The organism is Actinomadura sp. NPDC049382, assembly GCF_040677125.1.
Taxonomy (GTDB): domain Bacteria; phylum Actinomycetota; class Actinomycetes; order Streptosporangiales; family Streptosporangiaceae; genus Spirillospora; species Spirillospora geliboluensis.
The window spans coordinates 1-55034 of the sequence record NZ_JBFARO010000052.1; the positions used below are offsets into that span (position 1 = coordinate 1).

Annotated in this window: 38 protein-coding genes; 22 read left to right on the forward strand and 16 right to left on the reverse strand. The window is 70.5% G+C overall.

Annotated elements, in window-relative coordinates:
* From AB0K34_RS26565 to AB0K34_RS26580, 4 genes are all read left to right on the forward strand, one after another.
* Window positions 1-1046: peptidoglycan-binding protein (locus AB0K34_RS26565; RefSeq protein ID WP_364551523.1), on the forward strand; the 1046-nt coding region annotated here is incomplete at its 5' end.
* A complete protein-coding gene (locus AB0K34_RS26570) occupies window positions 1043-1753 on the forward strand; it encodes an ABC transporter ATP-binding protein (RefSeq protein WP_138633164.1) in 711 nt (236 codons plus the stop codon). The genes AB0K34_RS26565 and AB0K34_RS26570, both read left to right, overlap by 4 nt.
* The gene (locus AB0K34_RS26575) at window positions 1750-2958 is read left to right on the forward strand and encodes an ABC transporter permease (RefSeq protein WP_138633161.1); all 1209 of its coding nucleotides are present in this window, start codon (window positions 1750-1752) and stop codon (window positions 2956-2958) included. Before AB0K34_RS26570 ends, AB0K34_RS26575 begins: the two co-directional genes overlap by 4 nt.
* A 71-nt stretch (window positions 2959-3029) precedes the next feature.
* Window positions 3030-3605, forward strand: coding sequence for an antibiotic biosynthesis monooxygenase (locus AB0K34_RS26580; protein ID WP_301174177.1), 576 nt, complete (start codon window positions 3030-3032; stop codon window positions 3603-3605).
* A gap of 66 nt (window positions 3606-3671) precedes the next feature.
* On the opposite strand, the gene AB0K34_RS26585 is transcribed toward AB0K34_RS26580, so the two are convergent.
* The 3 genes from AB0K34_RS26585 to AB0K34_RS26595 form a co-directional block, all read right to left on the reverse strand.
* Window positions 3672-5465, reverse strand: a complete 1794-nt coding sequence (locus tag AB0K34_RS26585; RefSeq protein WP_138633155.1) for a choline/carnitine O-acyltransferase — start codon at window positions 5463-5465, stop codon at window positions 3672-3674.
* A gap of 78 nt (window positions 5466-5543) precedes the next feature.
* Window positions 5544-6365: a class I SAM-dependent methyltransferase gene (locus AB0K34_RS26590; RefSeq protein ID WP_205719063.1), complete on the reverse strand. Its 822-nt coding sequence runs from the start codon at window positions 6363-6365 to the stop codon at window positions 5544-5546.
* 11 nt (window positions 6366-6376) lie between these two features.
* Complete coding sequence (locus AB0K34_RS26595; RefSeq protein WP_364551526.1) at window positions 6377-7213, reverse strand: arpA protein; 837 nt, start codon at window positions 7211-7213, stop codon at window positions 6377-6379.
* 267 nt (window positions 7214-7480) lie between these two features.
* Here AB0K34_RS26595 and AB0K34_RS26600 point away from each other — a divergent pair, with 267 nt between their 5' ends.
* Together AB0K34_RS26600 and AB0K34_RS26605 are read left to right on the forward strand one after the other, a co-directional pair.
* On the forward strand, window positions 7481-8026 hold the full coding sequence (locus AB0K34_RS26600; RefSeq protein WP_364551528.1) for an MSMEG_6728 family protein: 546 nt from the start codon (window positions 7481-7483) through the stop codon (window positions 8024-8026).
* A 4-nt stretch (window positions 8027-8030) separates the two neighbouring features.
* Entirely contained in the window at window positions 8031-9248 is a 1218-nt protein-coding gene (locus AB0K34_RS26605) for a PP2C family protein-serine/threonine phosphatase (RefSeq protein WP_364551530.1), read from the forward strand.
* Between the two features lies 1 nt (window position 9249).
* Here the strand turns inward: AB0K34_RS26605 and AB0K34_RS26610 are convergent, their stop codons facing one another.
* The 4 genes from AB0K34_RS26610 to AB0K34_RS26625 all read right to left on the reverse strand — a co-directional run bounded on the left by AB0K34_RS26610 (window position 9250) and on the right by AB0K34_RS26625 (window position 12491).
* Window positions 9250-10260 carry an alpha/beta hydrolase family protein gene (locus tag AB0K34_RS26610; RefSeq protein ID WP_240807120.1) on the reverse strand — a complete coding sequence of 337 codons (1011 nt, stop codon included), beginning with the start codon at window positions 10258-10260 and terminating at the stop codon, window positions 9250-9252.
* A 259-nt stretch (window positions 10261-10519) separates the two neighbouring features.
* Window positions 10520-11863, reverse strand: a complete 1344-nt coding sequence (locus AB0K34_RS26615; RefSeq protein WP_301174170.1) for a hypothetical protein — start codon at window positions 11861-11863, stop codon at window positions 10520-10522.
* On the reverse strand, window positions 11863-12084 hold the full coding sequence (locus tag AB0K34_RS26620) for a hypothetical protein (protein ID WP_138633140.1): 222 nt from the start codon (window positions 12082-12084) through the stop codon (window positions 11863-11865). The genes AB0K34_RS26615 and AB0K34_RS26620 overlap by 1 nt, the downstream gene beginning before the upstream one ends.
* Window positions 12085-12203: 119 nt before the next feature.
* Window positions 12204-12491, reverse strand: a complete 288-nt coding sequence (locus tag AB0K34_RS26625; RefSeq protein ID WP_138633137.1) for a hypothetical protein — start codon at window positions 12489-12491, stop codon at window positions 12204-12206.
* A gap of 228 nt (window positions 12492-12719) precedes the next feature.
* Between AB0K34_RS26625 and AB0K34_RS26630 the strand changes: the two genes are divergently transcribed.
* The 3 genes from AB0K34_RS26630 (at window position 12720) to AB0K34_RS26640 (ending at window position 15079) form a co-directional block, all read left to right on the forward strand.
* Window positions 12720-13256 carry a DUF892 family protein gene (locus AB0K34_RS26630; protein WP_138633134.1) on the forward strand — a complete coding sequence of 179 codons (537 nt, stop codon included), beginning with the start codon at window positions 12720-12722 and terminating at the stop codon, window positions 13254-13256.
* 34 nt (window positions 13257-13290) lie between these two features.
* Entirely contained in the window at window positions 13291-14259 is a 969-nt protein-coding gene (locus AB0K34_RS26635; RefSeq protein ID WP_364551533.1) for a TIGR03557 family F420-dependent LLM class oxidoreductase, read from the forward strand.
* Window positions 14260-14596: 337 nt separating this feature from the next.
* Window positions 14597-15079: a hypothetical protein gene (locus AB0K34_RS26640; protein WP_138633128.1), complete on the forward strand. Its 483-nt coding sequence runs from the start codon at window positions 14597-14599 to the stop codon at window positions 15077-15079.
* Between the two features lie 120 nt (window positions 15080-15199).
* Here AB0K34_RS26640 and AB0K34_RS26645 read toward each other — a convergent pair whose 3' ends face one another.
* The gene (locus AB0K34_RS26645) at window positions 15200-17479 is read right to left on the reverse strand and encodes a PA domain-containing protein (RefSeq protein ID WP_364551535.1); all 2280 of its coding nucleotides are present in this window, start codon (window positions 17477-17479) and stop codon (window positions 15200-15202) included.
* A gap of 129 nt (window positions 17480-17608) precedes the next feature.
* Between AB0K34_RS26645 and AB0K34_RS26650 the strand changes: the two genes are divergently transcribed.
* On the forward strand, window positions 17609-18568 hold the full coding sequence (locus AB0K34_RS26650; protein WP_364551537.1) for a helix-turn-helix domain-containing protein: 960 nt from the start codon (window positions 17609-17611) through the stop codon (window positions 18566-18568).
* 51 nt (window positions 18569-18619) lie between these two features.
* On the opposite strand, the gene AB0K34_RS26655 is transcribed toward AB0K34_RS26650, so the two are convergent.
* Genes AB0K34_RS26655 through AB0K34_RS26670 form a run of 4 tightly spaced genes read right to left on the reverse strand, consistent with a single transcriptional unit; the run spans window position 18620 to window position 28456 of the window.
* The gene (locus tag AB0K34_RS26655) at window positions 18620-20737 is read right to left on the reverse strand and encodes a DEAD/DEAH box helicase (protein ID WP_364551539.1); all 2118 of its coding nucleotides are present in this window, start codon (window positions 20735-20737) and stop codon (window positions 18620-18622) included.
* The gene (gene brxD, locus AB0K34_RS26660; RefSeq protein ID WP_364551541.1) at window positions 20734-22077 is read right to left on the reverse strand and encodes a BREX system ATP-binding protein BrxD; all 1344 of its coding nucleotides are present in this window, start codon (window positions 22075-22077) and stop codon (window positions 20734-20736) included. The genes AB0K34_RS26655 and brxD overlap by 4 nt, the downstream gene beginning before the upstream one ends.
* On the reverse strand, window positions 22077-24800 hold the full coding sequence (pglZ, locus tag AB0K34_RS26665; protein ID WP_364551543.1) for a BREX-2 system phosphatase PglZ: 2724 nt from the start codon (window positions 24798-24800) through the stop codon (window positions 22077-22079). Before pglZ ends, brxD begins: the two co-directional genes overlap by 1 nt.
* Entirely contained in the window at window positions 24797-28456 is a 3660-nt protein-coding gene (locus AB0K34_RS26670) for a phage resistance protein (protein ID WP_364551545.1), read from the reverse strand. The genes pglZ and AB0K34_RS26670 overlap by 4 nt, the downstream gene beginning before the upstream one ends.
* Window positions 28457-28700: 244 nt before the next feature.
* Here AB0K34_RS26670 and AB0K34_RS26675 point away from each other — a divergent pair, with 244 nt between their 5' ends.
* Both AB0K34_RS26675 and AB0K34_RS26680 read left to right on the forward strand, forming a co-directional pair.
* Window positions 28701-29960, forward strand: a complete 1260-nt coding sequence (locus tag AB0K34_RS26675) for an ATP-binding protein (protein WP_364551547.1) — start codon at window positions 28701-28703, stop codon at window positions 29958-29960.
* Entirely contained in the window at window positions 29941-30555 is a 615-nt protein-coding gene (locus AB0K34_RS26680; protein ID WP_364551549.1) for an RloB family protein, read from the forward strand. Before AB0K34_RS26675 ends, AB0K34_RS26680 begins: the two co-directional genes overlap by 20 nt.
* Before the next feature lie 142 nt (window positions 30556-30697).
* Here the strand turns inward: AB0K34_RS26680 and AB0K34_RS26685 are convergent, their stop codons facing one another.
* Together AB0K34_RS26685 and AB0K34_RS26690 are read right to left on the reverse strand one after the other, a co-directional pair.
* The gene (locus tag AB0K34_RS26685) at window positions 30698-30901 is read right to left on the reverse strand and encodes a DUF397 domain-containing protein (protein WP_364551551.1); all 204 of its coding nucleotides are present in this window, start codon (window positions 30899-30901) and stop codon (window positions 30698-30700) included.
* Complete coding sequence (locus AB0K34_RS26690) at window positions 30870-31694, reverse strand: helix-turn-helix transcriptional regulator (RefSeq protein ID WP_364551553.1); 825 nt, start codon at window positions 31692-31694, stop codon at window positions 30870-30872. The genes AB0K34_RS26685 and AB0K34_RS26690 overlap by 32 nt, the downstream gene beginning before the upstream one ends.
* A gap of 402 nt (window positions 31695-32096) precedes the next feature.
* Between AB0K34_RS26690 and AB0K34_RS26695 the strand changes: the two genes are divergently transcribed.
* Window positions 32097-32411 carry a hypothetical protein gene (locus AB0K34_RS26695; RefSeq protein WP_364551555.1) on the forward strand — a complete coding sequence of 105 codons (315 nt, stop codon included), beginning with the start codon at window positions 32097-32099 and terminating at the stop codon, window positions 32409-32411.
* A gap of 210 nt (window positions 32412-32621) precedes the next feature.
* Here AB0K34_RS26695 and pglX read toward each other — a convergent pair whose 3' ends face one another.
* A complete protein-coding gene (gene pglX, locus AB0K34_RS26700; RefSeq protein ID WP_364551557.1) occupies window positions 32622-36341 on the reverse strand; it encodes a BREX-2 system adenine-specific DNA-methyltransferase PglX in 3720 nt (1239 codons plus the stop codon).
* On the reverse strand, window positions 36338-40600 hold the full coding sequence (gene pglW, locus AB0K34_RS26705; RefSeq protein ID WP_364551559.1) for a BREX system serine/threonine kinase PglW: 4263 nt from the start codon (window positions 40598-40600) through the stop codon (window positions 36338-36340). The genes pglX and pglW overlap by 4 nt, the downstream gene beginning before the upstream one ends.
* A 168-nt stretch (window positions 40601-40768) precedes the next feature.
* Here pglW and AB0K34_RS26710 point away from each other — a divergent pair, with 168 nt between their 5' ends.
* The 9 genes from AB0K34_RS26710 (at window position 40769) to AB0K34_RS26750 (ending at window position 54996) form a co-directional block, all read left to right on the forward strand.
* On the forward strand, window positions 40769-42538 hold the full coding sequence (locus tag AB0K34_RS26710) for a DUF262 domain-containing protein (RefSeq protein WP_364551560.1): 1770 nt from the start codon (window positions 40769-40771) through the stop codon (window positions 42536-42538).
* Complete coding sequence (locus AB0K34_RS26715) at window positions 42535-43548, forward strand: CBS domain-containing protein (protein WP_364551562.1); 1014 nt, start codon at window positions 42535-42537, stop codon at window positions 43546-43548. The genes AB0K34_RS26710 and AB0K34_RS26715 overlap by 4 nt, the downstream gene beginning before the upstream one ends.
* 23 nt (window positions 43549-43571) lie before the next feature.
* Window positions 43572-45110 carry a TIGR02677 family protein gene (locus AB0K34_RS26720; protein ID WP_364551565.1) on the forward strand — a complete coding sequence of 513 codons (1539 nt, stop codon included), beginning with the start codon at window positions 43572-43574 and terminating at the stop codon, window positions 45108-45110.
* Window positions 45107-46291: a TIGR02678 family protein gene (locus AB0K34_RS26725; protein WP_138633085.1), complete on the forward strand. Its 1185-nt coding sequence runs from the start codon at window positions 45107-45109 to the stop codon at window positions 46289-46291. The genes AB0K34_RS26720 and AB0K34_RS26725 overlap by 4 nt, the downstream gene beginning before the upstream one ends.
* A complete protein-coding gene (locus AB0K34_RS26730; RefSeq protein ID WP_364551567.1) occupies window positions 46288-50340 on the forward strand; it encodes a TIGR02680 family protein in 4053 nt (1350 codons plus the stop codon). Before AB0K34_RS26725 ends, AB0K34_RS26730 begins: the two co-directional genes overlap by 4 nt.
* Window positions 50337-51620, forward strand: a complete 1284-nt coding sequence (locus tag AB0K34_RS26735; protein WP_240807118.1) for a TIGR02679 family protein — start codon at window positions 50337-50339, stop codon at window positions 51618-51620. The genes AB0K34_RS26730 and AB0K34_RS26735 overlap by 4 nt, the downstream gene beginning before the upstream one ends.
* Window positions 51621-51645: 25 nt before the next feature.
* Window positions 51646-53193, forward strand: coding sequence for a BBE domain-containing protein (locus AB0K34_RS26740; RefSeq protein ID WP_364551569.1), 1548 nt, complete (start codon window positions 51646-51648; stop codon window positions 53191-53193).
* A gap of 156 nt (window positions 53194-53349) precedes the next feature.
* Entirely contained in the window at window positions 53350-54600 is a 1251-nt protein-coding gene (locus tag AB0K34_RS26745) for an alpha/beta hydrolase family protein (protein ID WP_364551571.1), read from the forward strand.
* 114 nt (window positions 54601-54714) lie between these two features.
* Entirely contained in the window at window positions 54715-54996 is a 282-nt protein-coding gene (locus AB0K34_RS26750) for a DUF5954 family protein (protein ID WP_364551574.1), read from the forward strand.
* Window positions 54997-55034 lie beyond the last annotated feature (38 nt).

A 55034-nucleotide genomic window follows, 5' to 3' on the forward strand; every position in this document is an offset into this window, starting at 1 on the left:
TCGCGCTCGGGGTCGCCGCGCTGGTCGCGGCCGGCGGCGGGGTGGCGACCGCGGCGGCGCTCGGCGGCGGCGAATCCGGCGGCGGACCGGATCCGGCGCTGCCGCCCGCCACCGCGAAGGTGGCGCGGCAGACGCTCAACGACGCCCAGACCGAGGACGGGCGGCTCGGCTACGGCCCGGCGTCCGTCGTGACGAGCCAGCTGCGGGGCACGCTGACGAAGCTCCCCGAGAGCGGCGCCGAGATCACCCGCGGCCACGAGCTGTACGAGGTGGACGGCGACCCGGTCGTGCTGATGTACGGGTCCAGGCCGTCCTACCGGCCGCTGGAGGTCGGCACCGAGGGGGCGGACGTGAAGCGGTTCGAGAAGAACCTCAGCGCGCTCGGCTACGGCGGCTTCACCGTGGACGACGAGTACACCTCCGACACCGCCGACGCCGTCCGGGAATGGCAGGAGGACATCGGCGTCGCGGAGACCGGGACGGTCGAGCTCGGCCGGGTCGCGTTCGCGGACGGTCCGGTCCGAATCGACAGCGTCCAGGCGAGCGCGGGCGAACCGGTGGCACCCGGCAAGAAGGTGCTCACCCGCACGGGCACCGGCCAGGCCGTGACGGTCGAGCTGGACACCGCCGACCAGCGCATGGCGAGGAAGGGCGCGAAGGTCACCGTGACGCTGCCGGAGAACGAGACCGTCACCGCGGAGATCGACGAGGTCACGACCGTGATCGAGCCGGGCGAGCAGGGCCAGGACCCGACGACGAAGGTGGAGGTGACGATCTGGCTCGACACGGCGAAGGCGAAGAAGGCCGCCGCGCGGTACGCGCTGGCCTCGGTCGACGTCACGTTCACCGCGGGCAGGCGCGAGGACGTGCTGACCGTCCCGGTGACCGCGCTGGTCGCGCTGAGCGAGGGCGGCTTCGGCGTGGAGGTCGTCAAGGGTGCGGCCTCCTCCTACGTCCCGGTCGAGACGGGCCTGTTCGCGGACGGCAAGGTCGAGATCTCCGGGTCGGGGATCACCGCGGGCACCGTCGTGGGGGTGCCGAAATGATCGCGCTGCGGGACGTGGTGAAGCGGTATCCGGGCGGCGTGCACGCGCTCGCCGGGGTGTCGCTGCGCATCGCCGCGGGCGAGCTCGTCGCGATCGTCGGGCCGTCCGGGTCGGGCAAGTCGACGATGCTGAACGTCCTCGGCACGCTGGACCGGCCGACGTCGGGCAGCGTCCACATCGACGGGCACGACGTGGGGCGGCTGACCGACGCGAAACTGTCGGCGCTCCGCGCGACCCGCATCGGGTTCGTGTTCCAGCACTTCCACCTGGCGGCGGGGACGCGGGCGATCGACAACGTCGCGGACGGGCTGCTCTACACCGGGCTCCGCGCGGCGGCGCGGCGGCGGCGGGCCGCGGCGGCGCTGGAACGGGTCGGGCTCGGCCACCGGCTGGACCACGAGCCGCACGAGCTGTCCGGCGGGGAGCGGCAGCGGGTCGCGATCGCGCGGGCGGTGGCGGGGGAGCCCGCGCTGCTGCTCGCCGACGAGCCCACCGGCGCGCTGGACTCGGCGTCCGGGGACGGGGTGATGGCGCTGCTGCGGGAGCTGCACGCCGCCGGCACCACCGTCGTGATCATCACGCACGACCGGGAGATCGCGGACGGGCTGCCGCGCCGCGTCCGGATGCGCGACGGCCGCGTCGTCGCCGACTCCGCCCTCGCCGACTCCGCGCTCGCCGAGGCCGCCCTGCCCGAGGCGGCGCGGTGACGGCCGCAGGGACGCTGCGGCCCGCGCGGCTGTGGCCGGGCGACGTGGTCAAGGTCGGCGCGGTGGGGCTGCGGACGCGTCCGATGCGGGCGTTCCTGTCCGCGCTCGGCATCGCGATCGGGATCGCCGCGATGGTCGCCGTCGTCGGCGTGTCCTCCTCGTCCCGCGCGGAACTGGACCGGGCCCTCGCCGCGCTCGGCACCAACCTGCTGACGGTGTCGCCGGGCAGCACGCTCACCGGGGAGAAGGCGCAGCTGCCGCTGGAGTCGGAGCGGATGGTGGCCCGCATCGCCCCGGTCCGGGACGTGTCGGCGATCGGGCTGCTGGACGAGGCGAAGGTCTACCGGTCCGGCAAGGTGCCCGCGACCGAGACCAACGGGATCGCGACGTACGCGGCCCGGACCGGCCTGCGCGCCGCGACGGGCGCGGAGCTGAGCCGCGGCGTGTGGCTGAGCACCGCGACCGGCGAGTTCCCCGCGGTGGTGCTCGGCGCGAAGGCGGCCGAGCGGCTCGGCATCGGGCACGCGTCCCCGGACGTGCAGGTGCTCGTCGGCGGCCACCGGTTCACCGTGATCGGGATCCTCGCGCCGGTGGCGCTGGCCCCCGAGCTGGACACCGCGGCGCTGGTCGGCTGGCCCGCCGCACGGAGCGTGCTCGGCTTCGACGGGCATCCGACGACGATCTACACCCGGTCGGCGGACGCGCGCGTCGAGGACGTCCGGGACGTGCTCGGCCCGACCGCGAACCCGGCGGCGCCGAACGAGGTGGAGGTGTCGCGGCCGTCGGACGCGCTCGCGGCGCGGCAGGCGGCGGGCGAGGCGTTCACCGGGCTGCTGCTCGGCCTCGGCGCGGTCGCGCTGCTCGTCGGCGGCGTCGGGGTCGCCAACACCATGGTGATCTCGGTGCTGGAGCGCCGCGCGGAGATCGGGCTGCGCCGCTCCCTCGGCGCGACCCGCGGCCAGATCCGCACCCAGTTCCTCGCCGAGTCGCTGCTGCTGTCGGCGCTCGGCGGGGTCGGCGGCGCGCTGATCGGGTCGCTGGTGACCGCCGGCTACGCCCTCTACCAGGGGTGGCCGGTGGTGATCCCCGCCTGGGCGGTGCTCGGCGGCGTCGCGGCGACGCTGGTCATCGGCGCGGCGGCGGGGCTGTACCCGGCGGTCCGGGCGTCCCGGCTCAGCCCGACCGAGGCGCTCGCCGCCACCTGAGCCCGCGCCCGCCGCCCACCCGAGCGGGCGGGCGCGGGCATGGACGGAGCGGGACGGGTGAGATCTCCGGTATGGGTAACGCGGAGACCGAGCCCGTCACGCTCGTGGTCACCTGGGACGTCAGGCCCGGCCGGGAGCGCGACTTCGAGGAGTGGGCGGAGGGCCTCCACCGGGTCGCCTCCGGGCATCCGGGCCACCGGGGCGCCACCTGGCTGCGCGCCGAGGGGGCACGGCACCGGTACTACACGGTCGTGAACTTCGCCGACCAGGACTCGCTCGACCGGTGGCTGCGGTCGCCGGAGCGGGCCGGCTGGATCGACCGGGTCCGCGGCATCGCCGACGAGCACCATCTGGACACCACCGGGCTGGAGACGTGGTTCAGCCTGCCCGGGGAGTCGGTGCCGGCGCCGTCCAAGGCGAAGATGATCGTCGTGACGTTCTGCGCGGTGTATCCGCTCAGCCTGCTGCTGAACGCGTTCGCCACCCCGCTGACGAAGTCGTGGCCGGTGCCGCTGCAGGCGCTGACGTTCCCGGTGATCGTGATCCCGCTGCTCACCGTGGTGATCATGCCCGCGCTCAGCCGGCTGCTGCGGCGCTGGCTGTACCCGGCCGGGCGGATCCACCGCCCCGCCCGGCCGGGCCGCTGACCGGGCGGGCGGGGCGCGATCGGGCAGGGCGCGATCAGGCGGGGCGCGATAGGCGCGGGGCCGCGATCAGGAGAGCAGGTCGCGCAGCTCCTGGACGGCCTCGCGCAGCCGGTCCGCGAACGCGTACATGGCGTCCGCGACGGGCTGCGGCGTGCTCAGGTACAGGTTGAAGCGGTCCGGCAGCAGGACGTAGGCGACGCCGATGCACTGCTCGCTGGTCGACCCGAACCCGAAGTACCGGATGTTGACCGACGGCGCCGAGCTGGTGGACAGGTAGTCGTCCCGCATCTTGATCCAGCCCGGCGTGTCGAACAGCGGGAGCGGCCCGGTGACGCCGAGTTCGGCGCCGCGCCGCTTGGCGATCAGCTGCAGCTCCCACAGGTGCTGCTCGGGCGCCTGCCCGGCCTGGCACTCCTTCGCGCGGCGCACGTGCGCCTCGGCCGCGGCGCGGAACGCGTTCCGGCGCGCCTCCCGGTCGGCCGCGGGGTCGTCCATGGCCGCGACGAAGCGCAGCACCTCGGGGGTGACGACCCGCATCGCCTCGGTGCGGCCATGCCGGTACTGGCGGGTCGCGATCGACTCGTAGGTGGTGCCGGTGAGGCCCTTCGCGCGCCGGTGGGCGAGCTGGTAGGCCAGCTGGACGAACGCGTCCGGCGACGTCTTCAGCCGCTTGGCCTCGGCGGAGCCGAAGTCGTCGAACGAGACGGCGGTCGTGGCGGTCGCGGCGGCGTAGCCGGCGAAGGAGGCCGCCGCCTCCTCGATGTCGCGCCGCAGGTCCTCGTCCAGCGCGAACCGGATCGGCTCGATCGCGGGCAGGCCCTGCGCGGCGGCGCCCGACCGCCGGGACAGCTCCGCGGGCGGCGCGCCGAGCAGCTCGTCCACGAAGCTGAGGACCGTGGTGCCGTCCAGCCCGCAGTGCTCGACGTTGATGCCCGCGGTGCCGTCGCCGAACACGACGAACGACACCGCCTTGTCGAACCAGCGGTTGCCGCTGTCGCCGTGGAGCAGGTGGTCGCAGGCGTCGAGGGTGTTGGCGGGGGCGAAGTCCTCCAGGCAGACGCAGAACAGCGCCGTCTCGACCTCGTCCAGGGCCTTGTCGTTGCCGAGCGCCAGCAGCGCGTCGCGGCTCGCCGCCCACTCGGCGCGGGCCTTGGTGGTGAGGTGCCCGGCGGACGGCTCCTCCGCCGCCTCCGCCTTCAGGATCGTGCCGAGCCCGGCCCGCAGCTCGTCGAGGGTGTGCGGGCGGCCGTCCGGGCCGAGGACGTCCATCCGGAACATGGTGCCGCGGAAGAACACCACGATGTGGCGGGCGTCGGACGGCCCCGGCCACGCGTCGGTGTAGGGCGCGCGGACGGTGTCCTGCTCGGCGCCGGGGATGCGGGTCGTGGAGAACAGGAACCGGTTCTGCACCATCGACAGCGGGCGGCCGCGCTGCACGACCGGCGGGATGCGCTCGGCGTCCAGCCGCAGCTTGTAGTCGAGCGCCCCGGCGATCAGCCCGGCCGCGCGGTCGGCCTGCCCCTCCGGCGACTCCTTGAACAGGAAGAAGAAGTTGGCGTTCAGCGCGATCCGGTCGCGGCGGCCGAGGTAGCGGTACGGCCAGAACGTGTCGAGCCAGCTGTGCACGCCCTCGGCGGCGTCGTAGCGCTCGAGCGCGGCGTGCAGCGTCCGGCCGGGGCCGCCGGGCCGGACGAACGCGGCCAGCGCCGACTCCGTCCGGGCCCGCTCGTCCTCGGTCAGCAGCGGCCCGCACCACTCCATGAACCGCTCGCAGGTCGCGTCGAGCGTGGGCAGCGGCACGCGCGGCAGCCCCGCCTCGTTGCCGAAGGTGCGGGACGAGAGTTCTTCGCTGGCGTTCACTTCGTTCCTCTGCTGTGTGTACCGGAGTTGCCGTGTGTACCGGAGTGGCCGTGTGTACCGGAGCCGCGGCTCGATGCCTCAGCCGCGCGGCTTGGAGATGTAGAGCTGCGCGTAGAACCAGCCGTCGGTCTCCAGCCCGCCCGGGTCGACGCCGACCTCGGCGAGCCGCTCCAGGACGGACGCCTGCTCCTCGCGCGTCGCGAACCGCCGCTGCCGGAACAGGCCGTCGCGCCGGACGGTCTCGTACCCGGCGGCGGCGAGGGTGTCGGCGATCGGGTCGAACGGGAACATGCGCAGGACGAAATGCGCCATCCACGGCAGCCGCCCGCCGGCGCGCTCCCCGGCGGCGGCGACGATCCGCGCGATGGTGCGCTCGGTGACGTAGCCGAGGCAGCCGGTGGAGATGACCAGGTCGGCCGCCGCGAGCCGGGCCCGCTGCTCGCCGGTCGGCTCGCCGTCCTCCAGGTCGGCGTGGACGGCGCCGTCCAGGAAGCCGGCGTCCAGCGCGTAGCCGAGGGCGCCGTCGGAGGCGTCGAGACCGAGGAACCGGACGCGTTTCGGCGGTGCGCCGGAATCGACCAGCTCCCGGTCGCGGGCCAGCAGCGCGGCGCGCGTCCACCGGTGGGCGTCGCGGCCGCTATACCGATCGTACAGCTCGGCCATGGTCGCGCCGTGTTTCACCAGGGCCGCGTTGATTCCGTAGGAGCAGCCGATGTCCAGGACGGTCGGGACCGGAACGCCGCGCGCCTCCCGGTATTCGGCGATGAGCCGCTCGAAATGCGGTTTGGCCAGTTCCGGGATGTTGTAGTCGAGATCGCGGAGCGTGCTGAAATAGGCGCGGGGATCGGGCCGCGTGTAGATGTGGTCGAGCGAGATCTTGCCGGTCGTGTCGACGCGCAACGGCGGGCCTCCTAGTCGAGCAGCTGGTCCACCCGGACGGCGCGCCCCTCCGCCGCCAGGTGCTCGGGCAGGACGCGGCCGAAGAGCTGCCTCGTGCGCGCGACGCTGCCGATGACCCCCGGGCGCTCGCTGTAGGCGAAGATCGCCGTGTGCCGCGCCGTGTCCCCCCGGACCGTGCTCACCCGGTGCAGCGAGTACCGGCCCTTGAACAGCTGCAGGTCGCCGGGGCGCAGCGCCAGCCGGCGGACCAGGCGGTCGCCGCGGCCGGTCAGCACGTCCCGGACGTCGGCGAAGTTCTCCCGCTCCGCCGTCCGGATGTTCGGGCAGTACTCGAAGACGCCCCCGTCCTCGGGTTCCTGCGTGAGCAGGCTGACGGTGAACTCGTTGGTGTCGAAGTGCCAGGGGTGCTCCATCCCGGGGCCGACCACGTTGAGGACCAGCCCGGACAGCGGGTCGGCCAGCTCGTGCACCCGCGGCAGCCCGAAGCAGCTCGCCACGAACCGCTGGAACAGCCCGTTCGTGTAGAGCCGGTGGATGAGCGCGTCCGCCGGGACGCGGTCGCGCGCGACGAACGCGTTGCCCCGCTCGACGGTGACGCGGCCCGGATGATCGTCCGGCAAAGGGGCGCCGATGTCGATGTTGTAGGCGTTCACCGTTTCGACGTCATAATGCGCGGACGGCGCGATCTTCGCGCATTCCGTGCGCAGTGCCTCCCGCAATGCGGGGCGAATGAAGTCGGGCAGCACGCAGCACCCGGTTTTCGCCAGTTCGGCGCGGGTGCGGGAAACGGCGGCGGCCCAGCCGGCGCCGTCCGGCTCGGCCAGCGGATAGCGTTCCGTGTCGGCCACCTGTGCGAGAGACTCCGCCGCGCCCATGACGTTCCTTCCGCGTCGCCGAACCCATGACGGGTTTTAGCACAGTCCTTCCGGGAATTCATGGCCCGCCTTTCCGGGCCCGTTTGTCAGAAATCGATAAGCCCGGCCCGTGACCTGTGCCTTCGAACGTTCCGGCGCGCGCGCCGCCGCGGCGGCGGGTGTGTCCCATCTCACCCGCCGTGCACGCCGGCGCCTCGCGGCGGGTAGGACCGGGGCACGGGGGAGTGACAGGGGGCGGTCGTGCAGACCTTTCTGCCGTACGCGGACTTCGCCGCCACGGCCCGGGTGCTGGACCGGCGGCGGCTCGGCAAGCAGCGCGTCGAGACGATCCAGGTGCTGCGCGCGCTCACGGTGCCCGGCTACGGCTGGCGGCACCACCCGGCCGCGCTGATGTGGACGGGCTACGAGGAGGCGCTCGTCCGGTACGGCCTGGAGATGTGCGCCCGGTGGAGCGGCCTCGGCCACGCCGACACCTGCGCCGCGACGCTGGCGGCCGACCTCGCCGGCGCGCGGGGCGTGCGGGAGCCGCGCGCCCAGCGGCGGCTCGCTGCGGCGGGGGAGCTGCCGCCCTGGCTGGGCGACCCCGCGTTCCATCTGAGCCACCGCTCGGCGCTCGTCCGCAAGGACCCCGCCTTCTACGGGCCGGCGTTCCCCGGGGTGCCGGACGACCTGCCCTACGTCTGGCCCGCCTCGGACCGGCGCCCCGGCGGGGAGGGCTCATGGTGCGGCCGAGGGCGGGTAGGTACCCCGGAACCGCGCGGACGAGGGGGCCCCGGAGGACGGTGAGCCGATGCTGAGGGAGCTGGTGGCGGAGAGCCACCTGATGTCCATGGAGCAGCTGCCGGGCGCGGCCGCCCGGCACGCCGCCGGCGTGGGCCTGCACGACGTGCTGATCTATGTCTCCGACCTCCAGCAGAACGTCCTGCGGCTGCTGACCGGCAAGGGCCCGGACGCCGGCCGCGACCCCGGCGACGAGATCCCGGAACTGAAGATCGCGGGCACCGTCGCGGGCCGGGCGTTCCAGACCATGGCGCCGGTGGTCGGGCAGACCTTCGGCGACGGGACCTGCCAGTACTGGCTGCCGGTCCTCGACGGCTCCGAGCGCCTCGGGGTGGTCCGGACCACCATCCGCCGGGACGATCCGCAGGCCCGCGACGACGCCGAGTACCTCGCCGGGATGGTCGCGCTGATCATCGTCAGCAAGGGCCCCTACAGCGACTCGTTCTCCCGGCTGGTGCGCACGCGCGCGATGACGGTGTCGGCGGAGATGCAGTGGCGGCTGCTGCCGCCGCTGACGTTCGCCAACGACCAGGTGGTGATCAGCGCGGCGCTGGAGCCCGCCTACAACCTCGGCGGCGACACCTTCGACTACGCGCTGGCGGGCGAGACCGTGCACTTCGGGGTCTTCGACGCCATGGGGCACGACACCACGGCCGGGCTGACCTCCAGCCTCGCCGTCGCCGCGTTCCGCAAGCACCGGCTCCAGGGCGCCGACCTCATCGGGGTCGGGCAGGGGATCGAGGAGGTGCTGGCCGAGCAGGACAGCAGCGGACGCTTCGTGACCGCCGTGCTGGCTGAGCTCGACCTGCGGTCCGGCGTGTTCTCCTGGGCGTCCTACGGCCATCCTCCGCCGGTCATCATCCGCAAGGGGCGCTGGGTGACCTCGCTCGAATGCCGCCCCGGCACGCCGCTCGGCACCGGCCTCGGCGTCGAGCCCGCGCGGTGCTCCGAGCAGCTCGAACCGGGCGACCGCATCCTGCTCTACACCGACGGCATCGTGGAGGCCCGCGACCCGGGCAAGCGGGAGTTCGGGCTGGTCCGCTTCGTCGACTTCGTGATCAAGCGGGAGGCCGACGGGCTGGCGGCGCCCGAGACGCTGCGGCGCCTGATCCACAGCATCCTGACGCACCACGCGGGACGGCTGGACGACGACGCCACCGTCCTGCTCCTCGAATGGCACGGCTGGGGCGGCCGGCAGGACGCGCTGGAGGCGATCCGGCAGACCTGAGCTAGCCGGACCCGAGGGCGGCCATCAGCATCGGGTACGCCTCGTGCAGGTCGCGCTGCCAGTAGGGCCAGTCGTGCTGCCCGTCGAAGAACCGGGCGGTCACCGGGACGCCGAGTTCGCGCAGCCGGGCCGTGAACGCCCGCGCGTTGCCGTAGGCGGCGGCCTCCACCGGATCGGTGAACGGCAGCCCGCCGAGCGACCCGGCCCTGCCGTTGCCGCTCGCCACCCACAGCCGGACGCCGCGCAGCCGCCCGGCGATGTCCGTCGGGTTGTGCGCGCGCCAGATCGCCGCCTGGTCGTCCGGGTCGCCCCAGACGCGCCGCCAGTCGGTGCCGGGGCAGGCGAACGACGGCCCCCAGCCGGTCGAGTCGTCGCCCGGCTCGTGGCCGTGGAGGGTGTCCACGTACCCGCTGAAGGACGCGGCGGCCCGGAACATGCCGGGGTGGCGGGCCGCGTACAGCATGGCGCCGAGACCGCCCATGGAATTGCCCGCGACCACGCGGCCGGTCCCGGCGCGGTAATCGCGTTCGAGGACGCGCCGGAGTTCGGTCAGGTGGAACGTCTCCCAGCGCGGGGACCCGCCGCGCCCGTAATTCCACCAGTCGGAGTAATTCCCGCAGCGGCCGCCGTTCGGCATGACGACGATGACGCCGCTCCCGGCGGTGAGCCGGGCGACGTCGGTGTCGCGCGTCCAGGCGGTGTAGTCGTCGACGCCGCCGTGCAGCAGCCACAGTGTGGGCCAGGTGCGGTGCGCGTCCCGCGACCAGCCGCGGGGGAGCAGGAGGCGGACCTGCTGCCGGCCGTCCATGGCCGGAGAGTCGATGGTCAGGTCCACGGTGCGGGACGCGACGGGCCGCTCGGCGACGACCCGCGCGCCGCTGGGGGCGGTGCCCGCGGGCGCGGTGGAGGCGAGTGCGGTGGAGGCGAGCGCGGTGGAACGATCCAGGAAAAGTGCGGGGAGGAGCAGCGCGAAGGCCGCCGGCCATGCGGCGGGGGTGATGCGGCGGAGCAATGGGGGCCTTCCGGAAACACCGGCGGGATGGGCCGGCCTTGACGGGAAAAGGGAGCGCCGTGGTGCGGTCTTTTCTCTCCCTGTGCGTGGTAGGTTCCCGTGCGCCGCCATTGTGAAGCGCCAACCAAATAACTGTATAAAATGCATTTTCCGGGCCCGGATACGCGCGATCCGCCGTGCCGGGGTGCCCGTGATCCGCCCCCGAACGCACGAACGCCGGACGTCCGCGGCGGGCGTCCGGCGCTCGTCCGGGCGTGGCTCAGGCGTCCGGCATCGGCTGGGGCGGGGGCCCCTGGATGTAGCGGACGGCCCACCGCACCAGCCGGCGGCCCACCCCGTACAGGATCAGCGCGACGCCGGCCAGCGGCAGGATCAGCAGGATGATCTGCAGCCCGGAGGTGACCAGCTGGAGCACCCCGGCACCGTTCGCCGCCTCGGCGGCGAGCCGCCGCATCATCATCCAGTCCTTGCCGATCAGCGCCGGGACCTGGCTGATGATGAGGCCGATCTGGAACACCAGCACCGGTATGACGATCAGCACCCAGCACGTAACGAAGACCTGCGGCCAGCGCTTGAGCTCGTTCAGCCGGGCGTCGGGGCGGCGCAGCAGCGTCCGGCGCAGAATCGGCCCGATGTACTTGAACAGGTCGGGGATGCCGACCAGGTCGGACATGATGTAGTACCCGTCGAACCGGAGCGTCGGCAGGAGCTGCTGCATCATCTCCAGGTTGACGTAGAGCACGGCGACGAGCAGCGGCTCGAACCCCGTCTGCAGGTACGCCAGCGTCAGCCCCACCACGAAGATGGCGTTGAAGTACACCCCGGCGAGGTCGGCGCGCAGCCGCCCGGCCCGCCCGAGCCGGTACGACTCGGTGATGTCGGTGTAGAACGCGGGCCACACCAGGTAGATCCCGCAGCCCATCACGCCCGGCCGGACGCCCCCGTACCGGCAGGCGGTGGCGTGCCCGACCTCGTGGAACGCGCAGGACGCGATGCCGAGGCCGAGGATCAGCAGGATGCTCACCGGGTTCATGATCGCCGTGGTGATGGCGCCGGCCACCGAGTGGCTGGTGAGCAGCCAGCCCTCGCTGACCACGAACGCGGTGAGCATGACGGCGATCGCGACGGGCCGGAACAGCCAGCCGAACAGCCCGCCGACGAACCACGTGAACGACTCGGGCATGACCGCGACCCGCCACCGCAGCGCGAGCCACGGGTCGGCCTTGACGGGCGCGGGCGCCGTGCCGTCGCTGTAGGTGGTGACGCCGAGCGGCGCGAGCTTGCGGTCGGCCAGGTAGACGACCTGCTCGCCGGTGAGCTGGGCGCCGGCCTGTTCGGTGACGGCCGCGGCGACCCGGTCGAGCGCCTGGGCGGCGTCCGTGCCGGCGAGGTCGCGGTGGTCGTGCAGCGCCTTGGCGACGAGGAACAGCAGCGGCGGCAGCCGGACGAGCTGGCCGTCCGGCAGGCGCACGAGCTGCGGCGGCTCCCGGTAGCCGGAGTTCTTGAACTCGCCGACCAGCTCGGCGCCGTCGACGAGGGCGGGCAGGGTGAGGGCGGCGGGGGGCCCGCCGCCCGCCACGTCCGGGGTCGCGGGAGAGCCCATCAGTGGTGCTCGACCACGGTGGCCGGGACGCAGGTCATCGTGGAGTAGGCCGGCTGGGCGAGCAGCCCGCTGCCGAGCAGCCCGGTGGTGCCCGACGAGTACGTCGCCTGGCAGGCGTACATGACGACCGTGTCGCCACCGGAGGACAGCGCGAGCCGGGGCGGCAGGACCTCGCCGGAGAGCTGGTCCAGGTCGGTGTACGAGATTTTCCGAGGGTTCATGGCTCCCTTTCGGGATCAGTCCGCTGTCAGCGTTGCGTAGCAGGGAAAAGGGGGAAGGGCTGGCGCGCGAACGCCAGCCCTTCCGGTGCGGGCCGAAACCCGCGGTGTCAGACCTGAGCTCAGCCGTTGAGCGCGGTGTTGGCCGGGGTGCAGATCTGCGAGTTGGCGGCCGGCGCCGTCTGCCACAGGGTGAGGAGGCCCATCTGCGGCTGGTTGGAGTTGGCGGAGCAGGCGCTGGTGGTCACCGTGTGCCCGTCGCCGCCGTCGTGGCCGCCGTGGTTGGCGTTGAGGTTGAAGTTGTGGTTGTCGTCGTCGCCGCCACCGACGAGAAGGGTGGACAGCACGGCCCGCTCGGGCAGAACCTCGCCGGCCAGCTTGTCCAGCTCGGTGTAGCTGAAGGACTTCATGTGGTTCCTTTTCTTCCTTGTCACGCCCGGATCTCAAGGTGGATACCGGATGTCCCTTCCTCGCCACAGGTCGCAGCGAGGTAGCTCTACGTATAGCACGTGTGACGGTCCGTGGCCAACCATGCCGTGTCCAGCGGCTTCCGCGCGTCGTTTCGCGTGGCGGCGCATGAGGCCGCCCCGCTGGGTAGGACGGGCTACGCCCGCATGTGATCAGGAGGAGGACGGGGAATGGCCGACAGCAGCTTCAGCATCGACGTCGCGGCGATCCGGGACCGCGCCCGGCAGAAGATGGCGGACGGGCCGGTGACGGCCGGCTACGGAAGGAGCCCGGAGGAGGTCATCGGGGTCCTCAACGACGTCCTCGCCACCGAGATCGTGTGCTGGATGCGCTACGCGCAGCACGCGATCAGCGCGACCGGGATCGACCGGGCGCAGGTCGCCGCGGAGTTCCAGGAGCACGCCGAGGAGGAGCGCGACCACGCGATGCGCGCCGCGGAGCGCATCAGCCAGCTCGGCGGCGACCCCGACTTCGACCCGGAGACCCTCGCCCGGCGCTCCCACACCACTTACACGACGTTCAACGACGGCGACCTGCGCGGCATGCTGCAGGAGAACCTCGTCGCCGAGCGGATCGTCATCGAGTCCTACCAGGAGATCATCCGCTGGCTCGGGGACGGCGACGTCACGACGCGGCGCATCATGGAGCACATCCTCGCCGAGGAGGAGGAGCACGCCGACGACCTGATGGACCTGCTGGGCAACTGAGGGTTCACCCGGTGCACGCGGGTATGCGAGCCGCATGGACTTCGGATACTCGCTGCTCTGCGAGCAGACACCGCCCAAGCAGCTCATCAGCGACGGCGTGGAGGCCGAGGAGGCCGGCTTCGACTACGTCACCATCTCCGATCACTACTTCCCGTGGCTGGAGGACCAGGGGCACTCGGCCTACGCGTGGTCGGTGCTCGGCGCGCTCGCCCACGCCACCCACCGGGTGCCGCTGATCACGCTGGTGACGTGCCCGACGATGCGCTACCACCCGGCCGTGGTGGCGCAGAAGGCCGCGACGATGGGCGTGCTGTCGGACGGCCGGTTCATCCTCGGCCTCGGCGCGGGGGAGAACCTGAACGAGCACGTCGTCGGGCGGGACTGGCCGCCGGTGGACGTCCGGCACGCCATGTTCGGCGAGGCCGTCGACATCATCCGGCGGCTGTTCGGCGGCGGCTACGTCAACTACCGGGGCGAGCACTACCGGGTGGACTCGGCGAAGCTCTACGACCTGCCGGACCGTCCCGTCCCGATCGGGATGGCGGCGTTCGGCCCGCAGGCCGGGCGGCTCGCCGCCGAGCACGCGGACATCCTGATGTCCGACCAGCCCGTCGGCGACGTCGTCCGGCTCTTCGGCGAGCAGGGCGGCGCCGGCAAGCCGGTCTACGGCATGATCCCGGTCGCGTTCGGCGAGGACCGCGACGAGTGCGAGCGGCGCGCCCACCGGATCTGGCGGTTCTCGGCGCCGGCCTGGAAGGTGATGTCGGAGCTGCCCGGCCCGGTGAACTTCGAGGCGGCGACGAAGACCGTGCGGCCGGAGGACGTCGTGGCGTCGGTCCCGTGCGGTGGCGACGTCGGCGACTACGTCCAGGCCGTCCAGCAGTGGGCCGACGCGGGCTTCACCCACATCTCGTTCTGCCAGTCCGGCGCGGACCGCCAGAAGGACTTCCGCACGTGGGCGGAGGCGGACCTGCTGCCCGTCCTCCGCGAGCGCTTCGGCTGACGCGCGGCGGCCGATCGCGCGTTTCCGCGGAGCCGGGTCGGGGGCGCTAACGGACGTTCATTACGCCGAGTTGCGGACGCCCTAAGAAAGAGGAGCAGAAGATCTCCGTCCGATCATTGACCGGCCGGGGAATTTTACTTATCTTCTGCATAGAACGCGTTCTACTTGGAGCCGCCGGTGCCCGCGCGAGGAAGCGCGACGGCGCCCGGCTCCCGGCCCCCGGTTCGGCGCCGCCACGCCCCTTGGCCAGGGCGGGGCGGACGCGCGAGGCGGCGGGCCTCCCACCCCGTATCTCCGGGTGCAGGCGCGACGCCCACCGTTCGAAATGAGGACTCCCTTGTCCCGCATCACGAAGCCGGCCGCGATCGCCTCGATCACGGCCGCGGCCGCCGTCGCCGTCGCCATGACCGCCACCCCCGCGCTGGCCTGGACGGCCGGCGACTTCACGGCCACCCTCAACGGGAACATGACCATCAACGCAGGGGTCTCCGCCACCTGCACCAGCTCGACCCTGTCCGGCACGATCGCCTCCGACGGCACGCTGTCGATCACCTCGGCCTCCGTGGGCGGCTGCGGCGTCACGGTCACGCCGCAGAACCTGCCCTGGAGCGGCAAGCTCGACGGCGGCGTCGCGACCATCAACGGGTTCGCGATGAGCGCCATCGGCTGCACCTACGGCGGCAACCTGTCCGGCACCTTCACCGGCTCCGACCTGCCGGTGACCGCCACGTTCGCGAACCAGACCGTCCGCAAGACCAGCGGCTGGCTCTGCCCCGACCCCGCGACCGTGTCGGCCAAGTACGACTTCGCCGCCTCCTGACCCGGTGGTGCGCGGCCGGCCCGACGTCACCGGCCGCGCACCTCACCGCACCGCACCGCACCGCCCCGCACTGCGGCCCCGGCGCCTCGCCGGGGCCGCGGTGCGGGGACGCGTCCGCCGTCAGTGCAGCTCGTAGGCGCGGATGACCTCCTGGGTCACCGCGCTTCCCCGCGCGTCCTCGGCGGTGACCCGGAGGGAGACCGCTCCCTTGCCGCGCAGCCGCGCGGAACCGTCCCGCACCGGGACGTCCGTCCACGTCGCACCGTCGTCGAAGGACGCCCGCAGTGACAGGCGCTTGAGGCGCGCGGTGGAGCCGTCCTGGTGGCGGACGGCCAGCCGCAGCGTTCTAGAACGTGTTCTGTTACGGACATCAAGAGAGGCGTCGTATTCCACCTGGAGAAGCGGCAGGACGGTGACGTCCGAGGTGCGCGCGGAACGGAACGTCCAGGACGTCGCGGTACGCGTGGACAGCGCGGCCCATGGGGCGTTGTTGGCGAAGTCGTATTCCACGCGGTATTCGGCGTCGTCCGGCGTCGTCGTCAGCGTACCGTTCGCGCGGTACGCAGTCTGGGCGATGAGTTCGCCGTTCCGGTATACGCGGAAATCGGTGGTGAATCCGTTCGCGAATGAACTGGAATAGGCGTCGGAGAAGTTGCGCGCGGCGTCCACCATCCCCACGTGCAGGCCGATCTGGTCGCCGGCGCGGACGATCGGGTCCAGCGCGTTGACCCCGCCGGTGAGCGGGGCCCTGCCCCAGGAGTGCGCGTCGCGGTCGCGCGGCTCGTACGACGACCATTTCGTCTCGCCGAGCACGAGGTGCGGCGTTTCCGGGCCGGGGAAGGCGTTGTTGTACGGCTGCTCCGGTGTGATCGCCATCGCCGACCACTGGGTCTGCGGATCGGCCGAGACGTACTCCGTGCGCGTCCTGGGCGTGCCCGTTACCGGGTTGCTGTAGGCGATCGCGAACTCTTCCCAGGGGCGCTTGCCGTAGCGCGCGAAGGTCATGGAGCCGCCGCCGTGGTAGGCGCCGTCGACGCGCGCGAGGTCCCGCGTGCGGACGACATGGCCGAGGTCCCGGGGAATCTGCCCGGTCTCCGGGAGAACCAGGTCGTACTGGTACGGGCTGTTCGCGACGCCCTTGGCGGTCACAGTGGCGTGCTTCTGGCGCAGCAGGGCCAGCCCCTCTTCCCGAGACAGCCGGACCGTCGGGACCCGCAACTGGACCCCGTAGCCGCCGGGATCGTCGTTCACCCCGGGCACGTCGTTGTAGACGGCGACCATCCGGGCGCCCGCCTTGGCGGCCCTGTTGGCCTGCTCGGCGACGGGCACGCCGTCCTTGCGCTCGACGAGGGCGAGGGCGCCGCGCAGACCGGCGCCGGAGGCGTCCCCGTCCGCGACCCGCATGCTGACCGTGCCGTCCAGGCGGGGGAACTGGTCGGAGGTGTCGCTGAAGTAGCCGGCGGGGTAGTACGAGGGGTGCAGGGAGCGGCCCCGCGCCCGCATGGTGACGTCCGGCGCCTCCAGCCGCCACCGCGTGTAGACCTCGAACGTGCCGGTGCGGACCTTCCGGGTCGGCTGCAGGAACACCCGCTGCTCCAGCGTCGCGCCGGCGTTCATGTAGACGCCCTCGTCCACCGCCGAGCCGTTCGCGGGGCCGCGGGTCCACATCAGGTGGCTGATCGCTCCGAGGTTCGGGGCGGTCGCGTGGTCGGGCGTCCGGACCGTCACCTCCTCGGCCTTGCGCGCGTCGAGGACGATCTCGGTGTCCCCGGTGATCTCGATCTCCGGGTCCCCGACGAGGCTGTAGTTGAGCGGCTTCCCGGTGCCGGTGGCGGGCGCCCATGACGGCATCGTCTTGACGACGCCCATCACGGAGTACGTCCCCGGCCGCAGCCGTATGCAGTTCGAGTCGTTCCAGCGCTCGTCGGTGCACGGGGCGTCGGCGGAACCGGGCAGCGGCCGGTGCGCGTTGCCGAGCGCCGCGTCCTTGACGTTCACGAAGCCGACCGTGCCGGGCCCCGGCCGCCCGTCCCGCGCGATGCTCCGCACCCGCACGGTGACCAGGTCCTCCGCCGGCGCCGCCGGCGCCGCGGGGGCGGAGGCGCGGCGCTCGTGCAGCGCCGTCACGTTGTACCGCTCCGGATCGTCGGTGAGCCGGTCGTCCGGGACGACGTACAGGTCCCCGCCGCTGTGCCGGACCGAGAACGCGGGGGCGCGTCCCGGTGCGGGCGCCACCGTCGCGGCGCCGCCCGCGACGCGCACCGCGTCGCCGGTGGGCAGCGTGACGTCATAGGCTCCGGCGTCGGCGCGCAGCGCGGCCGGCGGCCCGGTCTCCGCCGCCGCGGGCGCCGCGAGCCCGAGGGCGCCGAGCGCCAGGGCCGCCGCGGTCTTCAGCCACATGGCCATCCCTCCCCAAGAAGTGGATCTTGATTGTCGGGCCGCCGCCCGGCGGCGATCCAGGGACGGCCGTGGCGGCTTCCGCCATGGCGGGAACCCGCCAAACGGCCAGGGAACCCCTACATTTAGGACGTGTCCGATTCGCCGCTGCTGGAGGGGCTCGGCGTGGCCGCCGCCGAGGAGTCGGCCTACCGCGCCCTGCTGCGGGAGGGACCGTCCACCCTCGCCGACCTCGCCGCGCGGCACGGCACGTCGGTCGCCGCCCTGCGCCGCCTCCTGCCCCGCCTGGAGGAGCTCGGCCTCGTGACCCGGCTCGCCGGACGCCCGCTGCGCCTCCTCGCCACCCCGCCGCACGTCGCGGTCGAGGCCCTCGTCGCGAGCCGCCAGGAGGAGATCGCGCGCAGCCGCGCCGCGATCGGCCCCCTGCTGGCCGAGGCCGCCCCGCACCCCGAGGAGCTCGTCGAGGTCGTCAGCGGGCGCACCGCCGTGGCCCGCCGCTACCTGCAGCTCCTGCGCGGCGCCCGGGAGGAGCTGCGCGTCCTCGTCCAGCCGCCGTTCGCCACGGACGCCGCGCTCTCCGGCGCCGAGCAGGAGCGCACGATGCGCCGCGGCATCCGGGTGCGCGGCATCTACGGCGCCGAGGCGCTCGACCAGCCGCACGCCCTGGAGGAGATCCGCCGCGCCGCCGCGTCCGGCGAGGAGGCCCGGCTCGGCGCCGTCCCCATCAAGCTCGCCATCGCCGACGGCCGCACCGCGATGCTCCCGCTGACCTCCGAGCACGCGAGCAGCGTCGACAGCTCCCTCGTCGTCCACCCCTCGGCCCTGCTGGACGCGCTCGTCTCCCTCTTCGAGGCCCTGTGGCGCACCGGCCTCCCGCTCCCCGGCGGCGACGCCCCGGACGACGCCGTCCTCACCCTCCTCGCCGCGGGCCTCACCGACGAGGCCATCGCCCGCCGCCTCTCCATCAGCACCCGCACCGTCCAGCGCCGCGTCCGCGAACTCTGCGACCGCCTCGGCGCCCGCACCCGCTTCCAAGCCGGCGCCCTCTCCACCCGCCACCTGGACACCCCCCCGGGCCCCGGCGACCCGTGACAGTCACCGCCTGTGGCACCGCTCCCGACGCGCACCGCCTGCGACAGCGCATTACATGTTGAAACGGCAGGGTTCGCTCAACACGATCTCGGCCCCCCGGAGATCGGCCAACCTTGCCGAGAGAGTGGCTTCAGCGAGTCGCCGGGGGAGTGCCTCGTTGAATTTGAGGCCGTGCAGGGCCCTGGCGTCCGGTGACGGGAGGCACAGATGCGCACGCCCTTCACTGCATACCTCTTTCCACCTGGCGGTGGTGACGTTGGTGCGCAGCCTGATGTAGAAATCCTCGACACGCTGCTCCGGGTCGGTGACCTCGCTCAGCGTCGTTTTCAAAGTCGCGTTCGTCCGGTGCCCCGCCCAGGTCCACCAGCGCACATCCTCTCCCGACCGTGTGATGACCGTCCCCCCGGGATGGACGGTCTCGATCGCCGAATCCCGGATCGCGGCGAGCAGGTGCTCGGCGCGCCGCGTGAGGCGGACCGGTGGGGTGGTGTGGAGGAGCACGGCTCGGATGGCGCGCGACAAGGCGTATGAGGCGCCATCCACGGCGGGAGCCGTCCACCGTGCCTTGCCCCCCGCGTCGGCGGGTTCGACGAAGCAGCGGTGGCGCCGCCAGTCGATCCAGGTGACGCGCCAGCTCCGTCCGGCCAGCAGGAGGAGGCGGGGCCCGTCGACGCGCTCGGTGAGCAGCGCGGGATCCGTGCGGCCGATCTCGTCGCGGCCGGCGAACACCGTGAACTCCGGCATCGCGGTGAACGCGCTGGTCAGTTCCATGAAGTGGCGGTGGCCGAACGTCTTTTCCGCTTCGGGGCCGATGAACAGCATGCCGCCGTCAGATTCAAGGAAGCCCTGCTCGGCCAGGTGCCGCACGATCGGGCCCGCACCCTCACCCATCGGACCGAGCCAGTCACCCCACATCTGCGAGCCGACCTGGTGCTCCTGAAGGCAGAGGGCGAGTACTTGCTGAGCAAGGATGTGCCGTGGCTCCGGCGGGGGAACGACAGGCTCCACCCAACCGTGGCTCCACAGGAGGAGCACACCGGCTGCCTGCAGGAATCCAGGTTCGTTGAGGGCCAGGAAAAGGCAGTTGCGCACCGTACCCGCGCGCCGCCCGGCTCTGCCGAACCGCTGGAGGAATGAGGCGACCGATCGAGGCGCGTTGATCTGTATGACTCGGTCGAGGTCGCCGACGTCTATGCCCAGTTCCAGGGTGCTCGTGGACACGATCACGCAGTCGCGGGACTCGGCGAATGCCTGTTCGGCGCGCTGCCGCTCGTCCCTGGAGAGGGACGCGTGCGAGAGGAAGGTGGTGACACCGCGAGCGCGAAGGTCGGCGCCGAGTTCCTCGACCAGCCGTTTGGAATCGCAGAAGACAAGGCGCTTCTCACCGGGATGCAGGGCGGCGATGACCTTGGCGGCGTTGGAGACGGAACCGACGTGGTCGAGTTGGACGTCACCGGGAGGCGTGGCCGGTGGTGCGGTCCTCAGAACGGGGTAGGCCGTCGACACGCCCGAGATGTGGACTCCTGGGGCGATGACCCGGCCGGAGGCCGTGGAGGAGCCTTGGAACCAGCGCAGCAGCGCGTCGGGATTGCCCACCGTGGCCGAGAGCCCGACGCGCTGGAATGGACGTTCGGTGAGGCGTCCCAGCCGCTCCAGGATGGCCAGCAGGTGCCAGCCGCGGTCGTCGCCGGCGAACGCATGCACCTCGTCCACCACGACGGCCCGCAACCCCGAGAACCACCGGCGGTGATCGACCTTCGCGCTCACCAGCATCGATTCGAGCGACTCCGGAGTGGTGAGCAGCAGTTCGGGTGGTTCGCGCAGCAGGCGGGCCCGCGCTCCGCTCGTGACGTCGCCGTGCCATACGGCGGCTCGCATCCCGAGCCAGCCCGTGTAGGTCTCCAACCGCGGCCGGAGATTGTTGAGGAGGGCTTTGAGGGGCGCCAGATACAGCAGCGACGGCGCACCCCAGGACTCAGCGGCCATGCGGGTGAGCAGCGGGAAAAGGGACGCCTCCGTCTTGCCGCCTGCGGTCGGGGCGAGGAGGAGTGCGTCCTCACCGGCAAGGAGCGGCCCGACCGCCTCACGCTGAAGCGGGCGTAGTGCCGCCCACCCGAGGCTGTTGGCGATGTGGTGCGCGAGCGAGGGGTGAAGGGCACCGAGGCTCATGGCAGGTCGAGTTCGACTTCGTCGGCGTCCGCGGCGCGTTGCCGCCACGCGTTGCGTTCCACATCCGACAGCTCCGCGGAGGACAGCGTGAGCGAGTAGTGGCTGCGGGGGTCGAAATCTTCGAACTGATCCACCCGGTCGAGGACCTGCTCGACGAGCTTTCGCAGGAAGATGCGCGGCGCGATGCCGGCCTGCCCGCCCAGCTCCCCCGTCACGGCCTTAGCCAGATCGCCGATGTAGGCGTCGTCGGCCACCGACGCGACGCGCGGGCTCGCGTCCATCGCGTAAAGATCACGGATGCGCGTGCCGAGCAGGACGAGCTTGTCCAGGTCGAATCCCGTGAGCCGGATCTGCACCGCACGCGGATTGTCGAAGCGCGGGTCTCCGAAGTCGGTGGCGAGCCGCTGGGCGAGGGGCGGGAGCCGCTGGACGCCCTGATGCCCGTCGTAGAACGCCGGAGTGCCGGTGATCATGAGGTAGAGCCCGGGGAAGCGGCCGCCGTCCATCTCGTCGAGCAGCTGCCGGAGCGCGTTGAGGCCCTTCTCGCGGACGTCGCTGCGTACCCGCTGTAGCGTCTCGATCTCGTCGAGCACCAGGAGAAGTCCGGGATGACCGGAGTCGCGCAGGACGGTCAGCAGCCCTTGCAGGAACCCGAGCGCGCCGAAATGATCGAGATCGCCCTTGACGCCGGCGGCCCGTTTGGCCGCGGCGGAGACGTTGGGCTGTCCGCCGATCCATGCGATCAGCCCTTCGGCGGTACCGGTATCTCCTGCGAGCGTGGCCCTCCGGTAGGCGCGCAGTGCCGCCGCGAAGGCAGGTGTGGTGCGGGCAACGGACGCGAGCCGCCGTTCGAGGAGTTCGTCCACGCCTTTCTGGAGTTCGACGGCGTCAGGCATCCCGTCCGGGTCGGAGGCCACAGTGCCCCCTGCGAGGACGTCCTCCTCAAGTGCGTAGAACCAGCCGTCGATGACGTCGCGCAGGGCACTGGGGCGGTGTGAGGACGTGGCGAGCCGTTCCACCAGCCGCCGGTACACGGTCTCCAGCCGGTGCAGGGGCGTCTCGGTCTCCGACACCTGGATCTCGGCGACGGCGAACCCGCGCCGTTTGGCGCGTTCGGCGAGCCACCGGGCGAAGAACGTCTTCCCGGACCCGTACTCGCCGCGTACCGCCTTGAAGACCGACCCTGTAGCGGCGACGGAGGCGAGTTCCTCGTCGAGCGCGTTCTCGAACCGCTCCAGCCCGACGGCGAACAGGTCCAGCCCAGAGTGCGGAACCGTGCCGCGCCGCAGCGCGGCGATCACCTCGCGGCGCCGCGCCGTGCTCACCCCGGCGACGGCCATCAATCCTCCAGGAACTGCAGGGACAGCAGCCGGACGTCCAGCTCCACCATGCGTCCCCCGTCGGTCTCGCCGATCACCGGGTAGCCGTCGACGTTGAGGAGGCGCCCGACCGCGGACAGGTAGCCGGCCATCCGGAACGCCGGTTGCCCGACGAGCGCGGCGGCCGCACCCGTCGGCAGCTTGCCGCCGGCCTCGGCGAGCCCGTCGATGAGGGCGGCGACCTCCTCGTCCGGCGGTGCCTTCCGGACGAACTGGCGCTGTGCGGCGAACAGCGCGGAAGCGACGACCTGTGCACCGAGACCGGCCGCGGCCGCGGCAGCCTCGGTGACACTGAACAACGCGCCCTCGTCCTGGTCGGGCCTCCTGCTCGAGCGGGGCGTGGCCGCGGGCGGAGGCGCGGGTGCGGGCAGCGGGTTCCACCAGGCAGGTTCGTGCAGTGAAGCCGTCTCGTACTCGAACCAGCCCTTCGGGGCGGACACGCCCGAGGGGACGAACACCAGCACCGGGATCACCATCTCGGCTGGGGACGCGCCGCCATGGTAACCGGCGCGCCGGGTGAGATAGCGGATCCGTTCGTCCCAGGGCACGGTCACCTCGCCGCCGGTGGTGAGCACCCTCCGCCCGCGGATCGCGATCTCGCCGTCTCCCGGCGGGCCGGTGCGGTGACGAGCGGACTCGGCGGTCAAGGGTTGGACGCCGTCACCGTGTTCGAGCACGTGGCCGTGGTCGGAGATGAGCACGATCGGCCGCCGCGCCGCCGCGGCCTCCGCGAGCAACTGGGGAAGGTAGTCGATCTGGTCGACGCGCCAGGCCCCCGCGTTCACCCGGAAATTGTCGGAAAGGGCCTCGTCGATGCTGTTCAGGACGACTCCGACGACGGTTCCGCTCCGTCCGATGGCTGCTCGTACGTCGTCCGACAACTGGGCGCCCGGCCCGGTGCCCAGACCTGCCTTGTGGAACAGTTCGGCGCCCCTGCCGCGCCACAGCGCAGTGAAGCCGCGCCGCTCCCGGGACTGCCCGCCGGACGTGAGGTCACCGCACAGCAGGCTGGCTCGCGAGAACACGGTCGTGGACGGGATGGCGGCCAAGGCCCCCTCACGGCCTTCGGGTTCCCGCCCGACCTCGCGCCATGTGCGGGTCGCGTTGATCTCCTCGGCGAGCGCGGACGCGTTCGCGGCGCTCATGCCGTCGATCACGATGATCAAAGGCGCGGCACGGTCGGCGACCGGACGCGCGATCTCGCCCAGGAGGGTTTCGGCGAGCAGGAGGCGATCGGGGTCGGCGGACGCGGCGCTCCAGGCGGCCAGCCGTTCCGCGAAGGCCCGGTCCAGTTCCGCCCTGCGGTGCCGGACCGCGCGGAACACCTCGGCATAGGCGGCCTCAGCTCGCGGGACACGGGCGGTGCCGGCGTTGAACAGCACCGCCGCGGCCCGGTCCACCCATCCCCACGAGCGAACCTGCCGGGTGACCCCCTCGGCGACCGTGGTCGGCGGGACTTCGGGGCTCGCGAGCCAGCGGACGAGCCGGACGGCGCAGTGGGCCGCCTCCACCTCCGCGGCTCGGCCGCCGGGCCGGCGGTGCTCGCTCAGCACCTCCAAGACGGACTCGACCTCGGCGAGGTCGGTGTGGCGCGGTGCCGGAAGGACGGCCGCGATCGTGTCGGCGAGCGTGAGGAGCCGGGCGTCCAGGCCCGCGTCCAGGACCTTGCTCGTGCCAGCCAGGTCACCCGCGCGCAACTCGGCGAGGATCTGCTCGGCGCGCGAGCACGCCAGGCCGGCCTCGGTGGCGTGGCCGGTGTCGTTCCACCGCAGCACGAGCGACTCGGCGGCCTCGGCGAATGCCCGCAAGGAGGACTCGTCCGGTGCCGTCCCCCCGAAGAAGCGCTCCTCGGCCCGGATGCGCGCCTCCTCGACGCTCCTCCCGCGCCGTGCCGCGTACAGCTCCGACGCCGCGATGCCGAAGGGGACGGAGTCCCGTACCTGGCCGCCCGACAGGAGCCGGAACACCACCCGGGCGACCGGACCGACCGACGTTTCGAGCCAGCTCGCCAGCCCGCCGCGCTCCTCGGCGGTCAGGTCCGCGAACCTGCCGACCCGGAGATCGTCGCGACTCCACTCCAGGAGCGCCGACGCGTCGAGCCGCTCGTCCTCGCCCTTGCCGAAGCGGGCCGCGGCCAGCCGCCGCAGGACCGTCTCCAGCTGGAGGACCGGCGTGTTGACGTGTTTCCATCCGGATCCCGGCTGCGCGTCGATCAGCGCTTCGGCGATCCAGCGATACCCCTGGGAGCTGAGCCGCGGGTCGAGACGCCGCGCGCCGAACGCCTCGGCCACCAGGTCCCATCGGTTGATCGTGCGGACTTCGTTGCCGAGTGCCTGCGCCAGTACGGAGTCGCCCAGTTCCTCCTCCGTCCACGGAGTGAGGACGACCAGGTACGCGTCCTCGTCCCGGGGTTCTTCCAGCGCCTCAAGGACGGACAGGACGGTCGGGCAGACCCGGACGATCGCCGTGACCTTCGTGTCACCGTCGATCGCCACGGTCAAGGTCCGGGACGGGTGACGCCATTCGGGTGCGGCACGCAGCAGCAGCACGCGCTCAAGCCCGGTGGAGGGCCCGAACTTGTCACGGTGCGCGGCGGCTTTGCGAAGCGCGTGCCGGAACGCGCCCTCGACGACGTTCGGGTTCGCCTCGGGCACGGTGCTGCGCGCGACGGTCTGCTCGGTCATGCGTCCACGATCCGCCACGTGATCTCGTAGGTGGCGTCGGGGTTCGCGGCGGCGTCTCCGCACATCTCCCCGGCGACCTGCGCGACCTCGCTCGCGGGCACGCGCATGGTCTTCGCCCCGGCCGGTGGAGGCGGAGGCGGAGGCGGAGGCGGCGGATCCGGGTCCGGGTCAGGGTCCGGGTCGACGATGAGGTCGACGGCGAGGCTCTCGATCTCGCGGAGCCGGTCCTTGAGTGGGACGGTGTACTCGTCGTGGCGGGCCGCGTTCCGGAGGCGCTCCAGCAGCGCGGCCGCGCGCTCCTGCTTCGGCCCGGTTCTCGCAGCCAGGGCGGGGAGCTGGTCGAGGATGCGCCACTGGAGCCCGGGAAGTGTGCCGACGAGGTCTCGCGCGCTCGTCAGGACGGCGCGGTAGACCTCGCCGTCCGCGCTGAGGTCGGCCGCGGCGAGCTTCTTGAGCAGCTTCGTCGGGTCGGACTCCGCCGCGAGCTGGTCGAGCAGCCGGGTGGCCGCCTTCGTCGTCGCGAATCGGGGTGAGTCGTCGTCCAGCCCGAGCGTGGCACGATTCCTGGTGACGATCGTGACGAGGGACTCGCAGGCGTCCAGCAGGTCGCCGGCCTGCCTGCGGACGGCCTGCGCGATGGACTGGACGGCCCGCGCCGTGTTCACCGGCTGCCGCGCCACGTTGAAGATCGCCTCGGCCCGTTCCCCGGCCCGCCGGAACTCCTCCTCGCTCGGCAGTTCCTGGCGCCGCAGCACCATGTCGGACTGGATCTCGCCGGGTTCCCGCGGGGGGATCTGCTGGTCGCCCCGGAACCAGGAGCGATTGTCCTGGAGCGCGTAGCAGGCGATGATCAGGTCGACGATGAGCGGCGGAAGGCCCGGCTGCTCGTCCAGGATCCAGCCGCGCACGTCCCGGACTCTGACCTCGTGCACGGGACGGCCGCTCTGCGCCGCCTTCCGCCCGAGCAGCATCTTCCAGTCGTCGCGGAGGACGAAGACCTCGCTGACCGTGGCGATCTGCGCCGGGTGGGCGATGCGCTTGAGCACGGGCAGGTTGGTCCGCGGGACCTCCAGCCGCCCGACGCGGTTCTGTACCGCCTCCTCCACGGTCCGCAGCACGGTAGTGATCTCGCTTCGGCGGATCACCTGCCGACGTCCCGTGGGGTCAAAGTCGGGGTGCTTCGGGTAGGCGTGGTCGAGAAGCTGGCCGCAGATGCGCTGGAGGGCGTCGCCGAAGGCGACGCCGGCCGGGGTCCGCAGCTCAAGGCGGGAGTCGAGGGCGATGACGGGGTCTTCGGAGCGGGCGCCGAGGTCGGCCTCCTCGGGGCTGGCGAGGCCGTAGGCGCGCCGGAGCGCGGCCAGCAGCTTGTCGCGCAGAGCGGCCTGCCGGTTCCGCAACTGGGTCCGGGCGTGCTCGCGGTCGTTCGCGGTCAGCGTGGCGGTCAGCTCGTCCAGCCGGTCGGTGCGTTCCAGCAGGTAGTTGATCCGGATCAGGTCGCCCAGCTCCATCAGCCGCGCACGCGAGAGGAAGGACGGCACCCACGCCAGCGTCAGGGGCGGATCGGGCTTCTCCTGGAGCTCCCGCAGGCGCCGCCGGTCCTCGGCGGGCCCCTTGTCGCCCTCGTCGAACGGGTAGTCGACGATGACACGCAGTGCGTCGGGCATCTCCGGCTCGAACTGTGCGTCGGGAAGGCGCTCGCGGTCCCGGACGTTGCCGAAGACCAGTTCGACGATCCGTTCCGTGCCCTTCCAGATGATCGGCCGGGTGGTGACGAACTCGCCCTTGTCCTGCGCCTCGAACTCCTTCCAGAGCATCGCCTTGACGAGCCGCCGCTTCGCCGCGTCGTCGTCGACGTTGGCGACCTGCCGCAGGATGCCCGCCGTGTCCACCCGGATCAGCGAAACCTCGACCATCGGGTCGTCGCCGCCCGAGACCTGGAACTCGCCGAACTCCCCGGCCAGGTCCCGCAGCGTCTTCGCGACCATGACCCGGTCCTGGCCGGGGAGCATCGTCACGATCGAGCCGTGGTTGAGCGCGGCGAGCCGTCCCGCCGTGAGGGCGCGCAGCGCGGGCACGTTCGGCACCAGCGCGGCGAGGAGCAGCGTCTTGACCACCAGGTCGTCCGCCCGGAACGCGTGCCGGGACGGCAGCTTCGCGACCTGTTCCGGAGTCAGGCCGTGCTTGTCGAGCAAGTAGGGGAGCAGGCGGCCGGTGTAGAAGTTCTTGGCCTGCTCGAACTCGCCGCGCAGCTTGTCGGTGAAGGGCCGGTCGGCGCCGCGCGCGAGGACGTCGTAGATGGCGCCCATCGGCATGAGCTGGCCGACAGGGAGGACGTCCCGGTAGTCGACGAGAAGCTGCTGCATCAGCTTCAACGCGGTGCGCTGTCGCTGGAGTGCCGACGAGATGTCGACCATCGCGTGCAGGAACGCCGGGCTGAACGGGTAGGTGGCGCGGAACGCCTCCGCGTCGGAGGCGCCGCCCTGGGCGTCCAGCAGCGCGTCCCATACGTCCGACCGGGCGTTGGTGACCCGCTCGAAGGCCGTGTCGAGGGTCTTCTCGGCCTCGACGCTCTTCGGCCGGAGCAGCCGCGCCTTCACCACGGCGGGCAGGTTCCGGTCCTCCAGCTTGATCGTGTCGAACCGGCCGTCCCAGTACTTGAGCGTGTCGAACAGGCTGGCGGTGGTGGCGCCGGCGACGTCCCGGCCGACCAGGTCCCGCAGGTCCCGCTGCCGTGGGACGAAGCTGACGATCGGCGCGGGCCGGTCGTGTTCGGCCGACTCCACCAGCTTGGAGACCTTCTGCGCCTCGGTCTGCACGCGGCTGATGTCGCCGATGTAACCGGACAGCCAGAGCACCAGCTCGTCCAGCAGCAGGACGATGGCGTCGTAGCCGAGGACGTTCTTGGCGTGCCGGCTGATCTCGGAGAGACCGCGGTCGAGCTCGATGAAGGAGTCGGTTCCGCTGACCGCCTGCGCGTATCGCTTGAAGTGCGTGCGGAGGAGGTCGCCGACGAGGCGCCTGCGCTCGGGGTCGCCGGGTGGCGCGGCGAGGGCGGAGTCGAGGGTGGCGCTCGTCCAGCCGACCGCGTCCCACTCCTGTTCTTCCTCGGTGCCGGCGGACATCCCGTCGATGAACGCCTTGTCGCCGAGGGCCTGCCGCAGTTCCCGGGTGTCGGCGAGGATGCCCTCGTCCCGGTAGACGGCGGGCAGCGGCGCGTCGGGATGCGTCTCCCGCACGTGCCGGACGTATCCGCCGAGGACCGCCGACTCCAGCGATACGGCCTCGATCATGTGGAAGGGGACGAGGAGGAACTTGCGTCCCTTCAGCCAGTCCCGGTGCCCACTGACGACGTCCTTGAGCCCCTCTTTCTGGAGCGCCTCGGACTCACCGCGCAGGATGGCGTGCAGCACCGCCATGAAGTGGCTCTTACCGGAGCCGAACGACCCGTCCAGGTACACGGCCCGGGACTGCCGTCCCTCCACCGTTGACTGGATGATCCCGAGTGCCTCGTCGAAGCACCCCTTCAGCTGGTCGGTGACCACGTAGTCCCGGACGGTCGAGTCGGCCTCGACGCCCTTGGACAGCATCAGGACGAAGTCCCCGGCGAGGACCCGCTCGGGAATGTCGATCAGGTCACGTAGCAGCTGAACCGCCATCGCCCTCCACCACGCTCCGTTCCACGATGCTCCGGGTACGCACCACCCGTTGTAGCAGTGGCTAAGGGTATAAGAGCCCGGAAGGCCCTGGCGCTGCTGCGATGCGGAGGCTCTCAACCAAACCGTGAGGTTGACTTCACCTCCTTCTCGCTTGCCATGTCACCACGTAGAGTTAACATGCGTCTGTGCGGGTTTTTCGCACAGATCGGGCTGTAACCCGATGAAAGTGGAGGGACGGTGACCGATGCTGCTGAGTTTCCGCGCGGCGAACCATCGATCGCTCCGAGACGAGCAGCAGTTGCTGCTCACACCCGTCTACCCGGCCGATCATTCCGAGGACGAGCCCTGGGCGGCCCTGCCGGTGGCGGGGATCTTCGGCGCGAACGCGTCCGGCAAGTCCAACGTGCTGGACGCGCTCCAGTACATGGCCTACCTGGTGCGCTGGTCGTTCAGGGAGCACGAGCCGGGCGCCGGCATCAAGCGCTACCCGTTCGCGCTGGACGAAGCGATGCTGTCCGAGCCATCCAGCTTCGCCGTTGATGTTCAGATTGACGGAGTACGTCACACCTACGGCTTCTCCCTGGATGACGAACGCATCGTGGAAGAGTGGATGTACAGCTATCCGCGGAAGAAGCCGCGGACCATATTCCACCGGCGGGGCGAAGATTTCTCATACGGTGAGCATTCAGCAAAGGGGCTGCGCCAGGCCGCGGAGCTGACGGAACCCAACGTTCTTTTTCTTTCGCTTGCGGCACGCTCCAAACAGGAAGACGTGCAGCGGGTATACGCTTGGTTCCAACGCATCGCATGGCGAACTAACAGTAGAGAATTCGGGTTCACGCCGACGATGTCACCCGCCGATGACGTCGAGCGCCTTACTGATCTACTGCGTGCGGCGGACACGGGCATCGTCAGCGCTGCGATGGTCGATGAAAGTGATGCTGAGTATGAGGCGCGGGTAAAGAGAGTATGGCGAGGTGAGGGTGATCCTCCGGCCCGCAGGAAACGTCTCCACTTTCAGCATCGGGGGATGGACGGGAAGGCCACCTTTGCGCTGTCGGAGCAGTCGACCGGTACACAGTTCTTGTTCCGGTTGGGGCGCGCCGCGTTCAGGGCCCTTGACCTCGGATCCCCGTTCGTGGTGGATGAATTGGACTCCAGCCTGCACCCCTTCCTGGCCGCGCAGGTCATCAAGCTCTTCCGGGATCCGCAGATCAATACGCGCGGAGCGCAATTGATCTTCACCAGTCATGATGTCTCGCTTTTGGGTAGGATACAGGGTGAGGAGGTTCTCCTCCGCGACCATATCTGGTTCACAGAGAAGGACGAATGCGGAGCCACGGAGCTCTTCCCCATCTCGGATTTCAAGCCCCGGAGCGAAGAGAACCGTGAACGTCGCTATCTCGCGGGCCGTTACGGAGCCGTGCCTCTGATCGATGACGAGTTGTTCGCTGCGGCGCTGGCGGCTCGAGAGGACATCGGCGATGGCTCAGCAGAGTCGTAAGCGTGCCGGGCGTCCGCCCCGAGCGTTCAGTACGCAGACCGACCTGCGCCGCCGTGCGGGAGGATCGCGGCGTGAGCGCCGTAGCCTCCTGATCCTGTGCGAGGGTAAAACGGAGAAGCAGTATTTCGCGCGGATGCGTACCCGAACAGGGCCGCAACTCGATGTCGATGCGCCGGATTGCGACCATGTGGCGGTAGTGCGCGAGGCGAAACGACGCCGCGCGGATGAGTACGACGAGATATGGTGCGTGCTCGACACGGAGTTGGATGACCGCCTTGTCGGCGACATACTCGACGAAGCTCGGGGGACGGACGTGAGGGTCGCGCTCTCGTCCCCATCATTCGAGTTCTGGCTCATCCTGCATCTGAAGGACCACAGGGGCCCGTTCCAGTCCGCGCGAGAGGCGGAGAGGATGCTCAAGGAACTCCGGCCGGGGTGGTCGAAATCCGCCACCCGGTTCGAGGACTTCGAAGAGGGCCTGGAACCTGCCTGCGAACGGGCGCGGAAGCTGCATGAGGGCGACGGCCCGCCGCCCAACCCATCGAGCGCCGTCTGGCGTCTCGTCGACGCGATTCGCGGTGACGCCGACCGATAGCGGTCACAGGGATAGCCGATGAAGGAGGCGCTCGACCTCGCGGCGGATTCCCGCGCTGCCTGACTCCCCACCTTCCGGGCCGAAGATGAGGCGAAGCCTTCGGCCGGCAGGCGGCCGAAGGCTCCCGAGCCGAACACGGATGTCAGGCCAGGTCGTGCTCGCTGTTCTTGACCGAGCGAGCGAAGGCGGACCAGGCGGCAACGCCGAAGGTCAGCTTCGGCCCGTCCGGATCCTTGGAGTCCCGGACCCCGATCATCGGAGCCAGGTCCGCCACCTCAACGCAGTTGCCGCCGCTGTGGTCGCTGTGGCTGCTCTTACGCCAGTGAGCGCTGGGCATGTCCTTCATAGTTCTCCATCACCCTCCTAATCAGGGCCCGCGACTCCTTAATGGGTAGCGCGTGGCCTCGGAGCAAGTCCCAGCGTACGACTTTGTCCCTGACTCGGGCAGCCTTCTCGATCAAGAGTCCTTCACCGGCAGACTCGGTGTAGGCGAGGTCTGGTCCGTCATCAAAGCCGAGGATGGTGAATTCGCCGCCGAGGCCAGCATGGTACCCCGCCCCATTCGGCACGATCTGAATCATCGTGTTGATGCGCTCGGACGCGAGCAGGAGAGAATTGAGCTGGTCACGCATAATTTCCGAGCTGCCCACCGTGCGGTGCAATACGGCCTCGTCCAGCACGAGCCAGGCGCGGGGCACGTTGTCGCGAGTGAGGACCGCCTGCCGTTCCATGCGCTTGGCTGTCAATTCCTGAGCGTTGGTCCCGTCGGTCGTCGTGAGGATGGCCCGCGTGTAGTCCTCGGTCTGGAACAGACCGTTGACGAGCAACGCACAGAAGATTCGATAAGAAGTTGCCCTCTTCTCTTCCTCCAGGTACTCGGGGAACCCGGGCGGGAGGACGAACTGGACCTCGATGTCCTTGGTCAACTTCCACAGACGGTGGTAGTGGCCGCCGGTCTTGAAGTACGTGTCGAGGTCGAGCGCGCTCTGCTCGGAGACTTTCCGGCCGCTCTCCATGGTGCTTACCCACTGCGGCGTGCACCCGAGTGCGTCCGCGAGTTCCTTACCTGTGAGTCCGGCTTCCTCACGCATCCTGCGGAGTTCGGTACCGAAGAAGATGCGGGCTCGATTCTCACCCATTGAGGGCCTCCGAGGGGTTCACCGGGGGGCGGTGGTTGAGTTGATCTTGGCTCGACTTGACCGTCAGTGTGGAACGGTCACTACCGCTCTTTTACCTGGCTTGCCAGTCTGATTGCAAGCTTTTCGACGCAACGACAGACAGCGGGGTCCCCGAGATGTCCAAGAGGTCGATATCGAACGATTCCGCGAAGGGACGAATGCCCTTAATGTCGGGTTGGCATGGCGGGCGGTCTCATGATGGGTTCATCGCCCGACGACTCGCCAAGCTGAGCGACTACCAACTCCTGAACGGCTGCCTGGAAGAAGTTCAGGCGGCGGACTCGGCCGAGCTGTGGTTGCTCTGCGACGCCCAGACACGACTGTCCGAGCGGATCGCACTCGCCGAGTCCTTGAGGAGGTGCGATGAACGTTCCTGAGCACGAGTCCCCGGCCGTCGAGTCGTACGTGCGGCTCAAGGCATTGGGTATGCACCTGATGGCGCACGGCTTCACAGTTCAGTACGTGGCCGGCGGGCTGGTCGTCCGCAACATGACCTCGACCGCGCGGAGCGTCTGCGGAGTGGCAGGAGTCTCGGGCGACACGATTACTTGTCGACCACACGAAAGGGACGAGGGGCGCTACTGGTACTTCACGTCCTGGCAGCAGCCCATCGCCGAGAGCGAGCGCATCGCCGACGCCCTGGTCATGATCAAGGGCTACTTGGGCGCCCCAGAATGAAGGCCGCAAGCAACGGAGCATGGCAGCTTGACCCAGCCGCCTACCTTGCCGAACTGAGACGAGAGTTTCCCACATTCGGCATCATCGCCGACCCGGCTCGTCCTCTATGGATGGCGGTCAAAGGCGACGACGTGTTCATCTGGGCTACGGACGGGTTCGTCCTCCGCCAGAGACTCCTGGAGGTAGCGGACTGATGAGCCCGGCCGTCGCCTACTCGTCCGCCTTCTTCTTGCGAGCGCCCCGCCCTCGGGTCTTCTTCGGAGGCCGCCACTTGGCCAACTCCTCCCGAGACAGCCCGGGGTACTTCTCCACCTGCTCCTGGAGGTAGCCCTCGTAGGCGCCAGCCGGGCTCAATCCGGTCTCCGGATCCACCTCGCTGTACCACTGCTTAACCCAGGGCAGGACTTCGTCCAGCCCAGCCAGCAAAGGCATGAGCCGCTCAAGCTCCCACCCATCCCGCGTTGTCCGCTCCTCAATGAGCGTCACGAGCGCATGGGCCTGCTGAGCGTGATCCCACCCAGCCCACCCGAGCAACAGCGTGTCGTCCCCGTCCGGACTTGCACCGGGATAGGAGATGAACCGCTCCTTGGGCACATCCAACTTCCCGCGATTCCGCCAGTACGAGTGCTTGAGAAAGTCGGCACCGGTGTACTTCGGCGGCACCTTAATATCTAGCCGCTCGCCAGTCTCGTCTTCCTGCCGCTGCAACCGCCAGGTCTCTTCCCACTGCGCCCGCTTGCGCAGCCCGGAGTCCTTGTAGCGGTACGCAGGGAGGAAAGGCACATGCTCAGCGTCCAGGATGTCCTTGAGCACGTCGATCAACTCGACATCCTCACCGGCGTAGAGCCGAGCCACCGACACAAGGTCGGCATCATCCTGAAGTCGATCAGCCAGTCGGCCAACTGTCATTATCCTGGGCTGTTCCAGGCCGATTTCATTCACCGCGAACCACAACTCGTGCGCCTCGCACCGATCCAGCAGCCAGTTCCGAAGAGCGTCCTTCTCCTTCTTCTCCCACGGCTCGGACGCCCAGCGTCGCTTGTACTCTGGCCGTTCGATCAGCCCGATTGTCTGCGGGAACTTCTCGATCGCTTCGACCCGCTTCTCGACCACTCGCCGATAAGCCTCCGGCCAGTGCTGTGGCACTTCAGTGACCGGCGAAGAGCCATGCCTTGCGAACCACTGAGTCTCGATCTCACCGGTCACCATCTTCCGCGCAAGCACAATCTCAAAGGCCCGTTCGCCCAGCTTCACTCCTGGTGCAGACTGCAAATCCGTGGTCAACTCTGCCGCCTCTTCCTCGGTCAGCAGTCCATAAAGTTGGTACACTCTCCAATCCAACTCTTCCTGAAGGGTCACCATGCGCTCCCGGGTAATTGACCATTGATCTCGAGACTTCTTGAGTCTCGAGGCGCTTGGTGAACCGTTGCTGCAAACTGCCGCAGGTGTAAGAGTTGCTATACTTTGTCCCAGAGTATCCAAGAGGTGGCTGCACTCCGTCGGAAATGCTCCAGGCAAGGGGAATTCTTTTAGTTTGGTCCCCGTGAATTCGTATCGATCGATCCACGCCTCTGGTGTCCAGCGATTGCCACCTCCGCTGGAATTGTCTGTCCCACCTTTTGCTTGACTGACCATTTTCAGCCAGAAGCAACTGATTGAGCTGTTCAGCACCCCTAGTAGCTTGACATATTCCTCCTCTTTTGCATCTTGTGAAAGCTTGATGGCGGGGGCAGATTGTTTGAAGAGTTTACTTGTTCGATCAAGGACAAAATGATTATTGGTAGCCACGAAAGCAAATGTAATCGAAAGTGGATTCTGAAGCCTTGATGGATATGTTTCAAGATAGCTATGCCATGCGCGACCAGCTTCTGTGAGTCCTCTTCCGAAGATTACGCGACTTCTTAGCGTAGTCCTTGCCGGCCACAGTGAGATGCGAGCCAACCTGTCTTGATCACTTATGCTGACAGAGCTTTGGGTGTCCGCATAGGGATAGCGTATGGTGATTGCGGACGTAATGGTATAGTCTCGAACGAATTCGCCGATAATGAGGTCGCGAACTCGCTCTTCTTCGCCGAGTCTGCGAGCGGTTTGCGGGTCAGGTAGGAAATACTGCTCATCCTCGCCAGGATTGGTTGTACGGCCGATTGATTCAATAACGTCGACTAGCCTCTTGCCAGAAGCAGCCACCATTTGATTAAGAATGACCTCAGGTTGAGTTCCTGATAGATTCCACGGATGGCGGCTGAAGCGGTCAGGAGAGTAATTCTCCACACTCAGCCACTCGCTGATGGATCCGGGGGTCTCGATTTGGCCGACGATAGCGCGCCAGACGTTGCCGCGAGCGGGTACCTTTGGTTGTGTACCCTCTCCTTGAACTCCAAGGGCGGCGCGAATGAGATCATTCCGTGGAAAAGTGCGTCGGCCGATGAGGATGACCGTGGGTGTACCGTGGCCAGGGATGTAGGCGCCAGACGTGTCAATGATGTGAGTGAGTCTGATGGTCGGGAAAAACTCTTCGATGAGTTTTTTGCCGAATTCTCGTTTCATGAACGAGTTGGCGGTGATCTGGCCGACGTACCCTGCCCCACGTCGGTCCTGTCCAGCTCGGATGGCGAGTTGGAAGAAGCGTTCAGCGAACGGTACTGACAGGGCGTAGGCGCCCGAGCAGCTCTTGTAGACGCGGTAGTTCTTGTTCTCCGTCTTGTCCTTGACGGTGATGTAGGGCGGGTTGCCGACTACGACGTGGTAGCTGCCGACGCCCAGCAGGTCGACCGTCTTGACGTAGTCGCTGATGTCCTCCGTCGCGTACGTGAAGACGGGCTCGGGCTCCGCAAGCTCGCCGTTCGCGTCGAACTCCCAGCGGCCCTGGTCGAGGTCGGGGCCGCCTCGGCCGTGGATGAGGGAGTCTCCTACGGCGATGTTGAGGGTGAAGTCCGGGGCGTCCTTCAACCTCTTGACCTCGCCGGCCTGCATGGCGGCGGTGAGCATGCGGAAGCGTGCGATGGCGACCGCGAACGGGTTCTTGTCGACGCCGTGCACCGAATACAGGGCGCGCTGGACGACGTCCCACTTGTCGTCATAGGGGCGGGTGGCCTGGAGCTTCTCCACAAGGTGCTCGAATGCGCCGAGGAGGAAGTGGCCGGAGCCGCACGTCGGGTCGATGACCCGCAACCCGCGCGGCAGGTTCAGCTCCTCCGGGCAGGCTTCGGGTGGCTCGGGGTCGAGGCCGAACTCGTTGATGGCCTCGTCCAGCGTCAGGCTGAGGATGAACTCTTCCACGAACTCGGGCGTCTGGAGGAGCGCGTACTTCTTCTTCGCGTGCTCGGAAAGGTCCTGGTACAGGTTGCCGAGGAAGCGGGTGTTCCACTTCGGGTCGGTGAAGTCGTGAACCGGAACGGCCGCGACCTCCAACCCTTCTTCGGGCAGGGCGGGGCGGCTCCGGCGCCAGAAGTCGATGAGGGCCTTCGCCCCCTCCAGGGACGGCGTGATCCGCCACATGGGGTTGTGGTCGCGGTCGAACAGCCCGGCGGCGACGGGCGACGCCTTGGACATGGCGTCGAGCCCCTCGACGATCCACTCCCGGTCGGTCTCGCTGGCGTGCTCCGGCTGCTCGAAGAAGTGCTGCTGCCTCTCCTTCGCCAGGTCGAGGCGCTCACCCCGGCCGGAGAGGAAGACGTCGTCGATGAGCCGGTTGTCCTCGCAGAAGCGCAGGAAGACCGTGCTCAGCACCCAGGCGACGGCGGACTGGGTGACCTGGTCCTCCAGCCACGTCTCGTATGTCGCGGCCGTGCGGTTGCGGCGGACGGCCTTGTCCCACTCCGCGCGCAGCGGCACGTCGAACCGCTCCTCGCCGGCGCGGTCGCGTAGATCGTTCTCCAGCGCCCTGACCTGCGGCTTCAAGTCGTTGAGCAGGGCGTCCGGGTCGATCATGAAGCACTCCTCGTGTCTTGCAGCGCGAACCCGCCGGGGACGGCGAGCTGCTCGTTCTCACCCATGGCGCGGACGACCGTGTGGTCGAGCGCGGCCTCGGTGTTGGGGTCGTTCATCGGGCAGAACAGCCACAGCCCGTGCGGCCCCTCGTCGGGGGCCTGCGCGCCGAGCTTGAGGCGGGTCAGCAACTCCATACCGCCCTTGTACCGGGCGAGGGGGGTCGCGTCGTGCAGCAGCACCGTCCCGGGTGCGGCGCGCACGTCCGCCTCGAACCGTTCCCAGACTTCGGCGACGAGTTTCTCGAAGCCGACGCGGGCGGTGGGGGAGGCGTCGGGGGAGTCCGCAGCGAGCACCGTCTCCCAGCGAGGCTTGCCGCGTTCGTCGACGATGGCGCGGAGGGTGGTCAGGAACGTCCGGGCGACATTGACCGGGGTGACCTCGGCCATGGCGGTCAGCACGCTGAGCACGGACGTGGCCTCGTCCATCCAGGCCTTCACGGCGAGGAAACCGCCCTGCTCGGCGGCGCCTTCGAGGCGGTCCCACGTCTCCGCGCTCGGTGACGCGGTGCCGAGCCTGGTCGTCCGGCCTGGCTTGCCGCGTCCGCTCAGCGGAGTGAGCAGGGACCTGCTCGGCAGGACGTAGCGGTTGTCGCCGTCCGGCCCGCGCGTGACATGGACGGTGATGCCGAGTTCGCGTTTCAGGACGCCGCGCAGCTCGTCCGGCTCCGGCAGCGACGCCAGCTCCGGGAACCGCGCGAGGACGCGCTCGCGCAGCTCCCGGGGGCGCAGGCCGGGCGGCCCGAGGTAGCTCGCGGCCTGCGCGAGCTGGAGCGCCTTGCGGGGCGCTAGATCGCGCGGATACAGCTCCAGCCGCGCCGTCATCGCGGCGTTGCGGGACGCGTCCGCGGCCAGCGACACCAGATCCAGATCCGACAGCGGCGGCATGCCGTCCGGGCGCGGGACGCCGTTCAGCGCCTCCAGGACCGCCTTCGTCCCCGGCAGCGGCGCCGCGTCGGGCAGGTCCACCACCCTGTCGGCGCGGTGCCCGAGCTCGACGGCGTAGTCGAGCAGCTCCTCCTCCGTGGGCGCGGACGGGTCCTCCTCGGCGACCGCGGCGATCAGGACCCGGTCGTCGGCGCGGCGGCGGGCGAGCCGGGGGTTCTCCAGATGCTCCTCGGCCTCCACGGCGGCGCGCAGGCACGCCCCGGCGAGCGCGCGGCGGGCCGCGGGCTCGTCCAGTTCCGAACCCCGGTCGGCGAGCAGCGCGGCGGCGAGCCGGTCGGCCTCCATCACCCTGCCGTGCTCCTGGAGCAGCTCCAGCACCGTGGCGCGCAGCGCGGTGACGGCGGGAACGCTCTTGATCCACCGGTTGCGGGCCGCGCCGAGCAGCCGCGCCACATGCGGCTGGCTGAGGTCGACCTCCTTCGCCACCGCCGCCTGCGACGACCACTGGGGGAGGGGCGCGGGCTCCCCGTCGTCCGGCAGGCCGAGCACCAACCGGATCACCCGGATCTCGGTGGCGTTGCGTCCGTTGACCTTGGGGACGAGCTGCTCGGCCACCTCGTCGAGGTTCAGCGCGCGGGGATCCGTCGCGGCGGTGGCGGCGCGTCCGGACTCCCCGGTCCGCTCGGCGATCGCGAGCTGCCGCCGCCACTCCCGCGCCCGCTTCACCAACTCGTTGCGCGGGCCCAGGCCCACGCCGCGGAGCCGCTGGATCCGCATGGACGGGACCTTGCTCAGCTCCCCGACCGTCGTCACCTCAAGCTGCTGAAGCGCGGTCGACAGCGCCCGCTTCGTGAGCCCGGCGACCGTGAGGAGCGTGTCGGCCCGCACCGTGGGCACCGCCGCCTCCTGCTCCGGGGCGGCCGGCGGGTGGACGGTGTGCGGCGCCGTCTCGTCCAGGCCCTGGAACACGGCCTGCCACGCGAACTCCATCTCCCTCAGCGACGTGTGGCGCTGCGCGGCGTCGCGGTGCAGCGCCTTGCGGAAGAACGCGACGAGGCGCTCGCGCAGCAGCGGATCGAAACTGTCCTCGGCGAGCTGCGGCATCTCCTCGCTCGCGTCGAGCAGGTTCGGCGCGGCGACGCCGTCCCCCCACGACGGAAGCTCGGTGCTGGCCATCTCGTGCAGCGTCACCGCCATCGCGTACCGCTCGGCCGCGTCGTCGTACTCGGGGCGGCGGTCGGTGCCGAGGAACGGGTCCAGGTACGGCGGCGTGCCCACCCCGGTGTCGCGGGCCACGGCTCCCGCGAGGGAGAAGTCGAAAAGGACCAGCCGGCGGCCCTTCTTCGGCAGCTCCTTGATCGCCAGATTGTCCGGCTTGATGTCGCGGTGCCAGACGCCCTCCTCCGCCAGGTAGCCGACAGCGCGGAACAGGTGGGCGCCGAGGTTCTGCAGGTCGTCGACCGTCAGCCGGCCCTGGCTGCGGAGGAACTGCGACAGCGTCTGCTGCCCGGCCTGCTCCAGCACCAGGACATGCCGCGGCCCGACCTCCATCGGGCCGCTGATCCACCGGACGATGTTCGGCCCGCTCCGCTCCAGCCGCCGGAGTTGCGCGGCCTCGTGCTCCAGCCGCTCCCGGCTCGACTCGTTCAGCGCGACCTTGAAGACCTGCTCGTGGCCGTCCTTCTCCACCAGCAGCGCCTTCGCCGTCGACCCCTTCCCGAGGAGCCGCACGACCCGCCAGCCCTGCACCATCGAGCCCTTCACGGCATCGAGCAGGTCGGGGACGTCCGACTCGTCGGGCGCGGTGATCTCCTCCTCGACCTCCTCCAGGTCGTCGAGGAAGTCGCGGACGGTCTCGTGCCGGTCCACCGGCATCACGGCGGTCGCTCTGCGGACCAGCTCGTCCATCGTCGGGGTGACGTCGTCCGACACGGCGGACGGCACGAGCGCCTGGCGGCTCGTCAGGTGCGCGGCGAGGGCCGCCCGGTCACGTGCCGGCGGACGCGCCGTCAGGACGAGGTACGTGAGCGCACCCAGCCCGAACACGTCGAGCGGTGTGCCCTGCGCGTCGGCGTTGCCGAACTCCGGGGCGAGATAGGGGCCCGACGACTTCTCCAAGTGCGCGGCCAGCGAGGTGCCGCCCGCGGACCCCGCGAGGGTCGTGCCGCCGGCGAGCGCGGCAGGGCGTCCCGACGAGCCCGAGTCCGGCCGCGCCGACACCTGCCAGTCGCAGATCCGCAGCCGGGGATAGTTCCCGTCCATCTCCACGTACACGCTGCGGGCCGCGAGGGCCCGGTGGAACAGGTGGCGGCGGTGCGCGTGGTCGAGGGCCTCGGCGAGCTGCCGCACCATCTCCACCCGCGTCTCGATCGGGATGTCGGGCCCGCGCTCGGCGACGAAGTGGTCCAGCCGCGTCCAGTCCGCGCCGTGCCGGAAGATGACCGCCGGGCCGGCCTCGTGCTCGTCACTGAACTGCTCGGCCTGGACGATGCCCTCGTGCTGGATGCCCTGCAACGCCATGTACTCGCGGCGGGCGGCCCGGCGCGTCGACTCCCGCTCCTCCCGGTCGGCCTTCAGCTCCGACAGGTACACGCGGATGCGGCGTGGCTGGTCGCCCGGCAGCGCGGTGTTCTCGGCGAGGAAGTCCTCCCAGGTGGGGCCCGCGTCGAACGACTGCGGGGCCAGCTCGAACGGCCCCACTTTCCGGTGCTTGCGCAGCCCCGAGATGCCGATCTTGGTGAGGAGCTTGTGCAGCTGCCGTGAGAACGCCGGGTCCACCACATCGCGGGGGCTGCGGGCGGCACCGCCGAGCAGGCCGGTCCAGATGCCGGGCAGGCCGGTCTGCTCCTCCAGGCCGTCCCGGCCGTAGACGTTCACCTTCTGCGGTTCGTCGAACATGCAGCGCAGGTCGGGCGCCGACAGGAACACGGCGGGCCGGACGAACGGGATCCGCAGGTTCCGCATGCCGGGGAACTGGTCGCGGGCCCACTTCAGTTGCTCGACGAGCTGCTTGCACTTCAGGTCGGTGGCGAACAGCGGATTCTCGAACGACCGCGTCCGGTCATCACCGTGGATGATCCAGGTGCTCCCGCTGTTGACCGCCCGCCCCGGATGGCTCTTGATCTCCACCAGGAACAGCCCGGCGCGCGTCGCGATCAGCAGGTCGACCTGGGGAACGTGGCCGGAACGGGCCGTGAACTGGAACGTCTGCCACGCCCGGAACGGCTCCGTCTCCGGCATCCGCTCGCGGATGTGCCGGAGCGCGTCCTCCTCCCACGTGAAGTCGGACCGCGGCCCCCACCACCGGTTGGACAACCCGCGCCACCCTCTTCGCCCTGCGAACCCGTCACCGCACTGACCCGTGCGGGCAAGCATACGACCGCGGCCACCATGCACGCCTACCGGAAAAAGCTCCCGTTCTCCGGTGCTGACTAGGTATGTTCGGGCTGCGCCCCCGCCTCGTCAATCCTTCGGAGGACAACCGTGGCACTGGACAGCCCTCAGCTGGATACCCTTCTTGACCAAGTTGCTGTGGGTCGTATCCAGTTGCCCGATTTCCAGCGTGAATGGAAATGGGACGACGAGCGGGTCGTGTCCATCCTGGCGACCGTCACGATGGGCTACCCGATGGGTGTCATCATGACGCTGGAGACCGGTCCGGACGGAGCGGGCTTCAAGGCCCGGCCTCTCGCCGGAGCGGCGGACGCCGGCGGTGCGCGTGATGAGGAGCTGCTGCTCGACGGGCAGCAGCGAATCACGTCCCTGTTCCAGGCACTGCGCTCCGGTCGCCCTGTGGAAACCCGCGATCTTCGCGGAAAGGATCTGCGCCGCTGGTACTACATCGACATCGAGGCGGCCGTCGACGAAAGCGGCGACCGGGAGAAGGCCATCGTCTCGGTGCCGGAAGAAAAGATCATCCGCTCCCAGTTCGGCCGCCGCGTGGACCTGGACCTGAGCACGCGGGAGCTGGAGTGCGAACAGGGCTACTTTCCGCTGACCCTCGTCTTCGACAACTCGGCGATGCTCAACTGGATGTTCCGGTATGTGGGAAGCGATGCTTCGAGAGAGGCGACCTGGACCAAGTTCCAGGAAGCGGTGGTGAACAACGTCCTCAAGTACCAGGTGCCGACCATCCGCCTCGGCAAGAACACCGCGAAGGAGGCGGTGTGCACGGTCTTCGAGAAGGTCAATACCGGGGGAGTGCCGCTCAACGTCTTCGAGCTGCTCACCGCCACCTTCGCCGGGAACCGCTCATTCTCCGAGCAGGAGGGCTACGACTTCCGGCTGCCCGAGCACTGGGACACCACGCGGACCGAACTCGTCACCGCGCACCCCGTCCTCGGTGAACTGGAGAGCACCGACTTCCTGCAGGCCATCTGCCTCGCTTCCACCTACCACCGCGCGGGCGTTCCGGTCGGCTGCAAGCGCCGAAACATGCTGGAACTGGAACTCGACGAGTACCTCAAATGGGCCCCCCTCGTCGCGGACGCACTGCACTGGGCCGGGAGGTTCCTCGCGGACCAGTGCGTCTTCCGGGCCGAGGACCTGCCGTACCGGACGCAGCTGCCACCGCTGGCGGCCATCCGCACCGTCCTCGGCACCGAGACCGATACCGAGGACGCCCGCGCCAAGCTCGCCCGCTGGTACTGGTGCGGCGTTTTCGGCGAGCAGTACGGCGGCACCGCCGACAGCCGCTTCCCCCGCGACCTGGAACAGGTCGTCGGCTGGATCAGAGGTGAGCGGGGCGTACCAGAATCCGTCCAGGACGCGCGCTTCGCGGAGACCCGCCTGCTCTCCATGCAGACGCGCAACAGTGCCGCGTACAAGGGCGTCTTCGCGTTGCTCCTGCAACAGGGCTGCACCGACTGGTTCCACCTTGACAAGCCACTCGACGGGAACCTGCTGGAGGACTACAAGGCGGAGATCTACCGGATCTTCCCCGCGCGCTGGTGCGAGAAGAACGGTATCGAGGCGCAGCGGCAGAACAGCGTCGTGAACAAGACCCTCCTCTCGCACCGGACGGGACGCATCGTCGGGAACCGCGCGCCCGCCGCGTACCTGCAGATGCTCGAACGCGAATCCGGCATCCAGCCGAACTGGCTCGACGACGCGCTGATCACTCACCTGATCGAGCCCTCCCCGCTGCGGGACGGGGAGTTCGACGCCTTCTTCGAGCGCCGCATGGCGGAGATCATCAAACTGATCGAGCAGGTGATGGGTCAGCGGGCCGTGCGAACGGAGGAGGAGGCGTGACCCCCGTGGAGTTCCTCGCCGAGGCGGCGGCGCGCAAGGGCGACGACCCGGTGGCGATCAGCGTCCGCGACCTGCTGGCGCTATGGGGCCACGTCTCTCGCGGACCGGCCGCGGTCGCCGAGATCACCAAGGCGCTGGCCGGGGCCGGCCTGGCAACAGAGCCCGACTTCCGCTCCGTCCGTGACATGAGGGACACCGTCCGCGTCGTCGGCGCCGACGAGGACGAACCGCCGGCGGCGGGGGACACCGGAGAGGACGAGGTGCCCGCGGATGGTGAACCCGAGGAGAGATTCCCGCCGGTGTCGCTCTGCGTGGGCGAGCTGCCCAGCGCCCGCCGAGGCGTCCTCGCCGTCGACATCAACGACCCGCTCCGCCGCGCGCAGACGCTCATGATGCGGCACGGGTACTCGCAGCTGGCGGTTCTCGACGGCGCGGACCTGCGCGGGGCCATCACATGGGAGTCCATCTCGGACGCGCGGATCTCCGGCCTGGGCGGAGAGCTGCGCCACCACCTGATGGGAGTCTCGCCCGAGGTCCTGCATCCGGAGGACAAGCTGCTCGACCGGATCCCCGAGATCAGCCGGCACGGATTCGCGTTCGTCGCCGAGGCGGGCAAGCTGTCGGGGATCATCACGACGGCCGACCTGTCGGAGCGGTTCGTGACGCTGGCGGGGCCGTTCCTGCTGATCAGCGAGATAGAGCGCCGTATCCGCCGGCACATCGACAAGGTGTGCACGCTGGCGGACATCCGGGCGGCGGTCTCGCGGAACAATGTCGAATCCGTGCACGGCCTGACCTTCGGCGGCTGCCGGCACGTGCTCATGAAAACCGACATCTGGGGCCGTCTTGGCTGGGACGTCGACCACGGCCTCTTCCTGGAAGACCTCAAAGAGGTCAATGGCATCCGCAACGAGGTCATGCACTTCCGGCCCGAACCTCTGACTCCGGCCCAGATGCAGACGCTGGAGAACTTCGCCAAGTGGTTGCGTAGGCTCGACCCACTGCCGTGAGGGGACGAGGGGGGCGAGCGGAAATGGCGTTGCCGCGGGTGCCGGAGGGGATGTTCGCGTTCACCGTCACCGAGCGCGCCGACCTGCACACCGCGGTCATGTACGCGTTCGGGGAGGCGAACGAGCGGCTGGAGACGTCGCTGGCGTTCGACGAGGTGAAGGAGCGGCTGCGGGACGCGGGGTTCTACGCGCCCGTGGACGACGCGTCGCTGACCCGCGCGCTGGAGCAGCTCGTCAAATGGCAGTTGCTCGACGTCGTGCAGAACCATGCGGGCAGCTACGCCACGGCCGAGGAGTACGAGCGCAAGAACCTCCAGTACTCGCTGACGCAGCGGGGTGAGGCCGCGTTCGCCGGAGTACAGCACGCGCTGGCCGTGCTCAGCTCGTCGGGCGCGTTGCAGACGGCCGTGCTGGACGCGATCGCCGACCGGCTCGGGGAGTTGGGCGAGCTGCTCAAGGACGACGACCCGGCCCTCAACCGGCGCATCTTCACCACGCTCCAGGAGTTGGAGGGCCATCTCGACGCGCTACGGAACAACACCAAGTCGTTCAATGGCGAATTGCAGCGGCTGATGCGGGCGGAAGGCGCCGATCTTGCGACGTTCAATGACGTCAAGAGTGCGACGGTCGCCTATCTCCAGGAGTTCGTCACCAATCTGGACATGCGCGCCGACGCGATACAGGCCACTCTCGGTGAAGTCGAGGAGCGGGGTGTCAGTGTCCTGCACAGCCGGGCGCTGGACGGGGCGGAACTGCCCCCGGTCCAGGGCGCCGACCCCGCGATCGCCTGGCTTGCCGCGCGGCAGGCGAAATGGGAAGGGCTGCGTCTGTGGTTCCGGCCCGCGGAGGGGACGCCGCGCGTCCGGCAGCTGCACGACGTGGCGCGCAGGGCGATCGTGTCCCTGCTGCAGGTGCTCGACCGGATCATCGAGTCGCGGCGCCGCTCGTCCAGCGCGGCGGCCGACTTCCGGACGCTCGCGCGCTGGTTCGCCAGCGCGCCGAGCGAGGACGACGCCCACCGGCTGTGGGGGACGGCGTTCGGGCTGGCGTCCGCACGGCACGCGCACTTGGCCCACGTGGACGCCGAACCCATCCCCACGGCGGCGAGCTGGGCCGAGACCCCGCCGGTGGAGGTGTCCGCGCTGCTGCGCACGAGCGGCCGCACGGAACGCGTGGGACGGACGGCCAAGGTGCGCGACGTCCGCGCCCTGCGCGCGGAGCGGCGCGAACGCGCGAGGCGCGAGCGGGCGGAGCTGGAGGCGGCCTGGCAATGGCTCGCCACCGACGGCCCGGTACGGCTCTCGTCGTTCCGGCGCGTCGAGCACGACACGCTGCGGCGGCTGCTGGACCTGATCGGCCGGGCGCTCGCCGCGCGGCCCGGCGGCGACGGGATGCGGCGTGCCGGCACGTCCGACGGCCGGATCGAGGTCCGGCTCTGGCCGCCGGCGGACGGCCGCGCCGCCGAGCTGCGCACGCCGCGCGGTGTGTTCCGCGGTCCCGACTACCTGGTCGACATCCGCTTCACGGCCGCGGGCTCGGCGCGGAAGGCGTCCGGCGCGTGAGCACTCTGGCCAACCAGCTCGCCCGGGAGGAGAAGGAGGAGCTGGCGCGTGCGATCCGGCTCCTGCTGGGCCGACCACTGGTCTCGCTGCACACCGACCCGGAGGGGTTCGACCTGGTCCGGCGGCGCCATGCCGCCCTCACCCGGTGGTTCGACTACTACTGCGGCTGGCGGCTGTTCATCGAGCCACGGCTCGGTTACGCGCGGCTGGTCAAGGTGCGGGGGGCCGCCGACCCGTCGCGTCCGGCCAGACGCCGGCGGTCGACGCGGGCGCCGTTCGACCGGCGCAGGTACACGCTGCTGTGCCTGGTCGCGGCTGAGGCGCTCGCCGCGCCGGTGACGACGATCGGAATGCTCGCGCAGCGGGTCGTGCAGGCGGCGGGCGCCGACGAGCAGATCCCGTCCTTCGACCCGGTGCGCGGCGAGGAGCGGGCCGCGTTCGTCGACGCGCTGAAGCTGCTGGAGCACTACGGCGCGGTCACGGCCGTCGACGGGGCGACGGACGCCTTCCTCGACAACGCCGAGGCCAAGGTGCTGTACCGGGTGGACACGACCCGCACGATGCGGCTCCTGTCCGCTCCGGTCGCTCCTTCGCGGCTCACCGGCACTGGCTGGCCCGACCTGGACGAACTGGCCGTCGAGCGCCGGTACGGGTCGGACGAGCCCACGGAGACGCAGAAGAACCTGTGGGCGAGGCACTCCCTGCTGCGCAGGCTCCTGGATGACCCGGTCGTTTACCGGACGGACCTGTCCCCGGCCGAGATCGCCTACGCGGGCTCCCTGACCGGGCGGCAGATCCTCCGCCGCGCGGCGGAGGAGGCCGGGCTGGAGTTCGAAGAGCGCGCCGAAGGCTACCTTCTGGTCGACACCGACGCCCTCGCCACCGACTCCAAGTTCCCCGATGACGGGAGCCACGCGAAGGTGGCGGCGCTGTTGCTGCTCGACCGCCTGGTAAGGGACGGGGAGTCGTCCCGCGCGGTGCTCACGGGGGAGGTCGCGCGGCTCCTGGAGCGGCGTCCGCGCTGGGCGATGGCCTACCAGTCCGAAGGGGGCGCGGCGCGGCTGGTCGACGACGCGCTGTCCGTCCTGTACGGGTTCGGCCTCGCCAGGCCGAAGGGCGGCCTCGTGCGGGCGCTGCCCGCGGCTCACCGTTACAGCGTCACCCGAGAGGAGCCTTCGTGACCGTCACCGAACTCGTTCCGGCGGAGAAGGAGGAGGCGGCGACGCGGTGGCGGCCCACCAGGGCGGGCATCCTCAACATCTGGCGCTACTACGACGAGGTCCTCGAATTCCATAAGGGACGGCTGCTGCTGCGCGGCCCTAACGGCAGCGGGAAGAGCAAGGCCCTGGAACTGCTCCTGCCCTACCTACTGGACGCCAGCCTCAAGCCGAGCCGTCTGTCGACATTCGGCGGCAGCGAACGGACCATGCACTGGAACCTGATGGGTGATGGCCACAGCGGCAAGACCCGCGTCGGCTATGTGTGGCTCGAATTCGCGCATGGGCCGCGCTGGTTCACGTGCGGGGCGCGCCTCCAGGCCACCGCCAACACCAAGAACGTCACGGTCGCCTACTTCAGCACCGCGCAGCGCGTCGGCGTCCCCGGCGGGCTCAGTCTCACCGGTGACGGCGGCCAGCCCCTCACTCGCGCGCATCTCGCCGAAGCCATCGGGACGCACGGCCAAGTGCACGAGTCGGCGGAGGCGTACCGCACAGCCGTCCGGCGGACGCTCTACGGCGGGCTGACCGAGCAGCGCTACGACTCGCTGCTCACCGCGCTGCGGCAGCTCCGCACCCCGAAGTTGTCGGAACGGCTCGACCCAGGGCTGCTCTCCGACCTGCTGTCCAGCGCGCTCCCGCCGCTCGGCGAGGGCGAGATCCACGAGATCGCGGAAGGCTTCGAGCGGCTGGACCGGCAGCGCGAGGAACTGCGGCGGCTGGACCAGCACGTCCAGGAGGCCGGCCGCCTCGCCGCCCGGCAGCGCACCTACGCCCAGCGCGTCCTGCGCGCGGCCGCGGCCCGGCTCATCTCGGCCACCAGCACCATGGACGGCCTCACCGGCAAGGCCCGCACCGGTCGGGAGGAGCACGAGAAGGCGTCGCGGGAACGCGACGAGACCGCCCGGCGGCTGGCGGAGTACGAGGCGCGGGGACGTGCGCTCGCCGCCCGCATCGACGGCCTCAAGGAGAGCGACGCCTACCGCGCGGGGCACGAGCTGGCCAACCTCCAGGAACGGGTGCGCTCCGCCACCAGGGCGGCGGCGCAGGCGCGGCGCACCGCGGACAAGCACGCGGCGGACGCCCTGCGGCGTGGAGAAGAGGCCGAGCACGCGCGTGCGGAGGCGGCGACGCAGCGCTCCCTCACGGGCCGGGCCGAGGACGACACACGAAGGGCGGCCGACCGCGCCGGCCTCGCCGCCGTCCACGATGAGGCCGCTCCGGCGGCCGCCGAGGCCACGGCGGACGGCGTCCAGCGCGCACGCGGCCTGTTTCGCGCGGCCGTGCGGAGCCGCGAGGAGCAGATCGGCGCGCTGCGCACGGCGATCCAGCAGCATCGCATGGCCGTGGAACGCCGAGATGACGCGCTGTCCGAGCGCGACGGGAGCCGAGAGCGACTGGACGAGGCCGCCGTGCACCGCGATGAGGCCCGCAACCGGTACGAGCATGAACGCGACCGGTTGGCGGAGGCGCTCGACGGCTGGGTGCGTGGCTGCGTCCAACTCGCGACGCTCGACGCCGAGGCGCTGGTACGGGCGGTGGAGGACGAGCGCGAATGCGACGAGCTGGTGTTCGCCGCGCGCGCGGATGCCGTCGAACGGTGTGCCGCCGAGGAGGCCGGGTGGCACTCCCGTCGCGACGTGGTGCGGGAGAAGCTGGCAGCCAAGAGGAGGCGGCGCGGGGACCTTGCCGCTCGGCCGGCTGTCGAGCCGGACGCTCCGGAGACGCGCCCCGCCGACCGGTCGGCACGGCCGGGTGGTCCGCTTTGGCGCCTGGTCGCCTTCGCCCCGTCGGTCACGCCCGAGGCGCAGGCCGGCATCGAGGCCGCGCTCCAGGCCGCCGGGCTCCTGGACGCCTGGGTACTGCCCGACGGCGCCCTCCTCCAGGATGAGCACGACGCCTTTGCCACGGCGCTGCTCGCTCGCCCCGCCCCCGAAACCAGCCTCGCCTCCGTCCTGGTCGCCGAGCCCGACAGTCAGGTGTCCGCCGAGGTGCTGCATGCCGTCCTGTCGGGCATCGCCTGCGCACCGAACGCCCTAGCGACCGACCATCCCGCCGTGGCGGGGACGGACGGGTCCTGGCGGCTGGGCACTCTCACCGGCCGCTGGACCAAACCTGAGCCCGCCTTCATCGGCGCCACCGCCCGGGAACGCGAACGGCGCCGCCGCATCGCCGAACTCGACGCGGAGATCGGTGTCCTGGAGGCGGAGGAGGCGGCTTGCGAGGAGAGTCTCGGGAGGGTCGGCGCCGCCCGTGCCGCCCTCGAGACCGAGTTGGGCGACCGCCCTCCGCATCGGCCGCTCAGCGCCGCGTCCAGTGCCCTGGACGCCGCAGAGCGCTCGCTGGCGCAGCGCGGTGACGAGCTGGAGCGCGCCGAGAAACGGCTGCGCGGACGCGAGTCGGAGGCATCCGCCGCGCTGCGCGCGCTGACCATACTCGGCGCCGAGAACGGCCTGCCGGTCGGCGAGTCCGCACTGGACGCTCTGGCCGTGGCGGTCCGCGACTTCCGGGACAACGGGCACGTGTGGCTCCAGCACTGCGAGGCGCTCCAAACCGCCGAAGCCCGCGCCGCCGAAGCGGCGCGGACGGCGGGCGACTACGCGGCGACCGCTGCCGAGTCCGCGGACCGCGCCCGGGACGCCATAGAGGAGGCCGCCGAGGTAAGCGAAAAGCTCGCGGCCATCGACGCCTCGATCGGCGTCGAGCACCGGCAGGTGCTGGAGAACCTGCGGGAGGCCAGGACCGAACTCGGCGAATGCGAAACCCGGTGCGGGACGCTCCGCCGCGCCCTGCTGGAACTGGAAAAGCGTCTCGGCCGCTTGGAGGAGGCCGTCGGCGTCGCGGAGAGGGCACGGGACGACGCGGTCGCCGCCCGGGACCAGGCCGCGGCACGGTTCCGGCATCTGGTCACCGGCCACCTGGCCGACGACGCCGCGCTCGCCGTGCGGCTCGACCCGGACGGGGGCGTGAAGGCCACCCTGGAAGGCGCACGCTCGGTCGCCGCCTCACTCCCGGCCCGGACGCCGTACGAGCCTAAGAACGTCAGGGATGCCGAGCACCTCTTGTCCGAGGCGATGCACCACGCGCGTGACGTCCTCGCCGACCAGGCGGATCTGGAACTCACCCCGGACGAGGACGTCCAAGTGCTCACCGCGACCATGAACGGAGTGCGCGTCGGCGCGGCGGAGTTGAGCACCGCACTGCGCGCGGAACGCGACCGGCGGCGCGAAGACATCACCGACAGGGAACGCGACCTGTTCGACCGGACGCTCGCCGGCGACACGCGCAGGCACCTCGCCGACCGGATCCGGCAGGCGACCGAACTCGTGGACGGCATGAACCGCCGCCTGGAGCGGGTGCGGACGGCCTCGCGGGTCGCGGTGCGGCTGGTCTGGCAGGTCGATCCGCAGCAGAGCGCCGGGATTCGCGCGGCGCGTGACCTGCTGCTCCGCGACCCTGCGCGGCTGAGCGGCGCCGACCGGGAGGCGCTCTACCGGTTCTTCCGCGACCGCGTGAAGGAGGCACGGGCCGCGAACACCGCGGCGAGCTGGGAGGAGCAACTCATGGAGGTCCTGGATTACACCACCTGGCACCGCTTCACCGTCCGGCTCGAACGCGGAGACGGCAAGGGCTGGCAGGATCTCACTCGCAAGTTGCACGGTGCGCTGTCGGGCGGGGAAAAGGCGATTGCGCTGCACCTGCCCCTGTTCGCCGCCGTCGCCGCGCACTACCAGACCGACCCCGACTGCCCGCGCTTCATCCTCCTGGACGAGGTGTTCGTCGGCGTCGACGCCGCCAACCGAGGCCAGGTCTTCGACCTCCTGGTGGACCTGGAGCTCGACATGGTGCTCACCTCGGACCACGAGTGGTGCGACTACCAGGAGCTGGACGGTATCGCCATCCACCAGCTCATCACCGGCGCGGACGGTGACGGCGACAACGCCGTCACGACCGCGCGGTTCATCTGGGACGGCCATCGCACCGAGGCCGTCGAGGAGGGCATCGCGGAATGACCGCCCCTGACCGGCCCGGCATGCCCGACCGGCTCCACATCCCCGACCGGCTGCGCGCCGCTGACCTCCGGCCGTTCTGGACGGAGCTGCACCGGCGGTTCTCCACGGGGGCGGCGGTCACTCGCGTCACGGTCAAGAACCTGGACGAGGGGCAGCGCGCGGCTCTGGCGGACCTGCTGGGCATGGACCGCTATCCCGGCTCCACGGTCACCGTCCCCGTCGGGCGCCTGGACGAGATCTTCATCGAGCTCACCGGTTCGGACACCAGGGCGATCACCGAGTCCCTCCTCGGGCCGATCGGTGACCAGGCGCGCGAGCGGAGAGAGCGGCAACGCGAGAGAAGCGCCCTCTGGGAGTGGTTGGCGGACCATCCCGTGGTCCGCGGAGAACCCGAGCTGGCCCAGTGGGTCGACGACGTCCGCCGGCAAGGGCTCGTCATGGGGTCCGTGCCGACCACACGCAGCCTCCTGGAGCGGGCATTGAAGGTGCTCGCCGCATTGCCGTCGGACGGCAGGCCGTTGCAAGCCTTCGCTACCGACCTATTCGGTGACTCGCACGCGCTGGACGACGGCGGGCGCCTGCCCGGGCTCGTCCTGCGCGCTCAGGCGATTCGGTACGGGATCGAGCCGCCTGCGGATGCGTCCGAGCGCAGGGGCTTGTGGGAGCGTTCCGGAGTGGCGTGCGACACGTTGTCCACCACCGTCCTCGTCACAGGACTGAGGCCGACCGGGGACGACGTCCTCGCGCGGACGCTCCGGATGTGGTCGGAGGCGGGCCAGGCCACCGTGGTGACCCTGGAGCAGCTACGCGGATCGCCCGCTCTGCGCCTTCCCTCGCCAGATGTATGGGTGACCGAGAACCCGACCATTCTCGCGCTGGCCGTTGGGCGGTTCGGCGCCGGTTGCCCGCCGCTGGTGTGCTCGTCGGGCTGGCCGAACAGCGCCGTCATCCGGCTGCTGCGAGCGCTCGGCGAGTCCGGCGCGGTCCTGAGGTACCACGGCGACTTCGACGGTGAGGGCTTGCGGATCGCGGCGCACGTGATGGCGAAGACCGGGGCAGTGCCCTGGCGCATGTCGTCGGGCGACTACCTCGCCGCTGTGGACGGGGTCGGGGACGGCGATCTTCCCGATCCCGGCCGAGTCGGCGGGAGCCCGTGGGACCCGGCGCTGGCGCGCGCCATCGCGGAACGTCGCGTGGCGGTCCTGGAGGAAAAACTCGCCGAGGTGTTGCTGGGGGACATTTCTAGGGCGATAACTACATGTATCTGCCCGACTACATAGCGGGGTGGTTGGGAAAGGGGCGAGCATGAGTGAGTTGTCAACGCTGCCCACCACGGTCGTGCGGGCCGGTGACAAGAGGTATCCCGCGCTGTGTCGAGGGTTCAACCAGCGGTGGATCGCGGCGCCCGAGTACGTGCGGCTGGTGCGGACGCCGGAGGAGGCGCGGGCGGCGCTCGCCGAGGCGGTGCGGGAGGAGCCTGGCGACCCGGGGCGGGCGCGGATCGCGGTGCGCAGCGGCGGGCACTGCTACGAGGACTTCGTGTGCGGCTCGGATGTGCGGGCCATCCTGGACGTGAGCCCGATGTGCGGGGTGTCCTACGACGAGGCCATGAAGGCGTACTGCGTCGAGGCCGGGGCGACTAACGGGCACGTCTACGGACGGCTGTATCCCGTCACCGGGAAGGTGCTGCCGGGCGGGTCGTGCTTCTCCGTGGGGCTGGGCGGCCACATACCGGCGGGCGGGTTCGGGCTGCTGTCGCGCCAGCACGGGCTCACCGTCGACTATCTGTACGCGGTGGAGGCGGCGGTGGTGGACGCGGAGAAGAACGTCAAGCTGGTGGTGGCACGGCGCGACGATCCGGACCCGCGGCTGCGGCAGCTGTGGTGGGTGCACACCGGAGGCGGCGGCGAGAACTTCGGCGTGGCCACCCGGTTCTGGTTCCGGGGGCTGCCGCAGCCGCCCGAGCAGGTGCTGCTGACCGCCCTGGCCTGGGACTGGGCGGACCTCGGAGAGGACGACTTCGGCGCGCTGGTGACGGCGTTCGGGGAGTACTTCCGCGACCACCAGGACCCGTCGGCGGCGACCGGGAAGCTGTTCGCGATGCTCAAGCTCAACCATGCGGGCCACGGGCAGATCGGGCTGGTCGCCCAGGTGGACGCCGACGACCCCGACGGGCCGCCGGCGATGGCCGACTTCGTCGCGGCCCTCGACGGGCGGGTCCGGCCGTCCGCGACGAGGATGCGGTCGGTGATGGGCGAGCACTTCGCCGACCTGGACACGCCGCGGACGATGCCCTGGCTGACCGCCGCGCGGGCACTGGACTCCAGCGGCGGCAATCGGTGCGGGAAACACAAGTCCGCCTATCTGCGGAAGCCTTTCAGCGACCGGCAGATCGCCGCGATGTGGGCGTATCTCGGCAACGGGAAGTACCCCGGTCATCGCGACGGGCGGGCGCTGATCCAGGTCGACTCGTACGGCGGCGCCGTCAACAGGCCGCTGCACGGCACCGCGGTGCGGCAGCGCGACTCGATTCTGAAACTGCAATTCCAGGTCTACTGGGCGGAGCAGGACTCCCGCGGGGACGCCCACATCGGCTGGATACGCGACGCGTACGGGGCGACGTTCGAGGAGACCGGCGGCGTGCCCGTCGCCGACGGCGAGTACACCGACGGCTGTTACATCGGGTATCCGGACGCCGATCTCGGTGATCATCGCTGGAACCGGTCGGGGCAGTCCTGGGAGACGCTCTACTACAAGGACGCCTATCCGGAACTCCAGGACGCCAAGCGGTTCTGGGACCCGTGCGAGGTGTTCCGGCACGCACAGTCGATCCGCCCCGGAACGGGGGAGTGACCGGGGTCACGTCACGGAAAGCGAGGGCCGGCCGCGCGTTACCGTCTCGCCTTTATTGCATTTACTGCCAATACTTGCGGCTGTGACTCCGGGGACAGTAGTTTCTTCGGACGAGCAGGGCGTCGGGCCCGGGGGGCCTGAGCGGCTGGGGAGTCCATGAAGAAGCGTACCGACCGGAAGATCGCCATCGCGGGCACCGCGGCCGCCGCCGTGCTGCTGCCCACCGTCATGGTCGGCCTCGCGCAGGCCGGCATCGGCGTGCCGACGGGCAGGTCGGAGGCGTCGGGCGACTCCCAGCCGATCCCCTCGTTCGGGCCCCCGACGCAGCAGGCGCCGCCCGCGTCGGCGTCGCCGAGCACGTCGCCGAAGCCGGCGAAGCTGCCGAGCGTGCCGCTGAACAGCAACCCGTTCAAGACGGGCGGCGGCAAGCCCTCCGTCAGCGACCCCGACACCGACCGCCGCAGCCACGGCAAGAAGCCGCACATGCCGGCCGGGTCCGCGGCCAGCAAGTACGCCAAGGCCCCCGACGGCGCCGCCATCACCGAGGTGCGGAAGGTCAGGACGCGGCAGTACGACATCACGATCGCCTCGCCGGCGCTCGGCGCGGCCGTGAAGACCCGGGTGATGGTCCCAAAGGGCTGGACGTCCAAGTCCACCCGGAAGTGGCCGACCGTGTACGCCTACCACGGCGGCAACAACACCTACCTGTCCTGGACCAGGGACTCCAACATCGCGGAGGTCGTCGGCCCGTACGACGCGATGGTCGTGATGCCCGACGGCGGCTGGAACGGCTCGTACACCAACTGGTGGAACGGCGGCAAGGGCGGCATCCCCGAATGGGAGACCTTCCACATCGCCGAGGTCATCCCGCTGATGGAGCGCAACTTCGGCGCCGGGCAGGTGCGCGCGGCGATCGGCCTGTCGTCCGGCGGGCAGGGCGCCATCACCTACGCCGAGCGGCACCCCGGCATGTTCAAGTACGCCGCGTCCTACAGCGGCGCCCTCAACATCACCGCGCCGGGCATGCCGGCCATCCTCACGTCGATGAACCGGCAGGCGGGCACCGCCATCTGGGGCGACCCGATCATCGCGCGGGCGAACTGGCGGGCGCACGACGCGACCGTCAACGTGGCCAAGCTGAAGGGCATCGGCGTCTACGTCTCCTGCGGCGACGGCCGGCCCGGCCCCTTCGACAACCCGAACACCCCGCCGCTCGACGGCGGCCGGGTCGGCGAGCAGCTCGCCGGGACGATGAACCAGAACTTCGTCGCCGCGGCGAAGCGCGAGGGCGTCCCGATCACCGCGAACCTCTACGGGCCCGGCATGCACAACTGGAAGTACTGGAAGCGCGAGCTGGTCAGGAGCTGGCCCGGCATCGCCGCCGCCATCGGCGCCCGCAAGTCCTGAGCGGCGGCCCCGAGTCCGAGCGGCGGCCGGGCCTGGCGCCCGACCGTAATTACTGACCGACCGGAATCGCCGAAACACGAGCGGTGAGCGTCCCTCCCCTGTGACCATGGGGGCATGAGGGGCAGTGATGGAGCGGCCCTCGCCGGCGGGCTCCCGCTCTCGCCGCCGGCGAGCGGAGCGGCGCGGCTCGGCGAGGTGCGCGCCCGGCTGGCGTATCCCGCGGTGCGCTGGTGCGGCGCCACGTACGGCGTGATGGAGCGGGTGCCCGCCGGCTGGATGATGTCCGGGATGGAGCGGGCGACCCCGCAGGACGCCCGCGACTCGCTCGGCTGGTGGCTGCGCCGGCTGGCCGGCGACCCCGGCGTGCCCGCGGCGGTCCGCGCGGCGAGAGCCTAGACGCGATCAACTTGCCGACGCGGTCTACCCATGAGGCC

Bases quoted from the DNA above. Each gene is read 5' to 3' on its own strand.
- AB0K34_RS26745 (WP_364551571.1), top strand. From the start codon at position 53,350: ATGAAGAAGCGTACCGACCGGAAGATCGCCATCGCGGGCACCGCGGCC.
- AB0K34_RS26570 (WP_138633164.1), top strand. From the start codon at position 1,043: ATGATCGCGCTGCGGGACGTGGTGAAGCGGTATCCGGGCGGCGTGCAC.
- AB0K34_RS26620 (WP_138633140.1), bottom strand. From the start codon at position 12,084: ATGAACCCTCGGAAAATCTCGTACACCGACCTGGACCAGCTCTCCGGC.
- AB0K34_RS26580 (WP_301174177.1), top strand. From the start codon at position 3,030: ATGGGTAACGCGGAGACCGAGCCCGTCACGCTCGTGGTCACCTGGGAC.
- AB0K34_RS26720 (WP_364551565.1), top strand. From the start codon at position 43,572: ATGGCGTTGCCGCGGGTGCCGGAGGGGATGTTCGCGTTCACCGTCACC.
- AB0K34_RS26670 (WP_364551545.1), bottom strand. From the start codon at position 28,456: ATGGCGGTTCAGCTGCTACGTGACCTGATCGACATTCCCGAGCGGGTC.
- AB0K34_RS26695 (WP_364551555.1), top strand. From the start codon at position 32,097: ATGAACGTTCCTGAGCACGAGTCCCCGGCCGTCGAGTCGTACGTGCGG.
- AB0K34_RS26630 (WP_138633134.1), top strand. From the start codon at position 12,720: ATGGCCGACAGCAGCTTCAGCATCGACGTCGCGGCGATCCGGGACCGC.
- AB0K34_RS26635 (WP_364551533.1), top strand. From the start codon at position 13,291: ATGGACTTCGGATACTCGCTGCTCTGCGAGCAGACACCGCCCAAGCAG.
- AB0K34_RS26750 (WP_364551574.1), top strand. From the start codon at position 54,715: ATGAGGGGCAGTGATGGAGCGGCCCTCGCCGGCGGGCTCCCGCTCTCG.
- AB0K34_RS26615 (WP_301174170.1), bottom strand. From the start codon at position 11,863: ATGGGCTCTCCCGCGACCCCGGACGTGGCGGGCGGCGGGCCCCCCGCC.
- pglZ (WP_364551543.1), bottom strand. From the start codon at position 24,800: ATGACCGAGCAGACCGTCGCGCGCAGCACCGTGCCCGAGGCGAACCCG.
- AB0K34_RS26740 (WP_364551569.1), top strand. From the start codon at position 51,646: ATGAGTGAGTTGTCAACGCTGCCCACCACGGTCGTGCGGGCCGGTGAC.
- AB0K34_RS26690 (WP_364551553.1), bottom strand. From the start codon at position 31,694: ATGGGTGAGAATCGAGCCCGCATCTTCTTCGGTACCGAACTCCGCAGG.
- AB0K34_RS26625 (WP_138633137.1), bottom strand. From the start codon at position 12,491: ATGAAGTCCTTCAGCTACACCGAGCTGGACAAGCTGGCCGGCGAGGTT.
- AB0K34_RS26680 (WP_364551549.1), top strand. From the start codon at position 29,941: ATGGCTCAGCAGAGTCGTAAGCGTGCCGGGCGTCCGCCCCGAGCGTTC.
- AB0K34_RS26605 (WP_364551530.1), top strand. From the start codon at position 8,031: ATGCTGAGGGAGCTGGTGGCGGAGAGCCACCTGATGTCCATGGAGCAG.
- AB0K34_RS26685 (WP_364551551.1), bottom strand. From the start codon at position 30,901: ATGAAGGACATGCCCAGCGCTCACTGGCGTAAGAGCAGCCACAGCGAC.
- AB0K34_RS26655 (WP_364551539.1), bottom strand. From the start codon at position 20,737: ATGAGCCTCGGTGCCCTTCACCCCTCGCTCGCGCACCACATCGCCAAC.
- brxD (WP_364551541.1), bottom strand. From the start codon at position 22,077: ATGGCCGTCGCCGGGGTGAGCACGGCGCGGCGCCGCGAGGTGATCGCC.
- AB0K34_RS26645 (WP_364551535.1), bottom strand. From the start codon at position 17,479: ATGTGGCTGAAGACCGCGGCGGCCCTGGCGCTCGGCGCCCTCGGGCTC.
- AB0K34_RS26675 (WP_364551547.1), top strand. From the start codon at position 28,701: ATGCTGCTGAGTTTCCGCGCGGCGAACCATCGATCGCTCCGAGACGAG.
- pglX (WP_364551557.1), bottom strand. From the start codon at position 36,341: ATGATCGACCCGGACGCCCTGCTCAACGACTTGAAGCCGCAGGTCAGG.
- AB0K34_RS26735 (WP_240807118.1), top strand. From the start codon at position 50,337: ATGACCGCCCCTGACCGGCCCGGCATGCCCGACCGGCTCCACATCCCC.